Raw genomic sequence first — 51496 nt, 5'->3', positions numbered from 1 at the left:
CTACGTCAGCTACGCGCCGCTATACCACGTGACAGTGCGCGAGCCCTGGTTCCGCGGCCGGTCTCGGCTCGGCCGGGCGACACGTCCTGACCACGACGGGTGATGGGGGTGCCCTGGCGGCACGGATGCTCGATGATCATGGGCGACCGTGTGCCGAGGTGATCCGAGGAGCGTCATGACGTCAGGACCGCAGGACCCGCAGCCGGGCGGCCACGGGCAGGAACCGCCCTCGGGGCAGCCTCCCTACGGGCAGCAGCCTCCCTACGGGCAGCCGCAGTACGGGCAGCCGCAGTACGGCCAGCCGCAGCCGGGTCAGCCGCCGCAGTCCGGCCAGCCCCAGTACGGCCAGCCGCAGTACGGGCAGCCCCAGTACGGCCAGCCCCAGTACGGCCAGCAGCCGGGCTACGCCTACCCGGCTGCCCCGCAGGGCGGGGAGTGGGGCGGGCCGCCGAGCGCGCCGACCGAACGGCCGTCCACGGTCCGGCTGGGCATCTTCGCCTTCCTGGCCAACACGCTGCTCGGGCTCCTGGGCTCGATCGTCACCTTCGCCGACTTCAACTCCCTGGTCGACGACGCGGCGCGGCAGGCCGGGGTCAGCCCGGACAGCGTCCGCGCCGGCGTGATGGTCGGCGCCATCATCGGCCTGGTCTTCCTGGCGGCCTACCTGCTGGTGCTCTGGTACGCGTGGCAGGGGCGCAACTGGGCTCGGATCGTGCTGTGGGTGCTCGGTGGCCTCAGCGTGCTGTCCGGGTTCGTCGGGCTCGGCAACGGCAACGGGTTCCTCGTGCTGATCGGCGTCCTGCAGCTGCTGCTCTGCATCGCCGGGATCGTGCTGCTGGCGCTCAAGCCGTCCAACGAGTGGTACCGGGCCGAGGGGCAGCGCCGGAAGCGGTTCTGACCCCGGTCAGCGCGCGGTGCGGCTGCGTGGGCCCGAGCGGGTCCACGCAGCCGTCGGCCGGGTGAGCAGGCTCGCAGCCGCCGCGATGCACAGCACCAGGACCAGCTGGGAGGTCACCGCCAGGCCGCCGGCGAGCACGATGCCGACCAGCGTGACCAGCCCGAGGGCGGCGCTCGCGGCCAGGCCGGTCCACCGGGCCCAGCTCCGGCCGCGGGCCAGGAAGACCGCTGCCACGGCCATCGCCAGCCCGAAGACCACCGACTGGGCGAGGTTGGCCCGCACCACCTGCTCGGCGTCGGACCGCGACGAGCCGGACCGACCGTCGGCGAGGGCGTCCACCACGGCGTCCCACGCCGACGCGGTGACCACCGCACTGAGCAGGAGCAGGACCGCCAGCCCGGCGAGCACGCCGACCGCCACCCGCACCGGCACCGGCATCGCCGGACCCGCAGGGGCGGGATCGCTCGGGGACCGGGGCGACAGGCGGGCGCTCACCGGGCCAGGGTGGCACGCCGGGCGACGCCCGTCGCGGATCCTCACGGTCGGCGGGGCAGCGGGATGCGATGCTGCACGGCCAACGGCACCGATCGCCGGTGCGCACGGTGCCGCCAGCGGCCCCCGGAGCAGGAGGAGACCCCCGTGAAGGCCGCCCGGCTGTCCCGCGCCACCACCCGCGTCGCCGTCGGCGTGGCCGTCCCCGTCCTGCTGGCGGGGCTGACCGCCTGCAGCTCCGGGGAGGGCGCCGACACCGTCAGCGCGAGCAGCGGCACCGCGTCGAGCTCCTCAGCCGCCGTGGACCCCACGTCGGCGGCACCGGTCGCCCAGGGGCCGATCGGGGCCGGCTGCGACGTGTTCCCCGCCGCGGGGCCCGGCAGCGCGGCCGCGATCGCCACCGCGCCGGTGGGGATCGCGGTCAGCACGGTGCCGCAGCTGAGCACGCTGACCCAGGCGATCATCGCGGCCAACCTCGTCGACGTGGTCAACACCCGCGAGGACGTGACGGTGCTGGCGCCCTCCGACGCCGCCTTCGCCGCACTGGGCCCCGACGCGGTCCCCGGGCTGCTCACCGACGTCCCGCGCCTGACGACGCTGCTCACCCACCACGTGGTCCCCGGCCGGCTGACGCCGGACCAGCTCGTCGGCGAGCACACCACGCTGAACGGGGACTCGGTCACCGTCGCCGGCCCGGCCGGCAGCCCGACGATCACCGCGGACCAGACGGTCCCCGCCGCCGTGCCCGCCGCCGTCGTCTGCGGCGACCTGCCGACGGCGAACGCCACCCTCTACGTCATCGACCAGGTGCTCGCCCCGGCCGGCTGACCTGCCCGGCGGTGCCCGGCAGGCCCTGCTCTGTAGGGTCCTGCCCATGGACAAGGACCCCGTTCCCCCCCACCCCTCGTCCCTCGAGGCGGGCCCCTGGAACGGGGCCGCACACCCTGACCGCGACCGGCTGCGCGAGCTGATCGTGTCCCTCGCCGTGGTGCACGGGAGGGTGACGCTGTCGTCGGGCCGGGAGGCCGACTGGTACATCGACATGCGCCGGCTGACGCTGCACCACGAGGGTGCTCCGCTGGTGGGCCGGGTGATGAGGCAGCTCACCGGCGACCTGCGCTACGACGTCGTCGGTGGTCTCACCCTCGGCGCGGACCCGGTCGCCACCGCGATGCTGCACGCCGCGTCCGACGGGGCGGGCTTCCTGGACGCCTGCGTGGTGCGCAAGGAGGGCAAGGCCCACGGGCTGCAGCGCCGGATCGAGGGCCCGGACGTGGACGGCCGGGCGGTGCTCGTCGTGGAGGACGTGTCGACCACCGGCGGCAGCCCGCTGGCCGCGGCCGAGGCGCTGCAGGAGGCCGGTGCGGAGGTGGTCGCGGTCGCCGTCATCGTCGACCGCGGCGGCCGGGCCGCGGTCGAGGCCGCCGGCTTCGAGTACCGGGCGGCGTTCGACCTCGCGGACCTCGACCTCGCGTAGCCGCAACGCCGACCCGGCGCGGGGCAGCAGGGCCCTTCCTCAGGCGGCGGTGGTGCCCTTGCGGTTGGTGCGGCGGGCGCGGAGCAGTTCGATCGCCACCGGGATCAGCGAGATCACCACGATCAGGATCGCGAACTTCTCGATGTTGTGCCGGATGACGTCGACCTGGCCGAGCCAGTGGCCCAGCGCCGTGACGCCGCCGGCCCAGACGATGCCGCCGATCACCGAGTAGATCGCGTAGACCCGGAAGTCCATCCGCGAGGCGCCGGCCATGACCGTGGCGAAGGTCCGCACGATCGGCACGAAACGGGCCAGCAGGATCGTCCGGGCGCCGTACTTCTCGAAGAAGCCGTGCGCCTGTTCGACGTACTCCGCCTTGAACAGGCGCGAGTTGGGCCGGTTGAAGACCGCCGGCCCCGCCCGGTGGCCGATCCAGTAGCCGACCAGGTTGCCGGCGATCGCGACGAGCGGCAGCAGGACCAGCAGCACCCACAGCGGCGCCAGGGTCACCCCGGCCAGCCCGCCCGCCGAGACCAGCCCGGCGGTGAAGAGCAGCGAGTCACCGGGCAGGAAGAACCCGACCAGCAGCCCGGTCTCCGCGAAGATGATGAGCAGCAGGCCGATCAACCCGAAGGTGTTCAGCAGGTGCTGGGTGTCCAGGAAGGCCGGAGCCGCTTCGATCGCCATCGGGGGGAACGGTACGTGCCCCGGCTGCCCTCGCGCTGTCCGCGGTGGCGTGCGAGTGACGCGCGGGACGTACCGTGACGGGGGTGACCGCTCTCACGACGACGTGGGTCCGCGAGCTCCAGGACGCCCTGGGCCCGGACAGTGTGCTCACCGATCCCGACGTCACCGTCGCCTACGCGCGGGACCAGGCGATGCTGGTCGAGGCCGGGCTGCCCGCCGCGGTCGCGTTGCCGCGCAGCACCGAGGAGGTGTCCGCGGTGCTGCGGCTCGCCTCCCGGCACGGGGTGCCGGTGGTGCCCCGCGGCGCCGGTTCCGGCCTGGTCGGCGCGGCCAACGCCATCGACGGCGGGATCACCCTGGTGCTCACCCGGATGGACGCCGTCCTGGAGGTCTCCGCCGCCGACCGGCTCGCCGTCGTCCAGCCCGGGGTGGTGAACAAGACGCTGCGCGACGCCGTCCGGGAGCACGGGCTGTTCTACCCACCGGACCCGGCCAGCTACGACTGGTGCACCCTCGGCGGCAACCTGGCCATGAACTCCGGTGGGCTGTGCTGCGTCAAGTACGGCGTCACGACCGACTACGTGCTCGGCCTGGAGGTCGTGCTCGCCGACGGCCGGGTGCTGCGCACGGGCCGGCGCACGGTCAAGGGCGTGGCGGGCTACGACCTGGCCCGGCTGTTCGTCGGCTCCGAGGGCACCCTGGGCGTGATCACCGAGGCGACCCTGGCGCTGCGGCCGGCGCCGCAGCCGCCGGTGACCCTGGTCGCCAGCTTCGGCACCAGCGCGCAGACCGGCCAGGTCGTGGAGCAGGTGGTCACCAGCGGGCTGGTGCCCAGCATGCTCGAGGTGATGGACCGCACGTGCATCCGCGCCGTCGACGACCTGATGAAGGCCGACCTGGACCGGGACGCCGCCGCGCTGCTGCTCGCGCAGTCCGACAGCGGGGGCTCGGTCGCCGCCGCGGAGATCGCCGCGCTGACCCGGCTGTGCGAGGCCGCCGGCGCGGACTTCGTGCACTCCACCGACGACCCCGCCGAGGGCGACCTGCTGATGACCGCCCGGCGGATGGCGCTGCCGGCGCTGGAGCGGCTGGGCAGCAGCCTGCTGCTCGACGACGTCGCCGTCCCCCGTTCCCGGGTGGCCACCTTCATCGACGGCTGCGAGGCCGTCGCCGCCACCGCCGGCCTGGTGGTCGGCGTCGTCGGGCACGCCGGCGACGGCAACATGCACCCCACGGTGGTCTTCGACGGAGGCGATCCCGACCAGACCACCCGCGCCTACGCCGCGTTCGACGCCATCCTCGAGCTGGGGTTGTCCCTCGGCGGCACCATCACCGGCGAGCACGGGGTCGGCGCGCTCAAGGCCGACTGGCTGGAGCGCGAGATCGGCCCGGTGTCGCTGTCGGTGCACCAGGCCGTCAAGCAGGCGCTGGACCCGGCGGGGATCCTCAACCCGGGCAAGATGTTCCGCTCGGTCTCCGTCGCCGACGTCGCCGCGGTCGGGCGGCTGACCGGGGCCTGACCGGGCCGGCAGGTGACAGGCTGCCCCGCATGAGCGGACGGCGAGAGCGGCTGGTGGTCATCGGCGGGGACGCCGCGGGGTTGTCGGCCGCGGCGCAGGCCCGGCGGCTGCGACCGGCCGCCGAGCTCGAGGTCGTCGTGCTGGAGCAGGGCCCGGACGCCTCCTACTCCGCCTGCGGCATCCCCTACTGGATCGGTGACCTGGTGCCCGACCGCGACGCGCTGATCGCCCGGTCACCGGCCCAGTTCGCCACCCAGGACATCGAGGTGCGCACCGGCACGCGGGTCGCGGACATCGACCTCGACGCCGGCACGGTCGGCACCGACGCCGGCGGGCGGCTCGGCTACGACCACCTGGTGGTCGCCACCGGCGGGCGCCCGCTGCGGCCGCCGGTCCCCGGGCTGGACGCCGAGGGCGTGTTCGGGGTGCACCGGCTGGCCGACGGTGCCGACATCCGGGCCGCGCTGGCCGCCGGTGCCCGCCGCGCCGTCGTCCTCGGTGGGGGCTACATCGGGCTGGAGATGGCCGAGGTGCTGCTGCACCGCGGGCTGTCGGTGACCGTCGTGCTCGCCGACCCGCTGCCGATGGCCCAGCTCGACCCGGACATGGGCGAGCGGGTGTGCAAGGCGATGGGCGACCTGGGCATCGACGTGCAGAACGACCAGCCGGTGCGCGAGATCGAGGTGGACGCCGGCGGCGTGGCCCGCGCCGTCCGCACCGACGCCGGCAGCTACCCCGCCGACCTGGTGGTCCTGGGGCTCGGGATGGGCCCGGAGGTGGAGCTGGCCCGCGCCGCGGGGCTGCAGCTGGGGACCACCGGCGCGATCGACGTCGACCGGACCCAGCGCAGCCGCTCCCACCCGGAGGTCCTCGCCGCGGGCGACTGCTCCCAGACGTTCTCCCGGCTCACCGGCGAGCCCGTGCACATCGCCCTCGGCACCCACGCGAACAAGCAGGGCCGGGTGGCCGGCTCCGTCATCGGCGGCCGGGCGGCCCGGTTCGCCGGCGTCCTGGGCACCGCCGTGACCAGGGTCGGTGACCTGGAGATCGGGTTGACCGGGCTGAACAGCGCCGACGCGGCGCGGGCCGGCTACGACGTCCGGGCCGAGACCATCGAGGCGACGACGAGGGCCGGGTACTTCCCGGGGGCCGACCCGATCACCGTGAAGGTGCTGTCCGAGCGGGGGTCGGGGCTGCTGATCGGCGCGCAGGTCGTCGGTGGGCCGGGCAGCGGCAAACGGGTCGACGTCCTGGCGACGGCGATCTGGGCGGGGCTGACCGCCGAGGAGCTGGCCGGCAGCGACCTGTCCTACGCCCCGCCGTTCTCCCCGACGTACGACCCGGTGCTCGTCGCCGCCCGCGTGGTGAGCCGCACCGAACAGGGCTGAGGGGCGTCACCGCCGCGGACGCACTCCACTAGTGTCACGGCATGCCGATCGCGACTCCCGAGGTCTACGCCGACATGATCAACCGGGCGAAGGAGGGCGGCTTCGCCTACCCGGCGATCAACTGCACCTCGTCCGAGACGATCAACGCCGCCCTGCGCGGCTTCGCCGACGCCGGTAGTGACGGCATCATCCAGTTCTCCACCGGCGGCGCGGAGTTCGGCTCCGGCACCCGGGTCAAGGACATGGTCACCGGCGCCGTGGCGCTCGCCGAGTTCGCCCACGTGGTCGCCGAGCGCTACCCCGTCCAGGTCGCGCTGCACACCGACCACTGCCCCAAGGACAAGCTCGACAGCTACGTGCGCCCGCTGATCGCCATCTCCCAGGACCGCGTGGACGCCGGCCAGGAGCCGCTGTTCCAGTCGCACATGTGGGACGGCTCGGCGATCGAGCTGACCGAGAACCTGGAGATCGCCCAGGAGCTCATCGGGAAGTGCGCCGCGGCGAAGATCGTGCTCGAGCTGGAGATCGGCGTCGTCGGCGGCGAGGAGGACGGCGTCGCCCACGAGATCAACGAGAAGCTCTACACCGCGGACGGCGACTTCGTGCGCACCGCGGAGGCGCTCGGGCTCGGTGAGAAGGGCGTCTACCTGCTGGCGGCGACCTTCGGCAACGTGCACGGCGTCTACAAGCCCGGCAACGTGAAGCTGCGCCCCGACGTGCTGCAGCGCGGGCAGTCCGTCGTCGCCGAGCAGTTCAGCCTGGGCGCGGACGCCAAGCCGTTCAACCTGGTGTTCCACGGCGGGTCGGGGTCCGAGCTCTCCGACATCCGCGAGGCCATCTCCTACGGCGTGGTGAAGATGAACGTCGACACCGACACCCAGTACGCGCTGACCCGGTCCATCGCCGGCCACATGTTCAGCAACTACGACGGTGTGCTGAAGATCGACGGCGAGGTCGGCGTCAAGAAGCAGTACGACCCGCGCACGTACATGAAGGAGGCCGAGGCGAGCATGGCCGACCGGGTCGTCCGGGCCTGCGAGGACCTGCTGTCCGCCGGCCAGTCGCAGGCGGGCTGACATGACGCACCCGCACAACCTCCTCGGCGAGCCCCCGGCCACCCTGCTCCCGGTCGACCCCGGCACCGCCGCGCTGGCGTCCGGCACCGACCCGGCCGAGGTGGCCGCCGCGCACCCGACGTCGAGTGCCGCCTGGGCGGCGCTGGCCGAGGGCGCGCTCGGCGCCGACCGCACCATCGAGGCCTACGCCTACGCCCGCACCGGCTACCACCGCGGGCTGGACGCGCTGCGGCGCAACGGCTGGAAGGGCCACGGCCCGGTGCCGTGGTCGCACGAGCCCAACCGCGGCTTCCTGCGCTGCGTCACCGTGCTCGCGCAGGCCGCGGAGCGGATCGGCGAGGTCGACGAGCACGACCGGTGCACCCAGCTGCTGCGCGACTGCGACCCCTCGCTCGCCGCCTAGCCGGGTTACGGACGAGGGTGTCCCATTCCCGGGGGCCGTCCGCCGCTACCGTCCCCCTCCGGTCGACGCCATCCCGGCGTCACCACGGGGAAGGCGGGGTCATGGTCACGCTGCTGTGGATCCTGGCTGTCGTGCTGGTGGTCGCGGGCATCTTCGCGATCCTCCGCAGGCAGCTGCTGTGGGGCATCGTGCTGATCATCGTCGGGCTGTTGGTCGGGCCCGGCGGGGTGAGCTTCTTCAACGTCTGAACGACGGCCCACCCCGTACGCGCTCAGCGGTCGGGGTGGGCCGCCCGCAGCTGCTCGCCGAGCCGGGTCAGCTCGTCGCCGCCGGCGACCAGCCGGGTCAGGTCGTCGACGTCGACGTCCTCGCGGGTGAGGTCACCGGCGACCCGGCCGCCACCCAGCAGCAGGAACCGGTCGCCCACCAGGTGGGCGTGCTGCGGGCTGTGCGTCACGAACAGCACGGCCAGCCCGGAGTCGCGGGCGGCGACCACCGACTGCAGCACGAGCGCCCGCTGCGCGACGGTCATCGGCGCCGTCGGCTCGTCGACGACCAGCACCCGCGCGCCGAAGTGCAGGGCCCGCGCGATCGCCAGGCACTGCCGCTCACCGGCCTGCAGCGCGCTGGCCGGCTGGGCGGGGTCCAGCCCGGTGACGCCGACCCGGGCCATCGCCCGCGCGGCGACCTCCTCCGCCCGGCCGACGTCCAGCCGGCGGAAGGGCCACGTGCCCCGGGTCGGCTCGGCGCCCAGGAAGAAGTTGCGCCAGACCGACATCAGCGGGGCGATCGCGAGGTCCTGCCAGACGGTGGCGATCCCGCGGCTGCGCGCCTGCTGGGGCGACCGGAAGCGCACCGGCTGCCCGTCCAGGCACAGCTCGCCCTCCGCGGGCCGCAGCAGCCCGGAGACGAGGGCGACCAGGGAGGACTTGCCCGAGCCGTTCTCACCCAGCACGCAGGTGACCTCACCGGCGCGCAGGGCCAGGGACACCCGGGACAGCGCGGGGACGCTGCCGAAGCGGACCGTGACCGCGCGCAGCTCCAGCACCGGCGGGGTACGGCCCTCCGCCGTCCCACCGGCCCCGTCGAGGCCCCTCACGGTGCTCACGACCGGGGCACCGCCCGCAGCCGGCGCCGGACGACGCCGTTGGCCAGCAGGGCGACCAGCAGCATCAGGCCGAGGAACGCCTGGAACCAGCGCGGGTCCCAGCCGACCAGCGAGATCCCCTCCCGGGCGATCGCGTAGACCAGCGCGCCGAGCGAGGCGCCGACCGTCGAGCCGTACCCGCCGGTCAGCAGGCAGCCGCCGATGACCGCGACGACGATGAACTCGATCTCCGCGCCGAGCGCCGGGTCGACCTGCACGCCACCCAGCCGGACCAGGCCCAGCGTGCCGATCAGCCAGCCGGCGGCCGCGGTGCCCAGGAACAGCAGCACGGTGGTGCGCCGGACCGGGACGCCGAGCTCGCGGGCCGCCCGCGGCGCGCCGCCGGTGCCGAAGACGGCGTTGCCGAACCGGGTGCGCCAGAGCAGCCAGGTGGTCAGCGCCGTGGCCACCAGCCACCACAGCAGCGAGATGCGGAACCGCCCGTCGCCCAGCTGCGTGGTCGACCCGAACACCGCGACCGCGGACTCCCAGCCGGGCGCACCGGCCAGGCCGGAGACCCGGGAGGAGCCGGCGATCGCCGCCGAGAGCGCCAGGGAGCCGCCCTGCAGCACCAGGAAGGTGGCCAGCGTGACCAGGAAGCTGGGCAGCCCGGTGGTCACCACCAGCAGGCCGTTGACGGCGCCGACCAGCAGCGCCACGACGAGCGACAGCAGCAGGGCCGGCCAGGTGCCGAGCCCCGCCTCGGTGACCAGCAGCGCGGTGGCCAGGCTGGTGGTCACCGCGACCACCCCGATCGACAGGTCGAACTGGCCGGCGACCAGCAGCAGCGCCACGGCCACGCCGCCGATGCCCAGCGGCGCGGCGATGTCCAGGATCGTGGCCACGCCGCCCGCGCTGAGCAGCTCGGGTGCCTGCAGGGCGAAGAACAGGCCCACGGACAGGACGCCGAGCAGGGCACCGATGCTCGGCCGGGCCAGCAGGCGGTCGAACAGCCGGCGTCCGGCCGACCGGGGCACGACGTGGGCCGCGGGCGCGAAGGGCGCCAGCCGCTCCGGGCTCACCGGCGGCATCCCCGGCAGCGGGCGGACGGGCGACGGGACGACGACAGCGAGGCCTCCTCGGGCGCGGGGGTGCCCCCAGTGTCCACGCGCTGGTGACGTGCTGGAGCGGCCCCCTTCCAGGGGCCCGGCCCGAGCTCGCGAGGGCTGGGGAGGAAGGGGGTCCTTCTTCAGGGGCGCAGCCGCCAGCGGACCCGGTCGTCGGCGTACCAGGTCCACTTGGTGACCTCGCGGTCGAACGGGACGCCGTCCCGGAGCACCCGCACGGGCTCGGAGGCGATCTGCAGGGCGCGCGCGGTGGTGCGCCGCACCGGGCGCAGGGGCAGCGTCACGACCGCGACCGAGATCCGGTCGACCGCCGTCCAGTCCGGACGCACGTCGATCCGGGTGACGGGCCCGTCGGCCACCAGGGCCGCGTCGGCGTAGGCCTGTGCGCCAAAGCGGCGGCTGAGCACCGCGCGCTGCTCCCCGAGGGCGGTCACCCGGCCCGCCGCCAGCAGCACCCCGCCGTGGTCGTCCCGGACCAGGGGGAGCTCCCGCTCCGCCCCGCTGCCCAGGTCCAGGGCGCGGGCCAGCCCACGCGAGGCGGCGTCGTCCGCCGGCTCCCAGCCGACCGGGACCGCGGGCAGCCGCTCGGTGCGCCAGAGCCGGTTGAGCACGGCGGCCAGCGCCTGCACGGGCCCCTGGACGACGACCTCGTCGACCCCGTCGACCACCGAGGCGACGTGCCGCTTCGACGGCCCCTGGCCCGGTGCCAGGCCGCGCAGGTCGAACTGTCGTGCCGGCATGCCGATACCCTGCCATCTGGCCCGCCGGGAACGACCGGTGTCGAGGGACGAGGAGATCGCAGCGATGCCGGCAGTCGTGCTGATCGGTGCCCAGTGGGGCGACGAGGGCAAGGGCAAGGCGACCGACCTGCTGGGCGGCCGCGTGCCCTACGTGGTGCGCTACCAGGGCGGCAACAACGCCGGCCACACGGTGATCACCCCGGACGGCGAGCGGTACGCGCTGCACCTGATCCCCTCGGGGATCCTGACGCCGGGCTGCACGCCGGTCATCGGCAACGGCGTGGTCATCGACCCCGAGGTGCTGATCGGCGAGCTGGCCGGCCTCGAGGAGCGCGGCGTGGACACCTCGCGCCTGGTCATCTCCGCCGACGCGCACCTGATCATGCCGCACCACCGTGCCCTGGACCGGGTCACCGAGCGCTTCCTCGGCCAGCGGAAGATCGGCACGACCGGGCGCGGCATCGGCCCCGCCTACGGCGACAAGGTGGCCCGCAACGGCATCCGGGTCGCCGACCTGCTCGACCTCTCCATCCTCCGGCAGAAGCTCGAGGGCACGCTGATGGAGAAGAACCAGGTCCTGGTCAAGGTCTACAACCGCAAGGCGATCGACGTCGACGAGGTGGTCGAGGAGTACGCGGCCTACGCCGAGGCGCTCAAGCCGCGGATCGTCGACACCCGGCTGATGCTGGGCAAGGCGCTGGACGCGGGGGAGTGGGTGCTCCTCGAGGGCTCCCAGGGCACGCTGCTGGACGTCGACCACGGCACCTATCCGTTCGTGACGTCGTCCAACCCGACCGCCGGTGGCGCGGCCGTGGGCGCCGGCGTCGGCCCGACCCGCATCGAGCGGGTGGTGGGCATCCTCAAGGCCTACACGACCCGCGTCGGCTCCGGGCCCTTCCCGACCGAGCTCCACGACAGCTCCGGTGAGTACCTCCGCAAGCACGGCGGTGAGGTCGGTGTGACCACCGGCCGGGACCGGCGCTGCGGCTGGTTCGACGCGGTCGTCGCCCGCTACGCCAGCCGGGTCAACGGCATCACCGACTACTTCCTGACCAAGCTCGACGTCCTCTCCGGCCTGGAGACGGTGCCGATCTGCGTGGCCTACGACGTCGACGGCGTCCGGCACGACGAGATGCCGATGACCCAGACCGAGTTCCACCACGCCACACCGGTCTACGAGGAGATGCCCGGCTGGTTCGAGGACATCACGGCCTGCCGCCGCTTCGAGGACCTCCCGGCCAACGCGCAGGCCTACGTCCGGCGGCTCGAGGAGCTCTCCGGCGCCCGGGTCAGCGTGATCGGCGTCGGCCCCGGCCGCGACGAGAACGTCGTCCTGCACGACCTCATCGACTGAGGGCACGCCGCGGACTTCGATCAGGTGACCTGATCAAAGGGCGTCCTCCCGCACCAACGCTGCTGCGGGAGGACGGACACTGATCAGGTCACCTGATCAGTGTCAGGGCGCCGTTGGCAGCGCGCCGGAGCCAGGTGCCGCCCTCAGACCCGGGGGCGGATGGGGGCCATCGCCTCGGCGGTGAGCTCCGCGCGAGCGCGGTGCGCGGTCTCCGGGGCGTCGGTGATCACGCCGTCCACGCCGAGGGCCAGCAGCAGCCGGGCCTCGGTCTGGGCGTCGCCGAGGCCGCTCGGGTCGCTCCCGCGGCGCAGGTGGCTGGGCAGGAAGAGGTTCTCCGGACGCAGTGTCCACGGCTCGACGGTCAGCCCGGCCCGGTGCGCCTGGGTGATCAGGTCGGAGACGCCGACGAGCGTGCCGTCGGCGCCGTGGAGCAGGATCCGGCCCTTGTGCGGGGCGATCCCGTCGGCGTAGGTGGAGATCTCGCGCAGTCCGGCGGGGGTGGTCAGCGCGTCCTGGACGCCCTCCTCCTCGATCAGCTGCACCAGCCGGGTGCCGCGCGAGCCGACGTCGCTGCGCAGCTCGCGCAGGGCCTGCGGCTCGCACGCCATGACCACCACCGGCCCGTCCGCGTGCCGGGCGTCCAGCCGCGCCAGCTCTGCGGCCAGCAGCTCGGTCATGGGCAGGCCCTGCGCGGCGAACCACGCCGGGTACTTCAGCTCGGCCTGCAGCCGGACCGGTCGCCCGGGGGTGGACCGGCTCTGCACCAGCGCGACGACCTCAGCGAGGGTGAGCACGCCGTCCCGGCCGTCGTAGGCGGTGTTCAGCGGCCGCACACCGGGCATCCGCTCGACCGCGCCCAGGGTGCGCAGCTCGGCGAGGGTGAAGTCCTCGGAGAACCAGCCGGTGAGCTCCTCGCCGTCCACCTCCTGGGTGCGCCGGCGGGCGGCGAACTCCGGGTGCGCCGCGACGTCGGTGGAGCGGGAGAGCTCGCTCTCGTGACGGGCGACGAGGACGCCGTCCCGGGTCACCACCACGTCGGCCTCGATGAGGTCGGCCCCCAGGTCGATGGCCAGCTCGTAGCTGGCGCGGGTGTGCTCGGGTCGGTAGCTCGGTGCCCCCCGGTGGCCGATGACGAGCGGAGTGCGCTCACGGCGTGGCGCGTCGACGGCCTTCAGGCCGGTCTCGTGCATGCCTCCAGGGAAGCCCAACTCCATGTCCTCGGGGAGAACACGCGCCGACGCGCAGTGGACAATTGAGAGGACGAGCCCCTCACCTGCGGTCCACCATCACGAGTGTGACGGATCTCGCACCTCTCGGCTGGGCCGCCGACCGCGCGTCGGACGTGCCCGACGGCACGCGCGTCGCCCGGGTCGTCCGGGTCGACCGCGGCCTGCTCACCGTGCTGACCGCCACCGGCGAGGAACGGGTCCACCCCGGCGGCGGCCTGCACGACGGGTCCGGACCGGCGGTCGGTGACTGGGTGGCGCTGCGCGGCGAGCTCGCGGTCCGCGTGCTGCCCCGCCGGACGGCGTTCGTCCGCACTGCCGCGGGCCGCGGGTCGGCGCCGCAGGTGGTCGCGGCCAACGTCGACGTCGTCCTGGTGGTCGACGCCCTGGTCGGGGCCGCCCGGCTGCGCCGCATCGAGCGGTACCTCGCCGTGGCCTGGGCCAGCGGGGCGACACCGGTCGTCGTCCTCACCAAGGCCGACCTGTGCCCGGACGTCCCGGCAGCGCTGGCCGCCGTCGCCGAGGACGCCGTCGGGGTCGACGTCCTGGCCGTCAGCGCCGTCACCGGTGCGGGGCTCGCGGAGCTGCGTGGCCGGGTGCGCCCCGGGTGCACCGCGGCGATGGTCGGGCCCTCGGGGGTGGGCAAGTCGAGCCTGGCCAACGCGCTGGCCGGCCGGCCGGTGGCGGCGGTCGCCGGGATCCGGGAGGACGGCCGCGGCCGGCACACGACCACCGCCCGGGAGCTGCACCAGCTGCCCGGCGGCGGCCTGCTCATCGACACCCCGGGCATGCGCGAGCTGGCCCTGCCCGGCGCCGACGGGCTGGACACCACCTACGCCGACGTGGCCGACTGGGCCGGGGAGTGCCGGTTCCGCGACTGCGCGCACCGCACCGAGCCCGGCTGCGCGGTCTCCGCCGCGATCGACCGCGGCGAGCTGGACCCGGCGCGGTTCACCGCCTGGCGGAAGCTGCAGGCCGAGGCGCGCCGGCAGGAGCTGCGTTCCTCCGCCCGCGCGCGGGCGGAGGAACACGCCCGGGTGCGTGCGTTCAGCCGTGAGCTGCGGGCACACCCGGGCAGGCCCAGCCGCCGGGATCGGTAGTTTCCCTGTCGTGCGCGTCCTCGTGATCGGCTCCGGTGCCCGGGAGCACGCCCTGTGCGTCGCTCTGCAGTCCGACCCCGCGGTGACGGCGCTGGCCTGCGCCCCCGGCAACGCCGGCACCGCGGTGATCGCCCAGCCGTTCGTCCTGGACGTCGGCGACCCGGTCGCGGTGGCCGCGCTCGCCACCGAGTGGCTCGCCGACCTGGTCGTCATCGGTCCGGAGGTGCCGCTGGTCGCCGGCGCCGCGGATGCCGTCCGGGACGCCGGGGTCGCCTGCTTCGGCCCGTCCCAGCAGGCCGCCCAGCTGGAGGGCTCGAAGGCCTTCGCCAAGCACGTGATGACCGCCGCCGGTGTGCCGACCGCGGGGTTCTGGGCGGTCGGTGGCCCGGCCGAGCTGGAGACCGCGCTGGACGAGGCGGGCCCGCCCTACGTGGTGAAGGACGACGGCCTGGCCGCGGGCAAGGGCGTGCTGGTCACCACCGACCGGGCGGCCGCGGTCGCGCACGGCCACGCCGTGCTGGACGCGGGCCACCCGGTGCTGATCGAGGAGTTCCTCGACGGCCCCGAGGTGTCGCTGTTCGCCCTGTCGGACGGGACGACGGTCGTGCCGCTGCTGCCCGCGCAGGACCACAAGCGCCGGGACGACGGCGACGAGGGCCCGAACACCGGTGGCATGGGCGCCTACGCCCCGCTGCCGTGGGCGCCGGACGACCTGGTCGACACCGTCCTGGAGACCGTCCTGCAGCCCACCGTGGACGAGATGGCGCGCCGCGGCGAGCCGTTCAGCGGGCTGCTCTACGCCGGCCTGGCACTGACCTCGGCCGGGGTGCGGGTGGTGGAGTTCAACGCCCGCTTCGGCGACCCGGAGACCGAGGTGGTGCTGCCGCTGCTGGAGACCCCGCTGGCGGCGCTGCTGCACGCCGCGGCCACCGGCACACTCGCGGACCAGCCGCCGCTGCGGTGGCGGGACGGCGCCGCGGTGACCGTCGTCGTCGCCGCGTCGGGCTACCCGCAGCGTCCGCGCCTCGGTGACCCGGTGACCGGTGCCGACGCCGAGGGCGTGCTGCACGCGGGCACCGTCGTCGGGCCGGACGGGCTCGTGCACTCCGCCGGGGGCCGCGTGCTGGCGGTGACCGCCGTCGGGGCCGACCTCGCCGACGCCCGGCAGACCGCCTACGAGCGGGTCGCCGGCATCCGGCTGGCCGGTGCGCACTGGCGGACCGACATCGCGCTGGCCGCCGTCGAGGGGCGCATCACCTCGCCGTGACCATCCGGCGGGCGCTGCGGGTGTCCGGTTGCGGCGGCCGCGGGCCCTCGTGCCGGCGGGACAGGTAGGTGCCGCCGACGTTGGCGCAGGCGATCACCGGCACGGCGATGAGGGCACCGAAGATCCCGCCGATCAGCAGCCCGCCCGCGATGCCCAGGACCACCGCCAGCGGGTGCACCGACACCGCCCGGCCGAGCAGCAGCGGCTGCAGCACGTGCGCCTCGATCTGCATGACCAGCACGATGATCCCGAGCGCGACCAGCGCCCGCACCGGCCCCACCGCGACCAGGGTGACCAGCACCGACACCGTGCCGGCCAGGAACGACCCGATGATCGGGACGAAGGCGCCGAGGAAGACCAGCGCCGCCAGCGGCACCACCAGCGGGGTGCCCAGGAACAGCAGGCCGACGCCGATGAACACCGCGTCGAAGACGGCCACCGCGACCGTGGCCCGGACGTAGGAGATCAGGGTGCGCCAGGAGCGCCGGGCCGCCTCGTCGACGTAGGCCTGCGCGTTGGCCGGGGCCAGGCCGACGAGCCACAGCCAGATGTGCCGGCCGTCCATCAGGAAGAAGAACAGCGTGAACAGGGTGAGCAGCAGGCCGGTGGCCATCTCCCCGACCGTGGCCGCGGTGCTGAGCGCGCCGGAGGTGAGCAGGCCCTGGTTGTCCCGCACGGACTTCGTGACGCTGTCGATCGCGTCGTTGATCTGGCCGTCGTTGATCGGGAAGGTCCGGGTGATGTAGGACTGGACCTGGGAGATGCCCTCGTCGACCTGGGAGGCCAGGTCGTCGTAGCCGGCGGCGAACTCCTCGACCACCAGCGTGACGATGCCCGCGACGACGCCCAGCCCGACGACGAGCATCGCCAGCGCCGACAGCGACCGCGGCCAGCCGTGGTGCCGCAGGAACGCCGCCCCGGGCTGCAGCAGCGCGGCCAGCAGGAGCGCCACCAGCACCGGCACGATGACCACGGCGAGGTACCCCGCGGCCCGCAGCACCAGGTAGAGGGCGGCGATGACCACGATCGCCCGCCAGGACCAGGCGGCGGCCACCCGCAGACCGGTGGGCACGTCCTGCTCCGGGGGTCGGGGGGCCTCCGGTCCCAGCAGGCTGCCCCGGCTGCGGTCGCGGCCCCGCGCCGGGGGCCGGCCGCCGGGTGGGGGAGGACCGCTGACCCCGCCCGGGACGTCGACGTCCGGGGCGCCGGGGTGCGGGCTGCCCGGGGGGTGCACGGCGGCAGCGCCCGCGCCGTCCCCGTCGCCGCCGGGTGCGGTGCCGACGGCGTCCGGCGCGGCAGCCGACGGGTCCGGCTCCTCGACGTGCCCGACGACGGCGCGGGTGCCGTCGGCCATCACCAGCACGGTGCCCTCGGGCCAGGCGTGCGGGTCGTGCTCGCGGGCCACCCGGATGCGCTCCCGTGCCCGTGCGACCAGGTGCCCGGGTCGCAGCGACATCGTCGTCCTCCGAGGTGATGGGAGCCCGCACGGGGCTGTGCGAGAGGATGGAGCCGTGGCGCGACGAACTGACCGGTCCGAAGCGGTACCCGCATGATCGACAGGTACACCCTGCCCGAGATGGGCCGGGTCTGGAGCGACCAGCACAAGTACGACCTGTGGTGCCGCGTCGAGACGCTGGTGCTGGAGGCGCACGCGGCCGCCGGGCGGGTGCCCGCCGACGTCGTCGAGCCGGTGCGCAACGCCCCGCCGCCGACCCCGGAACGGGTGGCGGAGATCGAGGAGACGACGCAGCACGACGTCATCGCCTTCCTCACCGCGTGGGCCGACAACACCGAGCCTCGCTCGGCCGCGGCCTACGTGCACCACGGGATGACCAGCTCGGACCTGCTGGACACCGCGCTCGCCGTCCAGCTCACCGACGCCACCGACGTCCTGCTGGCCAAGGCCGACCGGCTGGTCGCCGCGCTGCGGGACCACGGGCTGGCCCACCGCGACACGATCAAGGTGGGGCGCACCCACGGCGTGCACGCCGAGCCCGACGTCTGGGGCCACCGGGTGGCCGACCTGGCGTTCGCCGCGGCGCGCTCCCGCGACCGGCTGCGCCGCGCACGGGAGGCGGTCGGGGTGGTCGCCATCTCCGGCGCCGTGGGCACGTACTCGCTCATCGACCCCGCCGTCGAGGTCGCCGTCGCCGAGGCGCTGCAGCTGCGCGCCGCCGACGCCTCCACCCAGGTGGTGCTGCGCGACGGGATCAGCGAGTGGGTCTCCGCGCTGGCGATCACCGCCACCGTCTGCGAGGCGATCGCCCTGGAGGTGCGGCACGGGCAGCGCACCGAGGTGCGGGAGCTCGCCGAGGCCTTCGGCTCGGGTCAGAAGGGCTCGAGCGCGATGCCGCACAAGAAGAACCCGATCCGCTCCGAGCGGATCGCCGGCTTGGCCCGGGTGGTCCGCGCCGCGATCGTGCCGGTGATGGAGGGCATCCCGCTGTGGCACGAGCGGGACATCTCGCACTCCTCCACCGAACGCGTCTTCCTGCCCGACGCCGCGACCACCACCGACTACCTGCTCGACCTGACCGCGGGCCTGGTGGAGAACCTGGTCGTCGACGTCCAGCGGATGCGCGACAACCTCGACTCGACCGGCGGGCTCATCTACACCTCCGCCGTCCTGCTGGAGCTGGTCGAGGGCGGCATGGGCCGCGAGGCGGCCTACGCGCTGGTCCAGTCGGCGGCGATGGAGACCTGGAACACCGGGACGCCGTTCCGCGAGACGCTGCGGGCCCGGGCGGCCACCGACGGGGTGACCCTCGACGAGGCCCGGCTGGACGAGATCTGCCGGCCCGAGCGCTACGTCCAGAACCTGGCCCCGCTGTTCGACCGGCTGGCCGCGTTGTCATGACGCTGGACCTGCCCCTCGTGGCCCGCGGCAAGGTCCGCGAGGTCTACGACGCCGGGAACGACCGGCTGCTGCTCGTCGCCAGCGACCGGATCTCCGCCTACGACCACGTGCTGCCCACGCCCGTCCCGGACAAGGGCCGGGTGCTCACCGCGCTGTCGGTGTGGTGGTTCGAGCAGCTGGCGCCGGTGCTGGCCGAGCACGGCGCGACGCACCACCTGATCAGCGCGGACGACGTCCCGGCCGAGGTGGCGGGGCGGGCGATGCTCGTGCGGCGGCTGGAGATGCTCCCGGTCGAGTGCGTCGCCCGCGGTCACCTGTCCGGCTCCGCCACTCAGCAGTACCAGCGCACCGGGGCGATCGTCGACGTGCCGCTCCCGGCCGGGCTGGTGGAGGGCTCCCGGCTGCCCGAGCCGGTGTTCACCCCGTCCACGAAGGCCGAGGTCGGGGAGCACGACGAGGCGATCCCGTTCAGCGGGGTGGTCGAGGCGGTCGGCGCGGAGCAGGCCGAGGCGCTGCGCGCGCTGACGCTGGCGCTGTACCGCCGCGGTGCGGAGATCGCCGAGGCCGCCGGGATCGTGCTGGCCGACACCAAGTTCGAGTTCGGCCGGGCCGGTGGTGGGCTGGTGCTCGGCGACGAGGTGCTGACCCCCGACTCCTCGCGGTTCTGGCCGGCGACCACCTGGTCACCGGGTGCCGCGCAACCGTCCTACGACAAGCAGTTCGTCCGCGACTGGCTGACCATCTCCGGCTGGGACCGGGTGTCCCCGCCGCCGGAGCTGCCCGATGAGGTCGTCGCCGCCACCCGGGACCGCTACGTGAAGGCCTACGAGCAGCTCACCGGCACCACGTTCCGCTGAGCCGCCGCCGGCCCCGACCGGACCGGCGCCCGCTCAGAGCAGGCCCCGCTGGCGGAGATCGCGGAGACCGGCGAACACGCGGGCCCGGATCTGGTCCTGGGTGCGCTCGGGCAGCCCGATGAAGCGGGCGGACAGCTCGTGGAGGTCGTCCTCGCGCTCGTGGCGGCGGATCACCTCGGCCTTCGCGTCCACCTGCCCGGGGCCGAGGTCGACGACCACGTCGAGGAGCTCGCCGACCTGCGGCCCGGCCACCGCCGTCTCCGGTGTCGGGGTCTCGGCGGCGCCCGCCGGGGCCCCCAGGAGCCCGCGGAACCCGCCTTCGCTGATGTCGACGGTCGTGCCCGTCAGCCGGGTGCTCCCGGCGGAGGCGCGCACCTCCAGGGAGAGCGGGGCGCGGACGGCCGAGCGTCGCTGCCCGCGGACAGCCGGCCCGGTCGGCCGCACCCGCCAGCACTTCTCGGTCCCGTCCTCCGTGGCGACGAGCTGAGCCGGCATCGACCGGAGCTCTGTGGGAGCCCGCCAGATGAGCTCGACCCGCTCGCCGTCGTCCACGCGAACGCGCCGCTGGGCACGGTCCTGCCCGACGGTCACCACGATGTCGTGGTCCTCGAGCCGCTCGACCCAGCTGAGCAGGGCGCTGTCACGACCGGCGACGAGCACGTCGATGATGGCGCGTTCCTCCGGGTAGTCCGTCCCGGCAACTCCGGTCCTGGTCATGCGTTGCCTCCTCGGGTGGGCCCGCGCCGGGTGCGCCGACTCCACCGCCGCTTCTCCATCGGCATGCGGCACCGCCGCCTTTACCCGGGCGCGGCGGGGCGTGTGCCGGGCGCCGGCGGTCGAGCGGGAGGAGGCGGTCGCCGTGCCGGTACCCTCGTCCTCGTGCCAGTGGTGGTCGTCGACGTCGTCCTGAAGCAAGAGATCTCCGATCCCCAGGGGCAGGCGGTGCTCGGCGCCCTGGGCCGGCTGGGGCACTCCGGCGTCCGCAGTGTCCGGCAGGGCAAGCACTTCGTCCTCGACGTCGAGGGCGAGCCCGACGAGGCCGAGCTGCGCCAGATCGCCGAGACCCTGCTGGCCAACCCCGTCATCGAAGACGTCGAGCTGCACCTCCCCACCGACTGAGGACCTGACTTGCGCATCGGTGTCATCACCTTCCCGGGCTCCCTGGACGACGTCGACGCCGCGCGTGCGGTCCGGCTCGCCGGCGCGGAGCCCGTCCCCCTCTGGCACGGCGAGCACGACCTGAAGGACGTCGACGCCGTCGTCCTGCCCGGCGGCTTCTCCTACGGCGACTACCTGCGGGCCGGCGCCATCGCCGCCCGGTCGCCGCTCGTGCAGGACGTGGTCGCCGCCGCCCGCACCGGCCTGCCGGTGCTCGGCATCTGCAACGGCTTCCAGGTGCTCTGCGAGGCCGGGCTGCTGCCGGGGGCGCTCACCCGCAACAGCCACCTGCACTTCCGCAACCGCGACCAGGGCCTGCTCGTCGAGCGTGCCGACACCGCGTGGACGTCGTCGTACGCCCAGGGCCAGACCATCGTCGTCCCGGTGAAGAACGGTGAGGGCCGCTACGTCGCCGCCGACGCCGACCTCGACCGGCTCGAGGGCGAGGGGCGGGTCGTCGTCCGCTACGTCGGCGGCAACCCGAACGGCAGCTCGCGCGACATCGCCGGCGTCACCAGCGCCGACGGCCGGGTCGTCGGGCTCATGCCCCACCCGGAGCACGCGGTCGAGGAGCTGACCGGGCCCTCGACGGACGGGCTGGGCTTCTTCGTCAGCGTCCTGCAGTCGGCGGTGGCGGCGTGAGCGCCATGGACACGGTCGAGCTCGCCGCGAAGTCCCCCGACGACCAGCAGCCGTGGGCCGAGCTCGGGCTCAAGGACGACGAGTACGCCCGGATCCGCGAGATCCTCGGTCGCCGGCCCACCACCGCCGAGCTGGCGATGTACTCGGTGATGTGGAGCGAGCACTGCTCCTACAAGTCCTCCAAGGTGCACCTGCGCCGGTTCGGTGACCTGCCGAAGAGCGACGCACTGCTGGTCGGCATGGGCGAGAACGCCGGCGTCGTCGACGTCGGCGACGGCTGGGCGGTCACGTTCAAGGTCGAGTCGCACAACCACCCCAGCTACGTCGAGCCCTACCAGGGCGCGGCCACCGGGGTCGGCGGCATCGTCCGGGACATCCTCACCATGGGCGCCCGGCCGGTCGCCGTCATGGACTCGCTGCGCTTCGGTGCGGCCGACGCACCCGACACCGCCCGGGTGCTGCCCGGCGTGGTCGCCGGCGTCGGCGGCTACGGCAACTGCCTGGGCCTGCCCAACATCGGCGGCGAGCTGCTGTTCGACGACTGCTACGCGGGCAACCCACTGGTCAACGCGCTGTGCGTGGGTGTGATGAAGCACGCCGACGTCCGGCTGGCCAAGGCCGAGGGCGCCGGCAACAAGGTGGTCCTCTTCGGGGCGCGCACCGGCGGTGACGGCATCGGCGGGGTCTCGGTGCTCGCCAGCGAGACCTTCGACGACTCCGCGGACGGGCAGCGAGGCCCGGCCAAGCGCCCGGCGGTGCAGGTCGGCGACCCGTTCACCGAGAAGCTGCTGATCGAGGCCTGCCTGGAGATCTTCGCCGCCGACCTGGTCACCGGCATCCAGGACCTCGGCGGTGCGGGCATCTCCTGCGCCACCAGCGAGCTGGCCGCGGCCGGCTCCGGGGGCATGGCGATCGACCTGGACGCCGTCCCGCTGCGCGACTCCACGCTCACCCCCGCCGAGATCCTGATGAGCGAGTCGCAGGAGCGGATGTGCGCGATCGTCGAGCCGGGCAAGGTCGAGGAGTTCCTGGCCGTCTGCGCCAGGTGGGACGTGCTGGCCACGGTGATCGGTGAGGTCACCGACGGCGACCGGCTCACCATCGACTGGCACGGCGAGCGGATCGTCGACGTCCCGCCGCGCACCGTGGCGCTGGAGGGCCCGGTCTACGAGCGGCCGATGAGCCGCCCGGCCGACCTCGACGCGTTGCAGGCCGACGCCCCGCCGTCGTCCTCGGCCGACCTGCGGGCCGACTGGCTCGCGGTCGTCTCCAGCCCGGACGGCGCGGACAAGACCTGGGTCACCGAGCAGTACGACCGCTACGTGCGGGGCAACACCGTCCTCGCCCAGCCCGAGGACGCCGGGGTGCTGCGGATCGACGAGCAGAGCAACCGCGGCATCGCGCTGGCACTGGACGGCAACGCCCGCTACGCCCGGCTGGACCCGTACACGGGCACCCAGCTGAACCTGGCCGAGGCCTACCGCAACGTCGCCGTCTCCGGTGCCCGGCCGCTGGCGGTCACCAACTGCCTGAACTTCGGCTCGCCGGAGGAGCCCGAGGTCATGTGGCAGTTCGCCGAGGCCGTCCGCGGCCTGGCCGACGGCTGCCGGGCGCTCGGCCTGCCGGTCACCGGCGGCAACGTGAGCCTCTACAACCAGACCGGCGAGACGGCGATCAACCCGACGCCGGTCGTCGGCGTGCTGGGTGTGCACGCCGACGTCAGCCGCCGGGTGCCGTCCGGCTGGCGGGCCGAGGGCGAGACGGTGCTGCTGCTCGGCGGGACCCGCCCGGAGTTCGGCGGCTCGGCATGGGCCGCCGTGGTGCACGGCCACCTCGGTGGGCTGCCGCCGGTGCTGGACCTGGCCGCGGAGCAGGCGCTGGCCGGGCTGATGGTCGGGCTGGCCGCCCAGGGCCGGGTCAGCTCGGCGCACGACCTCGCAGACGGCGGTCTGGCCCAGGCACTGACCGAGTCGGCCCTGCGGTACGGCGTCGGGGCGCGGCTGCGGGTCGAGGGCGACCCCACGGCGGCGCTGTTCGCCGAGTCCGGCGCGCGCGCCGTCGTCACCACCTCGCAGCCCGACACCGTCCGGACGGCGGCGCAGGCGGCCGGCGTCCCGGTCACCGAGCTCGGGACGACGGGCGGCGACGCCCTGGTGCTCGACGGGCTGCTGGACCTGCCGCTGGCCGAGCTGCGGGAGGCCTGGACGGCGACCCTGCCGGCGCTGTTCGGCAGCCCGGAGCTGGCGGTCGGCACCGTCCCCGCGGGCGCCGTCCCCACCAGCTGACGTGGCCGCGGTGCAGCCGATCTCCGCCGAGGAGCTGCGGGCTGCACTGGCCCCGACGGCCGGCTGGCTGGCGGGGGAGGCCGAGCAGCCGCCGCGCGCCACGCTGGGCGCGGCGGTGAAGACCTCGGCCCGGTGGTTGGCGCAGCAGGTGCCCGGCCGCTCGGTGGAGCTGCGGGTCCCGCCGTTCGTCGCGGTCCAGTGCGTGCCCGGGCCGCGGCACACCCGCGGCACCCCGCCCAACGTGGTGGAGACCGACGCGGCGACCTGGCTGCGGCTGGCCACCGGGACGCTGACCTGGGTCCACGCGGTGGCCGAGGGCAAGGTGAGCGCGAGCGGCAACCGTGCCGACCTCTCCGCGCTGCTCCCGCTGGCGGCTCTGCGCCGACCCTGAACACGACGGCGCCCCCCTGCTCGGTGAGCAGAGGGGGCGCCGGGCGTGCTGCGTATCAGCCGGTGAACAGCTTCGAGGCCGTGCTGATCGTCTGGTAGAGGCCGTAGGCCAGCGGCAGACCGACGAGGGTCCAGGCGAAGGCGATCAGGCCGGCGGGCGTGTGCGAGGTGTGCTGCTGCTCGGTCATCGGGCTGCGCTCGTCTCCGGGGTCGTGTCGGTGAAGATGGCGTCGGCCTTGGGCTCGTGGAACCTGGCGGCGACCGGCTTGATCAGCAGGTTCGCCACGAAGCCCACGGCCAGCAGGCCGACCATGATGAACAGCGCCGGCCGGTAGTCACCGGCGACCAGGCTGCCAGGCTCGCCTCGGGCGTCCAGGACGCGGTTGACGATCAGCGGGCCGGCCACACCGGCGGCCGCCCACGCGGTCAGCAGCCGGCCGTGGATGGCGCCGACCTGGTAGGTGCCGAACAGGTCGCGCAGGTAGGCCGGGGCCGTGGCGAACCCGCCGCCGTAGAAGCTGATGATCAGCGCGGCGAGGAGGACGAACAGCCACGTGGCCGAGCTGCCGACGGTGGCCAGCAGCACGTAGAGCACCAGGCCGACGCCGAGGTAGACCATGTAGATCGGCTTGCGGCCGATGAAGTCCGACGTGGTCGACCAGGCGAACCGGCCACCCATGTTGAACAGCGACAGCAGACCGACGAAGCCGGCGGCCGCGGTGACGGCGACCGTGGAGGTGCCGCTCTCCCGGAAGAAGTCCTGGATCATCGGGCTGGCCTGCTCGAGGATGCCGATGCCGGCGGTCACGTTGCAGAACAGCACGACCCACAGCAGCCAGAACTGCGGCGTCCTGATCGCGTTGGCGGCCGACACGCTCTTGGTGGTGACCAGGGCCTTCGCCTTGATCGTCGAGGGGTCGAAGCCGGCGGGCCGCCAGCCCTCGGCCGGGACCCGGACGATGAAGGCACCGAAGAGCATGAAGGCCAGGTAGACCAGGCCGAGGGTGACGAAGAGCTTGGCGACGGCGTCACCGCTGGCGACCGTGGCGGCGGTGCCGTCGTAGGCCGGGTCGTACCAGCCCATCAGCTGGCGGGACAGCGGGGTGGCGATCAGCGCGCCACCGCCGAAGCCCATGATCGCCATGCCGGTGGCCAGACCCGGGCGGTCCGGGAACCACTTGATCAGCGTGGAGACCGGCGAGATGTAGCCGATCCCCAGGCCGATGCCGCCGATGACGCCGTAGCCCAGGTAGAGCAGCCACAGCTGGTCGGTGGCGATGCCGGCGGCGCCCACCAGGAAGCCGACCGACCAGAAGCAGGCCGAGACGAACATCGCTGCGCGCGGGCCGTTGCGGTCCACCCAGGTGCCGAAGAGGGCGGCGGAGAGGCCGAGCATCACGATCGCGATGGAGAAGACGATGCCGATCGCGGTGAGGCTGGAGTCGAAGTCGGCGACCAGCGCGGTCTTGTAGACGCTGGTCGCGTAGGCCTGGCCGATGCACAGGTGGACGGCGAGCGCCGCCGGTGGGATGAGCCACCGGTTGAAGCCAGGGCGCGCGATGATGCGCTCCCGGGCCAGGAAGCTGGGTACTGCCACGGAACGGACCTCCGAGGAACGTGGGCGGTGCGACCGGGCGGACGCGACCTGGCCACCACCTGGGGATCCGCTGTGTCCCAGGCGCGGCCGGAGGGACCGTACGTCGCCGCGTGGCGTGCCGCCGTCCGAGAACCCCTCATCCGGGGGGTTCCGAGACCGATTCGTTGCACGGCACCGGTTCCGAGCGGCCGGCTGCCAGGGTGCGCGCCCGCCGGTGCCCGTCCCTAGGGTGGGGGCATGCCGTACGAGGTCAAGGGCGTCGTCGCCCTCAGCAAGGGTGCTCCGGTCACGATCGAGACGGTCCTCGTCCCCGACCCGGGTCCGGGGGAGGCGGTCGTGGACGTGCAGGCCTGCGGGGTCTGCCACACCGACCTGCACTACCGCGAGGGCGGGATCAACGACGAGTTCCCGTTCCTGCTCGGCCACGAGGCGGCCGGCGTGGTCTCCGCGGTCGGTGAGGGCGTCACCAACGTGGCGGTCGGCGACTACGTGATCCTGAACTGGCGGGCGGTGTGCGGTGAGTGCCGCGCCTGCGCCGCCGGCAAGCCCTGGTACTGCTTCAACACCTCCAACGCCGCGCAGAAGATGACGCTGGCCGACGGCACCGAGCTGTCCGCGGCGTTGGGCATCGGCGCGTTCGTGGAGAAGACGCTGGTCCACTCCGGGCAGTGCACCAAGGTCGACCCGGCCGCCCCGCCGACCGCCGCCGGGCTGCTGGGCTGCGGCGTGATGGCCGGTGTCGGCGCGGCGATCAACACCGGCGGGGTCACCCGCGGCAACTCCGTCGCCGTCTTCGGCTGCGGCGGTGTCGGGGATGCGGCGATCGCCGGGTCGAAGCTGGCCGGCGCCACGACGATCATCGCCGTCGACATCGACGACCGGAAGCTCGAGTGGGCCACGGGCATGGGCGCCACCCACACGGTCAACTCGAAGGAGACCGACGCCGTCGCCGCGATCAAGGAGCTGACCGGCGGGTTCGGCGTCGACGTCGCCATCGACGCGGTCGGCCACCCCGCCGTGTACGAGCAGGCCTTCTACTCCCGGGACCTCGCCGGCACCGTGGTCCTGGTCGGCGTCCCGAACCCGACCATGGAGATCACCCTGCCGATGATCGAGGTGTTCGGCCGGGGCGGTGCGCTGAAGTCCTCCTGGTACGGCGACTGCCTGCCAAGCCGCGACTTCCCGATGCTCATCGACCTGTACCTGCAGGGCCGCTTCGACCTCGACGCGTTCGTCTCCGAGACGATCTCCCTGGACGCCGTCGAGCAGGCCTTCCAGAAGATGCACGACGGCGAGGTCCTGCGCTCGGTCGTGGTGTTCGAGTGACCCCGCGGATCGAGAAGGTCGTGATCAGCGGGGTGTTCAGCCTCGACGGTCAGGACTTCGACGTCGACAACAACGTCTGGCTGGTCGGGGACGACGACGAGGTGCTCGTCATCGACGCGCCGCACGACGCAGCACCCATCGTCGAGGCGGTGGCCGGCCGGAGGGTGCGGGCGATCGTGCTCACCCACGGGCACAACGACCACATCACCGCCGCGGTGGCCCTGCGGGACGCGGTCGACGCCCCGATCTGGTTCCAGCCCGCCGACCGGATGCTCTGGGACCAGGTCTACGGCGGCGGGGTCCACCCCGACGCGAGCCCGGACCGGGAGCTGGCCGACCACACCCGGTTCCGGGTCGCCGGGACCTCGCTCGAGGCGCTGCACACCCCGGGCCACTCGCCGGGCAGCACCTGCCTGCACGCCGCGGACCTGCGCACCGTCTTCACCGGCGACACGCTGTTCTCCGGCGGGCCCGGCGCGACCGGGCGGTCCTACAGCGACAAGCCCACCATCATCACCTCGATCAACGCGCGGCTGATGAGCCTGCACGGCGACACCGTGGTGCGGACCGGGCACGGCGACGACACGACCATCAACGCCGAGGTCGGGCACGTCCACTGACGAAGGACCCCGTCCCCCTCACCACCCGCGAGCTCGCGGCGAGCCTCTGGACGGGGCCGAGGTGACCGGACGCACCACGGGTGGGGACGGCGCAGCCGGTACCCTGAGGGCGTGCCTCGCGGTGATGGACGGCTGACGCACGACCTCGATCCCCAGTCCCCTGGTCCCCAGGACGCCTGTGGCGTCTTCGGGGTCTGGGCACCGGGTGAAGAGGTCTCGAAGCTGACCTACTTCGGCCTGTACGCCCTCCAGCACCGCGGGCAGGAGGCGGCCGGCATCGCGGTGTCCGACGGCTCCTCCGTCGTGGTCTACAAGGACCTCGGCCTGGTCAGCCAGGTCTTCGACGAGGCGACGCTGGGCAGCCTGCGCGGCCACATCGCGGTCGGCCACACCCGGTACTCCACGACCGGCGCCTCCACCTGGGAGAACGCCCAGCCGACGTTCCGCACCACCGGTGCCGGCACCGGCCTCGCGCTGTGCCACAACGGCAACCTGGTGAACACCGCGGAGCTGGCCAGCGCGGCCGCCGACGAGGGCGTGGTGGGTGCGTTCGCCGCCACCACCGACTCCGACCTGGTCACCTCGCTGATCGCTGCCAAGCCCGACATGTCCGTCGAGGCCGCCGCGATGGAGGTGCTGCCGCGGCTGCGCGGTGCCTTCAGCCTCACCTTCATGGACGAGCACACCCTCTACGCCGCGCGGGACCCGCAGGGCGTCCGCCCGCTGGTCCTCGGCCGGCTGGAGCGCGGCTGGGTGATCGCCAGCGAGACCGCCGCCCTGGACATCTGCGGCGCCTCCTACGTCCGCGAGGTCGAGCCGGGCGAGCTCATCGCCATCGACGAGGACGGGCTGCGCAGCCAGCACTTCGCGCACAGCCAGCCCAAGGGCTGCGTCTTCGAGTACGTCTACCTGGCCCGGCCGGACACCACGATCTCCGGGCGCACCGTGCACGCGGCGCGGGTGGAGATCGGCCGCCGGCTGGCCAAGGAGCACCCGGTCGAGGCCGACCTGGTCATCCCGGTGCCCGAGTCCGGGACGCCGGCCGCCGTCGGCTACGCCGAGGCCTCCGGGATCCCCTACGGCCTGGGCCTGGTGAAGAACTCCTACGTGGGGCGCACGTTCATCCAGCCCAGCCAGACCATCCGGCAGCTGGGCATCCGGCTGAAGCTGAACCCGCTGCGCGACGTCATCCGCGGCAAGCGGCTGGTGGTCGTCGACGACTCGATCGTGCGCGGCAACACCCAGCGGGCGCTGATCCGGATGCTCCGCGAGTCCGGCGCCCTCGAGGTGCACGTCCGGATCGCCTCCCCGCCGGTGAAGTGGCCGTGCTTCTACGGCATCGACTTCGCCAGCCGCGCGGAGCTGATCGCCAACGGCCTGGACCTCGACGGCGTTCGCGCCTCGATCAACGCCGACTCGCTGGGTTACGTCTCCGAGCAGGGCATGATCGCCGCCACCGAGCAGCCCGCCAACCGGCTGTGCACCGCGTGCTTCTCCGGGCAGTACCCGATCCCGCTGGGCGAGCCCGAGGTGCTGGGCAAGCACGTGCTCGAGGGCATCGGTCGCCGGGCGATCGGGGACCCGCAGGTCGCCGTCACCGGCTGGACCGGTCGGCAGGCCGGCAGCGCCACGGTGCCAGGGGGCGCGGCGGACGCGCTGGCGCGTCCGTGAGCGAGCCCCGCAGCGACTCCGACCTCACCTACGCCGCCTCCGGCGTCGACATCGACGCCGGCGAGCGCGCCGTCACGCTGATGCGCGCCGCGGTGGAGAAGACCAACCGCCCGGAGGTCGTGGGCGGGCTGGGCGGCTTCGCCGGCCTCTTCCGGCTGGACGTCGCCCGGTACCGGGCGCCGTTGCTGGCGTCCTCGACCGACGGCGTCGGCACGAAGATCGCGCTGGCCCGGGCGCTGGACCGGCACGACACCGTCGGCATCGACCTGGTGGCCATGGTCGTCGACGACCTGGTGGCCTGCGGCGCGGAGCCGCTGTTCCTGCAGGACTACGTCGCCTGCGGGCGGGTGGTGCCGGAGCGGATCGCGGCCATCGTCACCGGGATCGCCACCGGGTGCACCCAGGCGGGCGCCGCCCTGGTCGGCGGCGAGACCGCCGAGCACGGTGACCTGATGGGCGCCGACGACTACGACCTGGCCGCCACCGCGGTGGGGGTCGTGGAGGCCGACGCCGTCCTGGGCCCCGAGCGGGTCCGGGAGGGCGACGTGGTGATCGCCATGGCGTCCTCGGGCTTCCACTCCAACGGTTACTCGCTGGTGCGCCGGGTCGTCGACCGCGCCGGGCTGGACCTCACCGCCACCCCGGCCGGCCTGGACCGCCCGCTGGGCGACGAGCTGCTCGAGCCGACCCGGATCTACGCCCGGGACTGCCTGGCGCTGGTCGAGGAGCTGGGCGTCGGGGCGGTGCACGCCTTCGCGCACATCACCGGCGGCGGGCTGGCCGGCAACACGGCGCGCGTCGTCCCGGCGGGGCTCGAGGCGGTGCTGGACCGCGGCACCTGGGCGCTGCCGGCGGCCGTCCGGCTGCTCGAGGAGCACGGGGTGCCGCGGAGCGAGTCCGAGCGCGCCTTCAACTGCGGCGTCGGCATGGTCGCGGCGGTCGCCGCCGAGCAGGCCCACCGCGCGGTCGCGCTGCTCGCCGCACGTGGCGTGCCGTCCTGGGTGGCCGGGACGATCGCCCCGGTCGACGGCGAGGCCTCGGCCCGGCTGGTCAGCTCCTACCGCTGACAAAGGACCCCCTTGCCCCCCACCACTCGCAAGCTCGCGGTGGGTCCCTGCAAGGGGGCCGTTCCAGCACGTCGCCAGGCTCAGGGCGAGCCTCTGGACGGCGCCTGGCAGCACGATGACACCGCTGCCCGGTGAGGGGCAGCGGTGTCATCGCGGAACGAGTGCTGAGCCGGAGGGCTCAACAGGTCAACGGCTGGCAGCCCAGTCGTCGTCCTCGTCGTCCGGTGACCAACTCCCGGCCAACGGTTCGTCGTCGTCGTCGTCCTTGGGTCCCCGGCTGGGGAAGGACGACGGTTGACCTGCGAGCTCACGCTGAAGGGCCGTGAGGTCGGTGTTGGGTGAGCTGTACTTGAGCTCACGGGCCACGCGTGTCTGCTTGGCCTTCGCTCGGCCGCGCCCCATGGCTCGACCCCCTCGTGACGGAGTGCGGGTCGTCCAGCACTGGGCTGGACGGCCCGTGTGGCGACCCCGACTGAGTGACTGTGTCCTTGAGCGAGCTTACGACACGGATGGGACGCGGGCACGCATCGCGTCCCCGAGCCCCCTCGTCGGGAGGTGCCGGGTGACCGGCGTCTCACCCGGAGGCGGGCTCCGGGAGCCTCAGCGGGGCAGCCGGATGGCCGCCAGCCGGCCCACCGAGCGCATCCGCTCCTCGGCCAGCCGGTCCGCGGCGACGGCGGGGGAGACGCCCTCGCTCTCCGCTGCGGCGAACACCCGCAGCGCGACGTCGAAGATCGTGGTGGCCTTCGCCTCGGCCCTCGGGAAGGAGAAGCCGTGCCGCTCGTCCTCGACCTGAATGACCCCGCCGGCGTTGACCAGGTAGTCGGGGGCGTACAGGATGCCGCGGTCCTCGAGCAGCTGGGCGGTGCCCTCGTGGGCCAGCTGGTTGTTCGCGCCGCCGCAGACGATCTCGCCGGGCAGGACGGCGACGGTCTCGTCGTCGAGCGCGCCGCCGAGGGCGCACGGGGCGTAGACGTCGTGCGGGGTGCGCACCAGCGTGGCGGTGTCGGCGACCGCGCGCGCCGAGGGGTGCCGGGCCAGCGTCCGGTCGACGGCGGCGGTGTCCACGTCGGTGACGACGACGTCCGCACCGTCGGCGACCAGCCGGTCGACCAGGTGCGAGCCGACCTTGCCCACACCGGCGACCGCGACCGTGCGCCCGGCGAGCGTGGGCTTGCCCCAGCGGTGCTCGGCGGCGGCGCGCATCCCCTGGTAGACGCCGAAGGCGGTGAGCACGGAGGAGTCGCCGCACCCGCCGTACACCTCGGACCGGCCGTGCGCGAAGCGCGTCTCCCGGGCGACCACGTCCAGGTCGGCGTTGTAGGTGCCGACGTCGCAGGCGGTCAGGTACCGGCCGCCGAGGGCCTCGACGAACCGGCCGTAGGCGCGCAGCAGCGCCTCGGTCTTGTCGGTGCGCGGGTCACCGATGATGACCGCCTTGCCGCCGCCGAGGTCGAGCCCGGCCAGGCTGTTCTTGTAGGCCATCGCCCGGGAGAGCGCGAGCGCGTCGGCGACCGCGGCGTCCTCCGAGGCGTAGGGGAAGAAGCGGGTGCCGCCGAGGGCGGGGCCCAGTGCCGTCGAGTAGACGGCGATCACCGCCCGAAGCCCCGACTCGGGGTCGGAGCAGAAGACGACCTGTTCGTGCCCGGAGGCCATCACGTCCACGCCCGGCAGCCTAGGCGGCCGGATCCGGCCGGGGGCGGCGGCGCAAGGGGCCCCGACCTGGGCAGTGGTCGTCCGTCCGGCAACGAGCTGGTCTCGACCGGGGAGCCGGATGCGGGTCCCCCGCGTCCGGCCAGGCATGATCAGGGGCTGAGGACAGGCGCCGGAGCCCTCCGGTGCCGCACACTCCCCAGGGCGGTGCGACCAGGACCGCTCGCTGGGGGGACCGGCGGGGCAGCGCTGCGCCGCGACACAGGAGCGACCACTTTGAAGGACTGGCACACGATGGCCCGACGCACGCGGTTGCTCGCGCTCGCCCTGGCAGCCCCGCTGCTGATGAGCGCCTGCTCCACCGACGACTCCGGCAGCTCCAGCAGCGGCTCCACCTCCGGCAGCGCGAACAGCGACGCCGCCGCGGACGGTGACCTCAGCTTCGCCGTCATCACCCACGGCTCGGCCGGGGACGCCTTCTGGGACGTCGTGCAGAAGGGCGCGGAGGCCGCCGGGGACGACCTCGGTGTCGGCGTGGACTACCAGAGCGACGGCGACCCGCAGCGGCAGTCGCAGCTCATCCAGGCCGCGGTGAACCAGGACGTCGACGGGATCGTGGTCTCCATGGCCAACCCCGACGCGCTGCAGGACTCGGTCGAGGCCGCGGTGTCCGCGGGCATCCCGGTGGTCACGATCAACTCCGGCGCCGAGCGGTCGGCGGAGTTCGGGGCCATCGGCCACGTCGGCCAGGACGAGACGATCGCCGGTCAGGGCGCGGGTCAGCGGCTGGCCCAGGACGGTGCCAAGAACGTGCTCTGCGTGGTGCACGAGGCCGGCAACATCGGCCTGGAGCAGCGCTGCGCCGGCGCCTCGCAGGGGCTGGGCAGCAACGTGAAGCTGCTGCAGGTCGACATCAACGACCTGCAGGCGGCGCAGTCGACGATCACCTCGCAGCTGCAGAGCGACCCGTCCGTCGACGGCGTCCTGACGCTGAACTCGGCGGTGGCCTCGGTCGCCGCCGCGGCCGCCTCCGACGCCGGCTCGAAGGCCGAGATCGCCACGTTCGACCTCAACGGTGACGTGATCGCCGCCATCCAGGACGGCTCGGTCGCCTTCGCCGTCGACCAGCAGCAGTACGAGCAGGGCTACCTGCCGATCGTGATGCTGAAGCTCTACGCGCAGAACCTCAACACCGTGGGCGGTGGGCAGCCGGTCCTCACCGGTCCGGGCATCGTGGACTCGGCCAACGTCGACCAGATCGCCGACCTCGCCTCCTCCGGCACCCGCTGAGCCGGTCGGAGCGGACGTGAGTGCCACCCAGCAGGCGCCGGTGAGCCGGCCGGCGCGCGCCGACGAGCGCGTCGCGGCCGTCGGGCTGTGGCGCCGGTTGCTGGTCAAGCCCGAGCTGGGCTCGTTGATCGGCGCCGTCGTCATCCTGGCGTTCTTCTCCGTCCAGTCCAGCGTCTTCCGCTCCCTGGGCGGGGTGGCGAACTGGCTGGACGTCGCCTCGACGCTGGGGATCATGGCGGTGGCCGTCGCGCTGCTGATGATCGGTGGGCACTTCGACCTGTCCGCCGGCGTCATGACCGGGACGACGGCGCTCACGGTCGGGATCGTGGCGACCCAGCTGGGCCAGAACATCTGGGTCGCCATCGCCGCCTCGCTGGTGCTGGCCCTGGCGATCGGCTTCCTGAACGGCTGGCTGGTCACCCGGACCGGGCTGCCCAGCTTCATCATCACGCTCGGCACGTTCCTCATGCTGCAGGGCCTCAACCTGGGGCTGACCAAGCTGTTCACCGGCACGGTCATCGTGCGGGGGATCGCCGACGCGCCCGGTTACCACTCGGCGGAGCTGCTGCTGGCCTCCACCATCAGCGTCTTCGGGCAGCCGTTCCGGGTGGCCATCGTGTGGTGGCTGCTGGCCACCGCGGTCGCCAGCTGGGTGCTGCTGCGCACCCGGTTCGGCAACTGGGTGTTCGCCACCGGCGGTGACGAGGTGGCCAGCCGCAACGTCGGCGTCCCCGCCGCCCGGACGACGATCACGCTGTTCATGACCACCGCGGCCGCCGCCTGGCTGGTCGGCTCGATCACCGCCGTCCGGCTGACCTCGGTGCAGGCCAACACCGGCACCGGGCAGGAGCTGATCTACATCGTCGCGGCGGTCATCGGCGGCTGCCTGCTCACCGGCGGGTTCGGCTCGGCGATCGGGGCGGCGCTCGGGGCGCTGGTGTTCGGCATGACCCAGCAGGGCATCGTCTACCTCAACTGGGACGCCGACTGGTTCTACTTCTTCCTGGGGGCGATGCTGCTGCTCGCGGTGCTGTCCAACCGCCTGGTGCGGCGCTACGCCGAGGCGGCCCGGCGATGAGCACCGCGGCCGGCGACCGGTCCGGCGCGCCGCTGCTCGAGCTGCGCGGGATCGGCAAGGACTTCGGTTCGGTGATCGCGCTGGACGACATCTCCACCACGGTGCGGGCCGGTCAGGTCACCTGCGTGCTCGGCGACAACGGCGCGGGCAAGTCCACGCTCATCAAGGTGCTGTCCGGCGTGCACCGGCCCACCCGCGGCGAGCTGCTGCTGGACGGGCAGCCGGTGACGTTCGGGGCGCCGCGCGAGGCGCTGGACGCCGGGATCGCCACCGTCTACCAGGACCTGGCGATGATCCCGCTGATGGCGATCTGGCGGAACTTCTTCCTCGGTTCGGAGCCGACGACCGGCTGGGGCCCGTTCCGGCGGTTCGACAGCGCGACGGCCAAGGAGGTGACCCGCCGGGAGCTCGGCGCCATGGGCATCGACATCCGCGACCCCGACCAGCCGGTGGGCACGCTGTCCGGCGGTGAGCGCCAGTCGGTGGCGATCGCGCGGGCGGTGCACTTCGGCGCCCGGGTGCTCATCCTGGACGAGCCGACGTCCGCGCTCGGGGTCAAGCAGGCGGGGGTCGTGCTGCGCTACATCGCCCAGGCGCGCGACCGCGGGCTCGGCGTCGTCTTCATCACCCACAACCCCCACCACGCCCACCCGGTGGGCGACCGGTTCCTGCTGCTCAACCGGGGCCGCAGCATGGGCGACTTCGCCAAGGGGGAGTTGAGCCGCGAGCAGCTGACCGGGATGATGGCCGGCGGTGACGAGCTCACGGAGCTGGCCGAGGAGCTGGAACGCCCCTCCGGTCGCTGACGGTGTCGTGGACCTCGTGGCGCGTGTTGCCTTTGTGACTCGTGGGGGAGATGCGACCCTCTCCGGGTCCGATTCCTCGTCCCCAGGAGCCCCCATGTCGCAGCGACCGCTGCGCGCTGCCCCGGCGCCCGTCCGCCGCGGGCCCGGCCGGGGAGCCGGGCTGCGGCGCGCCTCCCGGCTGCGCGCCGGCGTGCTGGCGGCTCTCCTGGCCGGCGCGGTGGTCCTGACCGGCGGCGGCGTGGCGTCGGCCGCGCCGGAGAACCCCTCCGACGAGCAGCTCGAGGACGCCCGGGTCGCGCAGGACGCGGCGGCTGCCGAGGTCGGCCGGATCGCCGGCCTGGTGGCCGCGGCCGAGGCGCAGCTGGAGCAGGTGCAGGTGCAGGCCGAGGCGGCGGGCACGGCGTACCTGCTGGCCGAGGAGGCCCGGCAGGCAGCCGAGGCCACCGCCGAGCAGACCGCGCTGGACCTGCAGGCGGCCGCCGACGCGGTGGCCGCGGCACAGGCGCGACTGACCGACTTCTCCCGCAACACGTACATGAACGGCACCACGCTCACCAGCGAGATGGCGCTGCTGGACGTCGACGGGCCGGCCGAGCTGGTCCGCAAGGCGGCGACGCTGGACTACGTCGCCGACCACCAGGTCGACGTGCTCGGCGGCCTGGAGGCGGCGCGCGTGCAGCAGGCCGCCGCGGACGCCGCCGCCCGGGCGGCGCGGGACCAGAAGGCGGCGGCCGAGGCGGCCGCGCAGGCGGCCAAGGCCGAGGCCGAGGCCCAGCTGGCCGCCCAGGAGAAGGCGGTTGCCGACGCCGCCGCGCAGAAGACCGCCCTGGAGCAGCAGCTGCAGGCGGCCCAGGTGCACCTGCTCGAGCTGCAGGGCGCCCGCGACGCCTACCAGGCGTGGGTCGCGCAGAAGGCGGCCGAGGAGGCCGCCGCCCGGGAGGCCGAGGAGCGGGCCCGCGCCCAGGCGGCCGCCGACGAGGCCGCCGACACCGGCGGCTCCGGGTACGTGCGGCCGGCCACCGGCCGGACCAGCAGCTGCTTCGGCGCCCGCTGGGGGGTCACCCACTACGGCGTCGACATCGCCGCCCCGATCGGCACGCCCATCTACGCCGCGACCACCGGGGTGGTGCAGCGCGCCGGCGCGGCGACCGGCTTCGGCCAGGCCGTCTACATCCGCGGCGACGACGGCGCGGTCACCGTCTACGGGCACGTCAACCGGTACTTCGTCGCCGCCGGGGAGCGCGTGTCGGCCGGTGAGCGGATCGCCGAGGTGGGCAACCGGGGGCAGTCGACCGGCCCGCACCTCCACTTCGAGGTGCACCCCAGCGGGGCCATGTACGGCGGTCAGGTCGACCCGGTGCCGTGGCTCGCGGCCCGCGGCATCACCATCCGCGGCTGCTGACCGGACCCACCCGGTGCGCAGGACGGCCATGTTGGCCACCATGGCCGTCCTCCCCGGCCCGGGCGGTCAGCTGCTCGGCGCCGGCGTCGTCTCGGCGCAGTTGGCCGCCGCGTAGGTCGAGACGTTCGTGGTGGCCGTGGTGAGCTGCTCCTGCAGCCCCCCGGCGGCGGACTGCAGCTGCTGCGCGGCCGTCGGGTCGGTGAAGTCGATGCCCTGGGCCGCGGTGGCCAGCTGCTGGACGCCGTCGACCAGGGCGGTCCAGTCCCCGGCGATCTCGGCCGGCGCCTGGACGTCGGCGTACTGGTCGGCCAGCCGCTGCAGGGCGGGGGCGAGCTGGGTGGGGTCGTTGCTCGCCGTCCCGACGGTCGCGTTCACCGACTGCTCCAGCGACACCGCCTGCTCGCAGAAGGCGGCCGCCTCCGCGCTGGGGGAGCTGGACGGTGCCGAGGAGCCGGCCGAGGAGGTCGGCGCGGGACCCGAGCTGCTGCTGGTGCTCCCGGACGACGACGCCGCCGAGGCCCCCTCGTCGGAGCCCCCGCAGCCGGTGAGCAGCAGGGCGGCGGACAGGCCGGCGGTGAGCAGGGGAGCGGGTGCGCGCATGCCCCGACGCTAGCCGCCGCGGCTCGGGCCTGGACGGCGACGGCGACGGCGACGGCGACGGCTAGCGTGCGGTGCGTGAGTGCGCCCGTGGACCCCCGAACCGGCTGGGGGCTGCCCGCCCCCGGCGCGCTGCCCCGCACGGCCGACCTGGAACCGCTGGTGTCCCGGGTGCTGGCGCCCAACGCATCGAGCATGACCCTGGACGGCACGAACACCTACGTCGTCGGCGGGCCCGGCAGCGGCCAGGCCGTGGTGGTCGACCCGGGGCCACCCGACGAGGACCACCTGGCCGCGGTGGAGGCGGTGCTGGCCGCCCGGGACGCCCGGGTGGTCGCCGTGCTGGTCACCCACCACCACGGCGACCACGCGGAGGCGGCCCAGCCGTGGGGAGCGCGGTTCGGTGCGCCGGTCGGGGCCGCCACGGCGGCGGTCACCGGCCCGGGCGGCCGGCTGCTCACCGCCGGCGACCGGCTGCGGCTGGCCGGGACGACGATCGGCGTCGTCGGGACGCCGGGGCACACCGCGGACCACCTGGCGTTCCGGCTGGAGTCCGGGGCCGTGCTGGTCGGCGACCACGTGCTGGGCCGTGGCACCTCGGTGGTGACCCACCCCGAGGGCGACGTCGTGGCCTACCTGGAGTCGCTGCGCCGGGTGCACGACCTCGGCCCCTCGGCGCTGTACTGCGGCCACGGCCCGGAGCTCACCGTCGACCCGGCCGCCGTCCTGGACTTCTACCGGGCGCACCGGGCCTACCGGGAGGAGCAGCTGCTCACCGCCCTCGCCGCGGGGCCGCGGACCGTGGACCAGCTCGTGGCGCAGGTCTACGCCGCCGTGCCGCAGGCGCTCTGGCCGGCGGCGGCACAGTCGACCCGGGCCACCCTCGCCAAGCTGGTCGCCGAGGGCCGCGTGCAGCCGCGGGCCGACGACGCGGTCGCCCTGGTCGCCGGGCCGTGAGCTGGGACGTCGTCGTCGTCGGCGCCGGCTCCGCCGGGTGCGCCCTCGCCGCGCGGCTGGTCGACGCCGGGCGCCGGGTGCTGCTGCTGGAGGCCGGCGCGGACCACCCGACGGCGGCGGACTTCCCGGCGTCCCTCCGCGACGCCGCCACCCTGGGCGCCGCCACGCCGGGCCACCCGGCCAACTGGACGTACACCGCGCAGCTCGCCGAGGACGTCAGCTACCCGGTCGTGCGGGGCCGGGTGCTCGGCGGGTCGAGCGCGCTCAACGGCACCTACTTCGTCCGCGGCACCCCGGCGGACCTCGACGGCTGGGCGGCCGCGGGCAACGACCTCTGGTCCGCGGCCGCGGTGCTGCCGGCGTTCTGCCGTTCGGAGGCCGACGCCGACTTCGGCGACCGGCCCGGCCACGGCGCCGACGGGCCGATGCCGGTGCGCCGCCAGCACCTGGCCCACCCGGTCACCGACGCGTTCGCCGCGGCCTGCGACGAGCTGGGCTTCCCGGCCGAGCCGGACAAGAACGCCGGCGGAGCCGCCGGGCACGGTCCCGTCCCGCTCAACGTGGTCGACGGCGTGCGGGTCAACACCGCGATGGCCTATCTCGCCCCGCGGCGCGCGTCGGACCTGCTCACCGTGCGGGGCGGCACCCGGGTCACCCGGGTGGTGGTCGAGGGCGGCCGCGCCGTCGGCGTGCAGACCTCCGTCGGCGTCCTCCGCGCCGACGAGGTGGTGCTGGCCGCGGGGGCGGTCGCCTCGCCGCACCTGCTGATGCTGTCCGGCATCGGGCCGGCCGACCAGCTGCGGGCCGCCGGCGTGCCGGTGCTGGTGGACGCCCCGGGTGTCGGCGCGGAGTTCAGCGACCACCCCGACCTCTATGTCACCTGGCAGCCGAGCCGGCGGACGCCGATGCCGCGGGACCTGCTGCCCCTGGCCACGGCGCTGAACACCGCGGCCGAGGGGTCGGCGGTCGCCGACCTCGAGGTGATGCCCTGGCTCAAGCCGTTCCGCAAGGTGCTGCTGGACCGGTCGCAGGGGTCGGCCCTGGCCGGGTTGGGGGAGGCGGTGCGCCGGTCGGCCGGCACCCTGCGGGCGCTGCGCGGGGCGTCGCTGCACCGGCTGCTCGACCAGGCCCGCCGCCGCGACGACCTCTACCTGGCGGTGGCGCTGCAGCAGGAGGAGAGCCGCGGCCGGCTGACCCTGACCAGTCCCGATGCCCTCGTCCAGCCGCGGATCGAGCACCGGTACCTGACCGAGGAGTCCGACCGGCGGCGGCTGCGGGAGGGCGTGCGGCTGGCCGCCGAGCTGCTGCGGACGGCGGCGTTCGCGCCGCTCGTCGCGGAGCGCACCGGGCTGCCCGACGAGGTGCTGCGCGACGACCGCGAGCTGGACCGGTGGACCCGGCGGCACCTGGCCACCGCCATCCACCTGGCCGGCACCGCGCGGATGGGGCCGGACGGCGACCCCGGCGCCGTGGTCGACCAGCACCTGCGGGTGCGGGGGGTCGAGGGGCTCCGGGTGGTGGACACCTCGGTCATGCCCCAGGTGACCTCGCGCGGCCCCGCCGCGACGGCCGTGATGATCGGCGAGCGCGCGGCGGAGCTGTGGTGACGGGCCGGGGTCAGCCGGCCGGTGCGGTCCGCTCGGCATCGGCGATGGCCAGCGAGCGGTCCAGGTAGACCGCCCGCACGGACAGCAGCTGGTGCAGCTCGCGGAGCACCCGGTCCAGCACCTGCGCCGGGTCGGCCTCCTCCGGCGCGTGCTCGGGCGACTGGGCGGCCATCTCGGCCAGCCCGGCAGCCGCCTCGGTGAGTGTGGGCCACAGGTGGCCCCACTGCCAGAACTCGTAGGTGCCCAGCGGCACCCGGGCCAGCGGGGGCATGCCCAGCAGCCCGATCCCGTCGAGGCCGCGCCGGTCGGGCAGCTCCCCCAGGCCGAGCAGCAGCGACTGCACCCGGTGCGTGGCGGCGAAGTCCGCGGCCTCCGCGGTGCCCGGCGTGACCTCGGCGACCAGGCCCCGGCCGACGAGCGCGTCGAGCACCGTCTCCGGGTCCTCGACCCCCGCCTCGCCCGCCGCGCGGCAGAGCTGCTGCCGCGTCCACGGCGTCCGGTCCGCCTCCGCGGGGAGCCCGTGCGCCAGCGCCCAGACGTCGGCGGCGTCCTGGCCGGTCAGCAGCGGGCTGTCCCAGCCCAGCCGGACCACCCAGTACGCCGGGGGTGCACCGCGGCGCTGGTGGAACGGGCCCATCGCGTGGCCCAGCGGCAGCACCAGCGCCTCGGCGGGCATCAGCTCACCGCCCAGGTGTCCAGGCACACGGCGTTCGGGGTGAGCAGCCGGTGCAGGTCGCTGAGCAGCGAGGTCAGCACGGCGTCCGGGTCGCTGGCCAGCGGGTCCTCGATGCCGACCCGGGCGGCGGTGGCCGCGGCGCCCTCGCAGGCCCGCCACAGGCTGGTCTCCATCGTCGCCCACTCGAACAGGTCGTAGGCGGCGGCGGAGAGCACCGCGAGCGGCCGGCCGGGCAGCCCGACGGAGTAGGCGTCCGGGTTCTCCGCGGAGTTCCCCAGCCCCAGGACGAGCGGCACCATCCGCACCCGTCGGGCCAGCGCGCGGCCGCTCTCGGTGCCGGGTGCCGCCAGCGCGACCAGGCCGGTCTCCAGCAGGTGGACCAGCCGGTCGGGGGCGTCGGGGAGCCCGACCGCGCGCGCCTGGTCGGCGAGCTCGTCGGCGGTCCAGGGGCGGGGGACGTGGTCGGCCGGGCCGTGCGCCATCGCCCACACGCTGAAGTCGGTCGAGGGGAGCCGCCGCAGCTCGGCGCCGACCCGGACGTGGAACTCGTCCTCGGCGGCCCGGACCCGGATCAGCTGCCCGATCGGGTAGACCTGCAACGGGGGCGAGTCGCTGCTCATCGCGGGCAGCCTAGCCGGGGTGGCGCCGCGGCCCGCTCAGCTCGGCCCGCCGCTCAGCGGAGGGCGCGGATCTGGGTGCTGGTCTGGGACAGCGGCGACCAGGCGTCGGGGTGCGGCTGCCCGGCGTCGACGACCCAGGAGGGGGTGCGCGTGGCCGTCGTCCTCCCCCGGGTCGCCGGGCGGGCACTGAGGTGCACGATCACGGTGAGCAGGACGAGCAGCCCCAGGAGCACGCCAGCGATGACCAAGAGCGTTGAGAGCATCACTACACGTTAGCGGTGCGGACCGGTCCGGGTCCGGGCCGGCGGCGGGCAGATGTCACCGAAGCTCCCGGCCAGATCGGGGGAGTCTGACAGTTGACGAGGTCGACATGGCGACTCCGCGCACCGGCCGGTGCAGGGTGTGCGCCCGAACGGCCGCCGACAGGTCGGGGGCGCTCCGGGGCCACCAGGTCGGCCAGCACCCGGGCGACCAGGTCAGCGGTCCAGCGGGAGGCCGGTGTAGTTCTCGGCGAGCTCGCGGGCGGCGGTCTCGCTGCCGCAGACCCGGCGGAGCTGGGAGAGCTGCAGCTCGGCGTCGAAGTCGTCGCCGGAGCGGTGGAACATCGAGGTCATCCACCAGGAGAAGTGGGTGCACCGCCAGACCCGGGCCAGGGCCCGGTCGGAGTAGCTGTCGACCAGGTCGGTCTGCTTCTCGGCGAGCAGCCGGACCAGCGCCTGGGCGAGCAGGGTGACGTCGGCGGCGGCGAGGTTGAGTCCCTTGGCCCCGGTCGGCGGGACGATGTGCGCGGCGTCCCCGGCGAGGAACAGCCGGCCGCGGCGCATCGGCGCGGACACGAACGAGCGCATCGGCAGGATCGACTTCTCGGTGACCGGGCCGGTCTGCAGCTCCCAGCCGTCGAGGGCGAACCGGGTGGACAACCCGTCCCAGATCCGGTCGTCGGACCAGTCCTCGATCTTCTCGGTGGGGTCCACCTGCAGGTAGAGCCGGGAGACCGACGGCGAGCGCATCGACAGCAGCGCGAACCCGTCGGGGTGCCAGGCGTAGACGAGCTCGTCCTCCGACGGGGCGACATCGGCCAGGATGCCGAGCCAGGCGAAGGGGTAGGTGCGCTCCCAGGTCCTCCCGCCGGCGGCGGTGACCACCGGGCGGGAGACGCCGTGGAAGCCGTCGGTGCCGGCGATGACGTCGCACTCGAGCACCTGCGGGTGGCCCTCGGCGTCGGTGAACCGGATCCGCGGTGAGTCGCCGTCGACGTCCTCCGGGGTGACGTCGGAGACGTCGAACAGCAGCGGCGGGCCGCCGTCCAGCTGGGCCTTGATCAGGTCCTTGGTGACCTCGGTCTGGCCGTAGACCCACACCTTGCGCCCGCACAGCTCGGGGAAGTCCAGGTGGTGGCGGGTGCCGGGGTACTGCAGGTGGATGCCGTCGTGCGGCAGCCCCTCGCGCTGCAGCCGGTCGCCCACCCCGGCGTCGATCAGCGTCGACACCGTGTGCTGCTCCAGGATGCCGGCGCGGATCCGGGCTTCGACGTAGTCCCGCGACCGGTTCTCCAGCACGACGGTGTCGATGCCCTGGAGCTGCAGGAGGCGTGAGAGGAGGAGGCCGGCAGGGCCGGCGCCGATGATCCCGACCTGGGTGCGCACGGCCCGAGTGTGACGCGCAGACTCTGCCCGATCAGCCTCTGCTTCCGGTCAGTGGAACTGCTCGGACCGGGCGAGCTCGCGGCCGATGCCCCGGGCGGCGACCTGCAGCACGGGTGCGAGCCGGCCGACGTCCCGGCGGTGCACCGGGACGACGATGCCCAGCGCCGCCACCACGACCGGCCCGGAGGCCCGCTCCACGGTGACCGGGACGGCGACCGAGGCGGCACCCAGCGACATCTCCTCCGCGGTGCGCGCCCAACCGCGGCGGCGCACCTCGGCGAGCTCCCGGACCATCACCCGCGGGTCGGCGACGGTGTGCCGGGTCTCCCGGGTGAGCTGGTGCAGGACCTGGTCGACGACCTCGTCGGGCGCCGAGGCCAGCAGCACCTTGCCCACGCCCGTCGCGTGCAGCGGCAGCCGGCTGCCCACCTGGCTGACCACCGGCACCGAGTCGCGGCCGGAGATGCGCTCGACGTACAGCGCCCGCAGCCCCTCCCGGACGGCGAGGTGCACGGTGTCGCGGGTCGCGGTGTGCACGTCGAGGAGGAAGGCGGAGGCCACCTGGCGCAGCTCCAGCTGCACCGGCGCCAGCAGGCCGAGGTCCCAGAGCCTGCGCCCGATCTCGTACCGGCCGTCGGGCCGGCGGACGAGCGCCCCCCAGGCGGCCAGCTCGGCGAGCAGCCGGTGGGTGGTGGTCAACGGCGTGCCCGAGCGCTCGGCGACCTCGGAGAGCGTCAGCCGGGGGTGCCGGGCGTCGAAGGCGTCCAGCACGCCGAGCGCACGCGAGGTCACCGACCGTCCGGCCGTCGTCTGTCCACCTGCCACCGTCGTCCTGCTTTCTGGCCAGCGGAAGCCATCGCTAGGGGCAGCCTAGTGACCGCCGTACGGTCCGGGCATGACCGGGACCACATCTCGCGCGCCGCGGCCGGCGGCGGACAGCGCACTCGAACTGCCGCGCTACCTCCGGGAGTCCGACGACCGGCGGACCCCCGTCGCGTACGCCGGCTACCGCAGCACCGCCCTGCGCGCCCCGCTGCGCACCCCCGTCGACCTGCCGCAGCGGCTCACCGAGGTCACCGGGCCGGTGCTCGGCGAGGACCGGGTCACTGCGGCCGACGCGGACCTCACCCTGCGGATGGGCGGGGAGGCGCAGGGGCAGCGGATCAACGTCTTCGGCCGGGTGCTCGACAGCGACGGCCGCCCGGTGCCCGACACCCTGGTGGAGGTGTGGCAGGCCAACGCGGCCGGCCGGTACCGGCACGTGGGGGACAACTGGCCGGCGCCGCTGGACCCGCACTTCGACGGCCTGGGCCGGGTGATGACCGACAGCCTGGGCCGGTACGAGTTCACCACCATCCAGCCCGGCGCCTACCCGTGGGGCAACCACCACAACGCCTGGCGACCGGCGCACATCCACTTCAGCCTCTTCGGGCGGGCGTTCACCCAGCGGCTGGTCACCCAGATGTACTTCCCGGGCGACCCGCTGTTCTGGCAGGACCCGATCTTCAACGCCATCCCGCCGTCGGCCCGGCACCGCGCGATCGCCACGTTCGACCTGGACCGCACCCAGGACAACTGGGCGCTGGCCTTCCACTGGGACATCGTCCTGCGGGGCACCGACCAGACCCCGTTCGAGACCGACGACGACGGAGATGTCGCGTGATGACAGCGGAGCGAGCATCGCAGGGAGCGCCAGCGACCGAGGAGCGGAACGAGGCGCGGAATCGCGCCGGAGGTGTCGCGTGACCGCACATCAGATCGACCACCTCTCCCCGCAGGTCCGCAACGCGAACGAGACCAACGACCGCCGCCCGGGCACGCCGCGGCGGGGCTCGGGCTTCCTGGACGAGCCGTTCCAGCTCGGTCTCACGCCGAGTGCCACGGTCGGGCCGTACCTGTCCATCGGCCTCACCTGGGCGGACGGTCCGCACGCCGTGGCCGAGGGCACCGAGGGCGCCATCTGGCTGCGCGGTCGGGTGTTCGACGGCAACGGCGACCTGGTGCCCGACGCCATGATCGAGACCTGGCAGGCCGACCCGGACGGTCGCTTCGACCACCCCGACGCGCCGCAGGGCGAACGGCGGTACCCCGGCTTCCGCGGCTTCGGCCGGTCGCACACCGTCGAGCCGGCGGGTGAGTACGGCATCCTCACGCTCAAGCCGGGCCGGGTCGACGACGGCAAGGGCGGGCTGCAGGCGCCGCACGTCGACGTCTCGGTGTTCGCCCGCGGGCTGCTCGACCGGGTCGTCACCCGGATCTACTTCGCCGACGAGGCCGACGCCAACGCCGAGGACGACGTCCTGGCCGCGCTGCCCGACGACGCCTCCCGCCGGACCCTGATCGCCCGGCCCAGCGACGACGGGTACGTGCTCGACATCCACCTGCAGGGGGACGACGAGACCGTCTTCTTCGCGGTGTGACCGGGCGACCCGACAGGATGCGTGCGTGAGCATCCTCGACGCGACCTTCGCCCGCGGCCCCGTGTCGGCCGGCGGCCCGGCGGCGGATCCGTGGCTGGTGGCCCTACTCGAGGTGGAGGGCGCGCTCGCCCGGGCCGCCGGCCGGGTGGGCCTGGTGGCCGGGACGGCGGCCGACGAGGTGAGCCGGGTCTGCGCCGATCCCGCCGGCCTCGACCTCACCGCGGTGTACGACCGCGCCGCGGACGCCGGCAACCCGGTGCCACCGCTGGTGCGGGCGCTGCAGGACGCCGTCGGCCCGCACGCCGCCCGCGCCGTGCACGTCGGCGCGACCAGCCAGGACGTCGTGGACACCGCGGCGGTGCTGCTGGCCCGGCGTGGCCTGCAGCTGATCGAGGCCGACCTGGCCACGGCGGCCGAGGCGTGCGCCCGGCTGGCCGCCGAGCACCGCGACGACCTGCTGATGGGCCGCACGCTGCTGCAGCAGGCGCTGCCGATCACCGTCGGGCTCAAGGCCGCCACCTGGCTGGCCGGCCTGGACGGCGTCCGGGCGCGGCTCACCGCGGTGAGCGGCTCGCTGCCGGTGCAGTACGGCGGCGCCGTGGGCACGCTGGCCGCCAGCTCCGGCTCCGGGGTCGACCTGCGCCGCGAGCTCGCCGCCGAGCTGGGGCTGGCGGTCACCGACGTCCCCTGGTTCACCGTGCGGCTGCCCATCGCCGACGTCGCCGGGGTCCTCGGCGCGGCCGCCGGGGTGGTGGCGACGATCGCCGTGGACGTCGTCCTGCTGGCGCAGAGCGAGGTCGCCGAGGCCACCGAGGTCTCCGCCCGCCGGGGCGGCTCGTCGGCGATGCCGCACAAGAACAACCCGGTCGCGGCAGTCTCCGCCCGGGCGTGCGCCCGCCGCGCTCCCGGCCTGGTGGCGACGCTCTACGCCGCCATGGAGCAGGAGCACGAGCGCGGCGCGGGAACCTGGCACGTGGAGTGGCCGACGCTGACCGAGCTGCTCGGCACCGTCGGGTCGGCGGCCTCCTGGCTGACCGAGTGCCTCGGTGACCTGCAGCTGGACACCACCCGCATGGCGGCGGCGGTGACCGCGGCGGGTGACCCGCAGCTGGCCCGCGCCCTCGCCGAGGCGCTCACCCCGTCGCTGGGTGCCGGCGCCGCGCACGACGCCGCGTCCGCCGCCGTCCGCACCGCCGCGCGCGAGGGCCGGCCGCTGCTCGACGTCGTGCTCGAGCACGCCGACGTCGACGGCGCCGCGCTGGTCGCCGACGCCACGCCGGACGTCGGCGAGGCCGGTGCCCAGGTGGACGCCGCACTCGCGGCCCACGTCATCGCTGTCCAGGGAGGACGCCCGTGACCGCCATCGAGGTCTCCCACACGGTGGACGGGCCGGAGGACGCTCCGGTCGTCGTCCTGTCCAACTCCCTGGGCGCGACGCGGGCCATGTGGGACCCGCAGGTGCCGGTGCTGGCCGAGCGGTACCGGGTCGTCACCTACGACACCCGCGGGCACGGGGCGTCCCCCGCACCGGCCGGGCCGTACACCCTCGACGACCTGGTGGACGACGTCCTGTCGTTGCTGGACCGGGTCGGCGCACAGCGGGCGCACGTCGTCGGGCTGTCGCTGGGCGGGATGACCGCGCTGCGGCTGGCCGCCCGGGAGCCGCAGCGGGTGCACCGGCTGGCGGTGCTGTGCTCGTCGGCGAAGACCGAGCCGCAGGGGTTCCTCGACCGGGCGGCCGCCGCCCGGGCCGACGGCACCGCCTCCTTCGCGCCGGCCGTGGTGAGCCGGTGGCTGACCCCGGCCCACGCCGCGGCGCACCCCGACCTGGTGTCGCGGCTGGAGGGCATGATCGCCGGCTGCGACGACGAGGGCTACGCCGCCTGCGCCGAGGTCGTCGGCGGCGTGGACCTGCGGGCGGACCTCGGCCGGATCACCGCCCCGACGCTGGTGGTGTCCGGCGCCGAGGACCCGGCGTTGCCGCCGGCGCACCAGCAGGCGATCGCCGACGGGGTCCGCGGCGCCGAGCTGCTCACCGTCAGCCCGGGCGCGCACCTGGCCAACCTCGAGCAGCCGCTGCGGATCAGCGGCGCGCTGCTCGGTCACCTCGACGCGGCAGGGGACGAGCGATGAGCGAACCGGACGACGGATCGGGCCCGACCACCGACGACGAGCGGCGCGCCGCCGGGATGCGGGTGCGCCGCGAGGTGCTGGGCGACGCGCACGTCGACCGCGCCGTCGCCGCGGTCACCCCGCTCACCGCCGACTTCCAGGACTTCATCACCCGGGTCGCCTGGGGTGACCTGTGGCAGCGGCCGGGGCTGGACCGGCGCACCCGCAGCATGCTCACCCTGGCGATCACCGCGTCGCTGCGGCACTGGGACGAGTTCGCCCTGCACGTGAAGGCCGCGGTGCACAACGGGCTCACCGACGCCGAGATCGCCGAGGTCTGCCTGCACACCGCCGTCTACGCCGGCGTGCCGGCGGCCAACCACGCCCTGGCCGTCGCGAAGCCGATCCTGGCCGAGTTGCGCGCCGAGGGCTGAGCTGCCCGCCGAGGGCTGAGAGCGCCCGGCCCGGGCCGTCGCTGGGGGAACAGCGGCGGCCCGAGCCAGGACCGGGTGCTGCCGGTCGGGGGGGGCCGGCAGCAGGCTCAGGGGCCCGTCTCGTGCGGCCCGGGCACCAGCCTCGGGCGGCGGTGCGGTGGTGTCCAGCGCTCGGGTCGAGGGGAGCGGCTGGTCCGGGGAGCCGTGACGCTCCGCCGCTGGTAGGTCCCAGCCCACCTCACCGACAGCAGCGGTAGGACGACAGGTCGTGCTCGGTCACGTCTACCCCGTCCTGTGATCAGGACCCATGCCGCACGGTTGGTGTCCGGACACGCGGGGTAGGGCGGATCGGCGGACCGTTCCGGCCCGTACCCGTCCGATCCGGAGCGCCGCCCCTGCCGCGTCGCAGTGCTCGACCGCAGGAGGCGTCTGCCCGCGTGACCGCAGTCCCCGAGGAGCCCCGGCGACCGCTGCGGGTCGTGTCCGTCCCGGACAGCTCGCCCTACGTCGACGCGGTGCTGCCCGAGGGCGTGCTGCGCGTCGGTCCCGGCGGCACCCCGAGCGCCTGGCTGGACCCGGCGCACCTCGCGGCGCACACCGGCGAGGTCGACGTGCTGCACCTGCACGGCGGGTTCGAGCACCTCACCGTGGGCGAGATGGACGCCTGGACGGCGACGGTCCGGCGGTGCGACGTGCCGCTGGTGGTCACCGTCCACGACCTCGCCGCCGTCGACGGCGCGGACTCCGGGACGCACCCGGGCGCGGCGCGGACCCGGGCGCAGGCCCACCTGCGGGCGCTGCTGGCGACCGCGGAGGTCGTGCTCACCCTCACCCCGGGCGCCGCCGACGAGATCGCCGACCGTTTCGGCCGGACCGCCATCGTGGTGGCCCACCCGTCGCTGGCCGACCCGACCCCAGGCGTGGGGCGGGAGACACGCCTGGTCGGGGTGCACCTGGGCGCGCTGGGCCCGGAGGTCGCCGAGCCGGGCGCACTGCTGCGCAGTGCGCTGTCCGGTGCCGTCGACGGCGGTGGCCGGCTGCGGGTCGACGTCGACCCCGAGGTCGACCTCGCCGCCCGACTGCCGGAGCTGGTCGTGCTCGCGGACGCCGGGGAGCTGGAGCTCGTGCGCAGCCGGCCGGCCGGGCCGGACGAGTGGGTGCGGCACCTGCAGGAGCTGCACGTGTCGGTCGCGCCGCAGCGGGCACGCAGCCACTCGTCGTGGGTCGAGCTCTGCCGGGACGCCGGCACCCGGGCGGTCGTGCCGGCGGGCGGGCACCAGGCCGAGCAGTGGGCCGACGTCGTCCTCTACGGCAACGACCCGCTGACCGGGCTGGACACCGCCTCGCTCACCTCCGCGGTGGTGGCGGCGCTGACCCGTCCGGCCCCGGCCAGGGTCGACCGCGGCTGGCGCGCGGAGCAGCTCGCCGCCGTCCGCCGCGTGCACGCCCAGGTCTACGAACAGGTCGCCGCCGACCACGCCAGCACCTGACGGCGGGGCGGTCAGACGCCGGCGCCCTCGGACGCGTGCGGCAGCCGGACGGTGAACGCCGTCCGGCCCGGCTCGCTGGTCACCTCGACCGTGCCACCGTGCGCGGTGACGACCGCGTGCACGATGGCCAGCCCGAGCCCGGTGCTGCCGGCGGTGCGCGACCGGGAGGCGTCGCCGCGGGCGAAGCGCTCGAAGACGTGCGGCCGCAGGCCGGCTGGGATGCCCGGCCCGTCGTCGACCACCTGCAGCACCGCCCAACCGGCCTCGGCGCGCAGCCGGGTGGTGGCCGTCGTGCCGTCGGGGGTGTGGCTGCGCACGTTCGCCAGCAGGTTCACCAGCACCTGCTGCAGCCGCGCCGGGTCGCCGGGCACCACGACGGGGGAGTCGGGCAGGTCGACCTGCCAGCGGTGCGCCGGGCCGGCCACGTGGGCGTCGCTGACGGCGTCGACGACCAGCGCGGTCAGGTCGACCTCCTCGGTGGTGAGCTCGCGGCCGGCGTCCAGCCGGGCGAGCAGCAGCAGTTCCTCCACCAGCTCCGACATCCGCAGCGCCTCGGACTCGACCCGGCGCACGGCGTGCCCGACGTCGGGGGGCACCTCGGCGCGCTGGCGGCGGACCAGTTCGGCGTACCCGCGGATGGAGGCCAGCGGGGTGCGCAGCTCGTGGCTGGCGTCGGCGACGAACTGCCGGACCTGCGTCTCGGACTCCTGCCGGGCGGCCAGCGAGCCCTCGACGTGGTCCAGCATCCGGTTCAGCGCCGTCCCGACCTGACCGACCTCGGTCCGGGGGTCGGTGTCCTCCGGGGGCACCCGCTCGGCCAGCTGCACCTCACCGCTGGCCAGGGGCAGCTCGGAGACCCGGGTCGCGATGGCCGCGACCCGGTCCAGCGGGCGCAGGGTGCGCCGGATGACCAGCACCGCGGCCAGCGCGGCGGCGGCGAGGGCGAGGAGCCCGACGACCAGTTCCACGGCGACCAGCCGGCGGACGGCGTCCGCGGTGCCGCCCAGCGGCAGGCCGTTGACCAGGACGTCGCCGTCGGGGGCCGTGCCGGCGACCAGCCGGTACTCGCCGAGGTCGCCGCCCAGGTCCTCGGTGACCGGCTCGCCGTCCGGGGAGAGACCGGCGAGCAGCTCCTGCTGCCCGTCGGTGAGGCCGACCGTCTGGCCCTTCGCCCCGATCACGCCGGAGCTGGTGCAGACCCCGTCGACCACGGTGGCCACCAGCGTCCCCTCGCCCTGACCGCGGGCGCCCAGCCCGCCGGGCTCCCCGTCCGCGTCGCCGTCCCCGTCGTCCGGCGGCCGCGGCGGCAGGCCGTCCTCCGGCTGCGCGGCGTAGCCCCGGGAGCGGGCGCTGACCGCGTCCAGCCGGGTGTCGACCTGGCCGAACAGCTCGGCGCGCAGCGAGGTGACCGACGCGATCCCGACCAGGCCGAGGACGACGACCAGCGGGACGACGAAGGCCACCAGCAGCCGGGTGCGCAGCGACCGGCGCGACCGGGGGAGCCGTCCGCCGGGACGGCGGCTCACGGCGAGGGTGTGGACGTCATGCGGCGGGCTTGATCACGTACCCGGCGCCGCGCAGCGTGTGGATCATCGGGGTGCGCCCGGCGTCGATCTTCCGGCGCAGGTAGGAGATGTAGAGCTCGACGATGTTGCCCTGGCCGCCGAAGTCGTACTGCCACACCCGGTCGAGGATCTGCGCCTTCGACAGCACCCGCTTGGGGTTGCGCATCAGGTAGCGCAGCAGCTCGAACTCGGTCGCGGTGAGCCGGATGTCCTCGCCGCCGCGGGTCACCTCGTGGCTCTCCTCGTCCAGCGTCAGGTCGCCGACCACCAGCAGGCCGTCGTCGGCCACCACGCGGCTGGTCCGGCGCAGCAGGCCGCGCAGCCGGGCCGCGACCTCCTCGAGGCTGAAGGGCTTGGTGACGTAGTCGTCGCCGCCGGCGGTGAGCCCGGCGATGCGGTCCTCGAGGGCGTCCTTGGCGGTGAGGAAGACGACCGGCACGAGCGGGGAGTCCGCCCGGAGCCGGCGGAGCACCTCCAGGCCGTCCATGTCCGGCAGCATGACGTCCAGGACCACGGCGTCCGGGCGGAACTCGCGGCCGGCGCGCACGGCGTCGGTGCCGTCGGAGGCGGTGCGGACGTCCCAGCCCTCGTAGCGGAGGGCCATGGACAGCAGCTCGCAGATCGAGGGCTCGTCGTCGACCACCAGCACCCGCAGGGCACTGCCGTCGGGGCGGGTGAGCTGGGCCCGAGAGCTGGTGAGGGGAGTGGTCGTCGTCATGCGTCGACTGTGCGACCTGATCCTGCGAGTTCCCTGTGCCCCGATGAGGAACTGTCTGGACGTCGGCTCAAGAGCTGTCCAGCTGTTCCTCATCTGAAGCTGCCGACGCTAAG

53 protein-coding genes are annotated in these 51496 nt (G+C 74.6%); 33 read left to right on the top strand and 20 right to left on the bottom strand.

The annotated features are described in order from the left end of the window. Window positions 1-175 precede the first annotated feature (175 nt). The gene (locus tag FHL80_RS25480; RefSeq protein WP_216870632.1) at window positions 176-898 is read left to right on the top strand and encodes a DUF6264 family protein; all 723 of its coding nucleotides are present in this window, start codon (window positions 176-178) and stop codon (window positions 896-898) included. A 6-nt stretch (window positions 899-904) separates the two neighbouring features. Here the strand turns inward: FHL80_RS25480 and FHL80_RS11560 are convergent, their stop codons facing one another. Next, window positions 905-1393, bottom strand: coding sequence for a hypothetical protein (locus tag FHL80_RS11560; protein ID WP_138733560.1), 489 nt, complete (start codon window positions 1391-1393; stop codon window positions 905-907). A 144-nt stretch (window positions 1394-1537) separates the two neighbouring features. Between FHL80_RS11560 and FHL80_RS11555 the strand changes: the two genes are divergently transcribed. Next, on the top strand, window positions 1538-2218 hold the full coding sequence (locus tag FHL80_RS11555; protein WP_138733559.1) for a fasciclin domain-containing protein: 681 nt from the start codon (window positions 1538-1540) through the stop codon (window positions 2216-2218). Between the two features lie 46 nt (window positions 2219-2264). Next, on the top strand, window positions 2265-2867 hold the full coding sequence (gene pyrE, locus FHL80_RS11550; protein ID WP_138733558.1) for an orotate phosphoribosyltransferase: 603 nt from the start codon (window positions 2265-2267) through the stop codon (window positions 2865-2867). 39 nt (window positions 2868-2906) lie between these two features. Here the strand turns inward: pyrE and FHL80_RS11545 are convergent, their stop codons facing one another. Continuing rightward, the gene (locus tag FHL80_RS11545) at window positions 2907-3554 is read right to left on the bottom strand and encodes a DedA family protein (RefSeq protein ID WP_138733557.1); all 648 of its coding nucleotides are present in this window, start codon (window positions 3552-3554) and stop codon (window positions 2907-2909) included. 83 nt (window positions 3555-3637) lie between these two features. On the opposite strand from FHL80_RS11545, the gene FHL80_RS11540 reads away from it, so the two are divergent. The 5 genes from FHL80_RS11540 to FHL80_RS25475 all read left to right on the top strand — a co-directional run bounded on the left by FHL80_RS11540 (window position 3638) and on the right by FHL80_RS25475 (window position 8189). Continuing rightward, entirely contained in the window at window positions 3638-5074 is a 1437-nt protein-coding gene (locus FHL80_RS11540; RefSeq protein ID WP_246078622.1) for an FAD-binding oxidoreductase, read from the top strand. Window positions 5075-5103: 29 nt separating this feature from the next. After that, on the top strand, window positions 5104-6462 hold the full coding sequence (locus FHL80_RS11535; protein WP_138733555.1) for an FAD-dependent oxidoreductase: 1359 nt from the start codon (window positions 5104-5106) through the stop codon (window positions 6460-6462). 41 nt (window positions 6463-6503) lie between these two features. Beyond that, window positions 6504-7538, top strand: coding sequence for a class II fructose-bisphosphate aldolase (gene fbaA, locus FHL80_RS11530; protein ID WP_138733554.1), 1035 nt, complete (start codon window positions 6504-6506; stop codon window positions 7536-7538). Window position 7539: 1 nt separating this feature from the next. After that, complete coding sequence (locus tag FHL80_RS11525) at window positions 7540-7941, top strand: DUF3151 domain-containing protein (RefSeq protein WP_138733553.1); 402 nt, start codon at window positions 7540-7542, stop codon at window positions 7939-7941. A 101-nt stretch (window positions 7942-8042) separates the two neighbouring features. Next, complete coding sequence (locus FHL80_RS25475) at window positions 8043-8189, top strand: GPGG-motif small membrane protein (RefSeq protein WP_216870631.1); 147 nt, start codon at window positions 8043-8045, stop codon at window positions 8187-8189. A 23-nt stretch (window positions 8190-8212) separates the two neighbouring features. On the opposite strand, the gene FHL80_RS11520 is transcribed toward FHL80_RS25475, so the two are convergent. The 3 genes from FHL80_RS11520 to FHL80_RS11510 all read right to left on the bottom strand — a co-directional run bounded on the left by FHL80_RS11520 (window position 8213) and on the right by FHL80_RS11510 (window position 10895). After that, window positions 8213-9049, bottom strand: a complete 837-nt coding sequence (locus tag FHL80_RS11520) for an ATP-binding cassette domain-containing protein (protein WP_246078621.1) — start codon at window positions 9047-9049, stop codon at window positions 8213-8215. Then, on the bottom strand, window positions 9046-10119 hold the full coding sequence (locus tag FHL80_RS11515) for an ABC transporter permease (RefSeq protein WP_138733552.1): 1074 nt from the start codon (window positions 10117-10119) through the stop codon (window positions 9046-9048). Before FHL80_RS11515 ends, FHL80_RS11520 begins: the two co-directional genes overlap by 4 nt. 158 nt (window positions 10120-10277) lie before the next feature. Beyond that, complete coding sequence (locus FHL80_RS11510; RefSeq protein ID WP_138733551.1) at window positions 10278-10895, bottom strand: hypothetical protein; 618 nt, start codon at window positions 10893-10895, stop codon at window positions 10278-10280. Window positions 10896-10959: 64 nt separating this feature from the next. Here FHL80_RS11510 and FHL80_RS11505 point away from each other — a divergent pair, with 64 nt between their 5' ends. Continuing rightward, on the top strand, window positions 10960-12249 hold the full coding sequence (locus FHL80_RS11505) for an adenylosuccinate synthase (RefSeq protein WP_138733550.1): 1290 nt from the start codon (window positions 10960-10962) through the stop codon (window positions 12247-12249). Window positions 12250-12392: 143 nt separating this feature from the next. Here FHL80_RS11505 and FHL80_RS11500 read toward each other — a convergent pair whose 3' ends face one another. Then, on the bottom strand, window positions 12393-13439 hold the full coding sequence (locus FHL80_RS11500) for a glycerophosphodiester phosphodiesterase family protein (RefSeq protein ID WP_138733549.1): 1047 nt from the start codon (window positions 13437-13439) through the stop codon (window positions 12393-12395). A 104-nt stretch (window positions 13440-13543) separates the two neighbouring features. Between FHL80_RS11500 and rsgA the strand changes: the two genes are divergently transcribed. Both rsgA and purD read left to right on the top strand, forming a co-directional pair. After that, window positions 13544-14575, top strand: a complete 1032-nt coding sequence (gene rsgA / locus FHL80_RS11495; protein ID WP_246078620.1) for a ribosome small subunit-dependent GTPase A — start codon at window positions 13544-13546, stop codon at window positions 14573-14575. 10 nt (window positions 14576-14585) lie between these two features. Next, window positions 14586-15842, top strand: a complete 1257-nt coding sequence (gene purD / locus FHL80_RS11490) for a phosphoribosylamine--glycine ligase (RefSeq protein ID WP_138733547.1) — start codon at window positions 14586-14588, stop codon at window positions 15840-15842. Here purD and FHL80_RS11485 read toward each other — a convergent pair. Then, window positions 15829-17298 carry an AI-2E family transporter gene (locus FHL80_RS11485; protein ID WP_216870630.1) on the bottom strand — a complete coding sequence of 490 codons (1470 nt, stop codon included), beginning with the start codon at window positions 17296-17298 and terminating at the stop codon, window positions 15829-15831. The two genes, purD and FHL80_RS11485, sit on opposite strands and share 14 nt — an antisense overlap. Window positions 17299-17391: 93 nt before the next feature. Here FHL80_RS11485 and purB point away from each other — a divergent pair, with 93 nt between their 5' ends. Next, a complete protein-coding gene (gene purB, locus FHL80_RS11480) occupies window positions 17392-18699 on the top strand; it encodes an adenylosuccinate lyase (protein ID WP_138733546.1) in 1308 nt (435 codons plus the stop codon). Next, complete coding sequence (locus FHL80_RS11475) at window positions 18696-19556, top strand: phosphoribosylaminoimidazolesuccinocarboxamide synthase (protein WP_138733545.1); 861 nt, start codon at window positions 18696-18698, stop codon at window positions 19554-19556. Before purB ends, FHL80_RS11475 begins: the two co-directional genes overlap by 4 nt. A gap of 33 nt (window positions 19557-19589) precedes the next feature. Here FHL80_RS11475 and FHL80_RS11470 read toward each other — a convergent pair whose 3' ends face one another. Then, window positions 19590-20273: a PilZ domain-containing protein gene (locus FHL80_RS11470; protein ID WP_138733544.1), complete on the bottom strand. Its 684-nt coding sequence runs from the start codon at window positions 20271-20273 to the stop codon at window positions 19590-19592. Window positions 20274-20435: 162 nt separating this feature from the next. Here FHL80_RS11470 and purS point away from each other — a divergent pair, with 162 nt between their 5' ends. The 4 genes from purS to FHL80_RS11450 are packed head-to-tail and all read left to right on the top strand — an operon-like array spanning window position 20436 to window position 24032. Further along, on the top strand, window positions 20436-20675 hold the full coding sequence (purS, locus tag FHL80_RS11465; RefSeq protein WP_138733543.1) for a phosphoribosylformylglycinamidine synthase subunit PurS: 240 nt from the start codon (window positions 20436-20438) through the stop codon (window positions 20673-20675). A 9-nt stretch (window positions 20676-20684) separates the two neighbouring features. Beyond that, on the top strand, window positions 20685-21356 hold the full coding sequence (gene purQ / locus FHL80_RS11460) for a phosphoribosylformylglycinamidine synthase subunit PurQ (RefSeq protein WP_138733542.1): 672 nt from the start codon (window positions 20685-20687) through the stop codon (window positions 21354-21356). Window positions 21357-21361: 5 nt separating this feature from the next. Next, a complete protein-coding gene (gene purL / locus FHL80_RS11455) occupies window positions 21362-23641 on the top strand; it encodes a phosphoribosylformylglycinamidine synthase subunit PurL (protein ID WP_138733564.1) in 2280 nt (759 codons plus the stop codon). A gap of 10 nt (window positions 23642-23651) precedes the next feature. Further along, window positions 23652-24032, top strand: coding sequence for a sterol carrier family protein (locus FHL80_RS11450; RefSeq protein ID WP_246078619.1), 381 nt, complete (start codon window positions 23652-23654; stop codon window positions 24030-24032). 55 nt (window positions 24033-24087) lie between these two features. On the opposite strand, the gene FHL80_RS26710 is transcribed toward FHL80_RS11450, so the two are convergent. Continuing rightward, a complete protein-coding gene (locus FHL80_RS26710; protein WP_281283466.1) occupies window positions 24088-24219 on the bottom strand; it encodes an MFS transporter small subunit in 132 nt (43 codons plus the stop codon). Next, complete coding sequence (locus FHL80_RS11445; protein ID WP_138733540.1) at window positions 24216-25628, bottom strand: OFA family MFS transporter; 1413 nt, start codon at window positions 25626-25628, stop codon at window positions 24216-24218. The genes FHL80_RS26710 and FHL80_RS11445 overlap by 4 nt, the downstream gene beginning before the upstream one ends. A gap of 237 nt (window positions 25629-25865) precedes the next feature. On the opposite strand from FHL80_RS11445, the gene FHL80_RS11440 reads away from it, so the two are divergent. The 4 genes from FHL80_RS11440 (at window position 25866) to purM (ending at window position 30312) form a co-directional block, all read left to right on the top strand. Beyond that, window positions 25866-26954, top strand: a complete 1089-nt coding sequence (locus FHL80_RS11440) for an S-(hydroxymethyl)mycothiol dehydrogenase (RefSeq protein WP_138733539.1) — start codon at window positions 25866-25868, stop codon at window positions 26952-26954. Continuing rightward, a complete protein-coding gene (locus FHL80_RS11435) occupies window positions 26951-27574 on the top strand; it encodes an MBL fold metallo-hydrolase (RefSeq protein ID WP_138733538.1) in 624 nt (207 codons plus the stop codon). The genes FHL80_RS11440 and FHL80_RS11435 overlap by 4 nt, the downstream gene beginning before the upstream one ends. Before the next feature lie 111 nt (window positions 27575-27685). After that, window positions 27686-29245 (top strand): amidophosphoribosyltransferase, encoded by a 1560-nt coding sequence (purF, locus tag FHL80_RS11430; RefSeq protein ID WP_138733537.1) that lies wholly within the window; start codon window positions 27686-27688, stop codon window positions 29243-29245. Beyond that, window positions 29242-30312, top strand: a complete 1071-nt coding sequence (purM, locus tag FHL80_RS11425) for a phosphoribosylformylglycinamidine cyclo-ligase (RefSeq protein ID WP_138733536.1) — start codon at window positions 29242-29244, stop codon at window positions 30310-30312. The genes purF and purM overlap by 4 nt, the downstream gene beginning before the upstream one ends. 186 nt (window positions 30313-30498) lie before the next feature. On the opposite strand, the gene FHL80_RS11420 is transcribed toward purM, so the two are convergent. After that, window positions 30499-30714, bottom strand: coding sequence for a DUF3073 domain-containing protein (locus FHL80_RS11420; protein WP_014743058.1), 216 nt, complete (start codon window positions 30712-30714; stop codon window positions 30499-30501). Window positions 30715-30912: 198 nt separating this feature from the next. Further along, entirely contained in the window at window positions 30913-31968 is a 1056-nt protein-coding gene (locus FHL80_RS11415; protein WP_246078623.1) for a Leu/Phe/Val dehydrogenase, read from the bottom strand. Window positions 31969-32259: 291 nt separating this feature from the next. On the opposite strand from FHL80_RS11415, the gene FHL80_RS11410 reads away from it, so the two are divergent. From FHL80_RS11410 to FHL80_RS11395, 4 genes are all read left to right on the top strand, one after another. Next, window positions 32260-33255, top strand: coding sequence for a sugar ABC transporter substrate-binding protein (locus FHL80_RS11410; RefSeq protein WP_138733534.1), 996 nt, complete (start codon window positions 32260-32262; stop codon window positions 33253-33255). 16 nt (window positions 33256-33271) lie between these two features. Beyond that, the gene (locus tag FHL80_RS11405; protein WP_246078618.1) at window positions 33272-34333 is read left to right on the top strand and encodes an ABC transporter permease; all 1062 of its coding nucleotides are present in this window, start codon (window positions 33272-33274) and stop codon (window positions 34331-34333) included. Then, entirely contained in the window at window positions 34330-35139 is an 810-nt protein-coding gene (locus tag FHL80_RS11400; RefSeq protein ID WP_138733533.1) for an ATP-binding cassette domain-containing protein, read from the top strand. The genes FHL80_RS11405 and FHL80_RS11400 overlap by 4 nt, the downstream gene beginning before the upstream one ends. A 94-nt stretch (window positions 35140-35233) precedes the next feature. Beyond that, window positions 35234-36541, top strand: a complete 1308-nt coding sequence (locus FHL80_RS11395; protein WP_138733532.1) for a M23 family metallopeptidase — start codon at window positions 35234-35236, stop codon at window positions 36539-36541. 66 nt (window positions 36542-36607) lie between these two features. Here the strand turns inward: FHL80_RS11395 and FHL80_RS11390 are convergent, their stop codons facing one another. After that, the gene (locus FHL80_RS11390) at window positions 36608-37141 is read right to left on the bottom strand and encodes a hypothetical protein (protein WP_138733531.1); all 534 of its coding nucleotides are present in this window, start codon (window positions 37139-37141) and stop codon (window positions 36608-36610) included. A 75-nt stretch (window positions 37142-37216) separates the two neighbouring features. Between FHL80_RS11390 and FHL80_RS11385 the strand changes: the two genes are divergently transcribed. Next, a complete protein-coding gene (locus tag FHL80_RS11385) occupies window positions 37217-38095 on the top strand; it encodes an MBL fold metallo-hydrolase (protein ID WP_138733530.1) in 879 nt (292 codons plus the stop codon). Next, on the top strand, window positions 38092-39702 hold the full coding sequence (locus FHL80_RS11380) for a GMC family oxidoreductase (protein ID WP_138733529.1): 1611 nt from the start codon (window positions 38092-38094) through the stop codon (window positions 39700-39702). Before FHL80_RS11385 ends, FHL80_RS11380 begins: the two co-directional genes overlap by 4 nt. Before the next feature lie 10 nt (window positions 39703-39712). Here the strand turns inward: FHL80_RS11380 and FHL80_RS11375 are convergent, their stop codons facing one another. The 5 genes from FHL80_RS11375 to FHL80_RS11355 form a co-directional block, all read right to left on the bottom strand. Then, window positions 39713-40378, bottom strand: coding sequence for a hypothetical protein (locus FHL80_RS11375; RefSeq protein ID WP_138733528.1), 666 nt, complete (start codon window positions 40376-40378; stop codon window positions 39713-39715). Then, window positions 40378-40998 (bottom strand): hypothetical protein, encoded by a 621-nt coding sequence (locus FHL80_RS11370; RefSeq protein ID WP_138733527.1) that lies wholly within the window; start codon window positions 40996-40998, stop codon window positions 40378-40380. Before FHL80_RS11370 ends, FHL80_RS11375 begins: the two co-directional genes overlap by 1 nt. A gap of 53 nt (window positions 40999-41051) precedes the next feature. After that, window positions 41052-41261, bottom strand: a complete 210-nt coding sequence (locus FHL80_RS11365) for a hypothetical protein (protein ID WP_138733526.1) — start codon at window positions 41259-41261, stop codon at window positions 41052-41054. A 213-nt stretch (window positions 41262-41474) separates the two neighbouring features. Beyond that, a complete protein-coding gene (locus tag FHL80_RS11360) occupies window positions 41475-42644 on the bottom strand; it encodes a 4-hydroxybenzoate 3-monooxygenase (protein ID WP_138733525.1) in 1170 nt (389 codons plus the stop codon). A 48-nt stretch (window positions 42645-42692) separates the two neighbouring features. Continuing rightward, the gene (locus FHL80_RS11355; protein WP_246078617.1) at window positions 42693-43436 is read right to left on the bottom strand and encodes an IclR family transcriptional regulator; all 744 of its coding nucleotides are present in this window, start codon (window positions 43434-43436) and stop codon (window positions 42693-42695) included. A gap of 103 nt (window positions 43437-43539) precedes the next feature. Here FHL80_RS11355 and pcaH point away from each other — a divergent pair, with 103 nt between their 5' ends. The 6 genes from pcaH (at window position 43540) to FHL80_RS11325 (ending at window position 49100) form a co-directional block, all read left to right on the top strand. Continuing rightward, the gene (pcaH, locus tag FHL80_RS11350) at window positions 43540-44307 is read left to right on the top strand and encodes a protocatechuate 3,4-dioxygenase subunit beta (RefSeq protein ID WP_216870629.1); all 768 of its coding nucleotides are present in this window, start codon (window positions 43540-43542) and stop codon (window positions 44305-44307) included. A gap of 79 nt (window positions 44308-44386) precedes the next feature. Beyond that, on the top strand, window positions 44387-45064 hold the full coding sequence (pcaG, locus tag FHL80_RS11345) for a protocatechuate 3,4-dioxygenase subunit alpha (RefSeq protein ID WP_246078616.1): 678 nt from the start codon (window positions 44387-44389) through the stop codon (window positions 45062-45064). Between the two features lie 25 nt (window positions 45065-45089). Further along, complete coding sequence (locus tag FHL80_RS11340; protein WP_138733523.1) at window positions 45090-46421, top strand: lyase family protein; 1332 nt, start codon at window positions 45090-45092, stop codon at window positions 46419-46421. Further along, window positions 46418-47197, top strand: a complete 780-nt coding sequence (pcaD, locus tag FHL80_RS11335) for a 3-oxoadipate enol-lactonase (protein WP_138733522.1) — start codon at window positions 46418-46420, stop codon at window positions 47195-47197. The genes FHL80_RS11340 and pcaD overlap by 4 nt, the downstream gene beginning before the upstream one ends. Further along, window positions 47194-47610, top strand: a complete 417-nt coding sequence (gene pcaC, locus FHL80_RS11330; protein ID WP_138733521.1) for a 4-carboxymuconolactone decarboxylase — start codon at window positions 47194-47196, stop codon at window positions 47608-47610. Before pcaD ends, pcaC begins: the two co-directional genes overlap by 4 nt. Window positions 47611-48047: 437 nt before the next feature. Beyond that, entirely contained in the window at window positions 48048-49100 is a 1053-nt protein-coding gene (locus FHL80_RS11325; RefSeq protein WP_138733520.1) for a glycosyltransferase, read from the top strand. 11 nt (window positions 49101-49111) lie between these two features. On the opposite strand, the gene FHL80_RS11320 is transcribed toward FHL80_RS11325, so the two are convergent. Together FHL80_RS11320 and FHL80_RS11315 are read right to left on the bottom strand one after the other, a co-directional pair. Continuing rightward, window positions 49112-50626 carry a sensor histidine kinase gene (locus FHL80_RS11320; protein ID WP_138733519.1) on the bottom strand — a complete coding sequence of 505 codons (1515 nt, stop codon included), beginning with the start codon at window positions 50624-50626 and terminating at the stop codon, window positions 49112-49114. A gap of 16 nt (window positions 50627-50642) precedes the next feature. Beyond that, entirely contained in the window at window positions 50643-51383 is a 741-nt protein-coding gene (locus tag FHL80_RS11315) for a response regulator transcription factor (protein ID WP_138733518.1), read from the bottom strand. Window positions 51384-51496 lie beyond the last annotated feature (113 nt).

It is taken from the genome of Modestobacter excelsi (genome assembly GCF_005930495.1).
GTDB classification, from domain to species: domain Bacteria; phylum Actinomycetota; class Actinomycetes; order Mycobacteriales; family Geodermatophilaceae; genus Modestobacter; species Modestobacter excelsi.
The sequence above is the reverse complement of the archived record's forward strand: the minus strand, read 5'-3'. Positions and strand labels throughout refer to the sequence as shown.

Coding starts and splice junctions, on each gene's coding strand:
- FHL80_RS11410 (WP_138733534.1), top strand. CDS start 32,260: ATGGCCCGACGCACGCGGTTGCTCGCGCTCGCCCTGGCAGCCCCGCTG.
- FHL80_RS25480 (WP_216870632.1), top strand. CDS start 176: ATGACGTCAGGACCGCAGGACCCGCAGCCGGGCGGCCACGGGCAGGAA.
- FHL80_RS11475 (WP_138733545.1), top strand. CDS start 18,696: ATGACGCTGGACCTGCCCCTCGTGGCCCGCGGCAAGGTCCGCGAGGTC.
- pyrE (WP_138733558.1), top strand. CDS start 2,265: ATGGACAAGGACCCCGTTCCCCCCCACCCCTCGTCCCTCGAGGCGGGC.
- fbaA (WP_138733554.1), top strand. CDS start 6,504: ATGCCGATCGCGACTCCCGAGGTCTACGCCGACATGATCAACCGGGCG.
- FHL80_RS11505 (WP_138733550.1), top strand. CDS start 10,960: ATGCCGGCAGTCGTGCTGATCGGTGCCCAGTGGGGCGACGAGGGCAAG.
- FHL80_RS11365 (WP_138733526.1), bottom strand. CDS start 41,261: ATGCTCTCAACGCTCTTGGTCATCGCTGGCGTGCTCCTGGGGCTGCTC.
- FHL80_RS11525 (WP_138733553.1), top strand. CDS start 7,540: ATGACGCACCCGCACAACCTCCTCGGCGAGCCCCCGGCCACCCTGCTC.
- FHL80_RS25475 (WP_216870631.1), top strand. CDS start 8,043: ATGGTCACGCTGCTGTGGATCCTGGCTGTCGTGCTGGTGGTCGCGGGC.
- purB (WP_138733546.1), top strand. CDS start 17,392: ATGATCGACAGGTACACCCTGCCCGAGATGGGCCGGGTCTGGAGCGAC.
- FHL80_RS11470 (WP_138733544.1), bottom strand. CDS start 20,273: ATGACCAGGACCGGAGTTGCCGGGACGGACTACCCGGAGGAACGCGCC.
- FHL80_RS11390 (WP_138733531.1), bottom strand. CDS start 37,141: ATGCGCGCACCCGCTCCCCTGCTCACCGCCGGCCTGTCCGCCGCCCTG.
- pcaH (WP_216870629.1), top strand. CDS start 43,540: ATGACCGGGACCACATCTCGCGCGCCGCGGCCGGCGGCGGACAGCGCA.
- FHL80_RS11515 (WP_138733552.1), bottom strand. CDS start 10,119: ATGCCGCCGGTGAGCCCGGAGCGGCTGGCGCCCTTCGCGCCCGCGGCC.
- pcaC (WP_138733521.1), top strand. CDS start 47,194: ATGAGCGAACCGGACGACGGATCGGGCCCGACCACCGACGACGAGCGG.
- FHL80_RS11375 (WP_138733528.1), bottom strand. CDS start 40,378: ATGCCCGCCGAGGCGCTGGTGCTGCCGCTGGGCCACGCGATGGGCCCG.
- FHL80_RS11420 (WP_014743058.1), bottom strand. CDS start 30,714: ATGGGGCGCGGCCGAGCGAAGGCCAAGCAGACACGCGTGGCCCGTGAG.
- FHL80_RS11500 (WP_138733549.1), bottom strand. CDS start 13,439: ATGCACGAGACCGGCCTGAAGGCCGTCGACGCGCCACGCCGTGAGCGC.
- FHL80_RS11535 (WP_138733555.1), top strand. CDS start 5,104: ATGAGCGGACGGCGAGAGCGGCTGGTGGTCATCGGCGGGGACGCCGCG.
- FHL80_RS11400 (WP_138733533.1), top strand. CDS start 34,330: ATGAGCACCGCGGCCGGCGACCGGTCCGGCGCGCCGCTGCTCGAGCTG.
- FHL80_RS11440 (WP_138733539.1), top strand. CDS start 25,866: ATGCCGTACGAGGTCAAGGGCGTCGTCGCCCTCAGCAAGGGTGCTCCG.
- FHL80_RS11315 (WP_138733518.1), bottom strand. CDS start 51,383: ATGACGACGACCACTCCCCTCACCAGCTCTCGGGCCCAGCTCACCCGC.
- FHL80_RS11545 (WP_138733557.1), bottom strand. CDS start 3,554: ATGGCGATCGAAGCGGCTCCGGCCTTCCTGGACACCCAGCACCTGCTG.
- FHL80_RS11510 (WP_138733551.1), bottom strand. CDS start 10,895: ATGCCGGCACGACAGTTCGACCTGCGCGGCCTGGCACCGGGCCAGGGG.
- FHL80_RS26710 (WP_281283466.1), bottom strand. CDS start 24,219: ATGACCGAGCAGCAGCACACCTCGCACACGCCCGCCGGCCTGATCGCC.
- FHL80_RS11415 (WP_246078623.1), bottom strand. CDS start 31,968: ATGGCCTCCGGGCACGAACAGGTCGTCTTCTGCTCCGACCCCGAGTCG.
- purL (WP_138733564.1), top strand. CDS start 21,362: ATGGACACGGTCGAGCTCGCCGCGAAGTCCCCCGACGACCAGCAGCCG.
- FHL80_RS11485 (WP_216870630.1), bottom strand. CDS start 17,298: ATGTCGCTGCGACCCGGGCACCTGGTCGCACGGGCACGGGAGCGCATC.
- FHL80_RS11370 (WP_138733527.1), bottom strand. CDS start 40,998: ATGAGCAGCGACTCGCCCCCGTTGCAGGTCTACCCGATCGGGCAGCTG.
- FHL80_RS11395 (WP_138733532.1), top strand. CDS start 35,234: ATGTCGCAGCGACCGCTGCGCGCTGCCCCGGCGCCCGTCCGCCGCGGG.